A 53,844-nucleotide genomic window follows, 5' to 3' on the forward strand; every position below is an offset into this window, starting at 1 on the left:
ACGCGGGCGAGGACGAACAGCACGAGCGCGAGGAGCAGGCTGTCGAACGTCAGGTCGATCCCACCGCCCGGCTCGCCGATCCGGTCTGCGATCATGGCGACGAGCGGGGCGAAGACGAGCATGCAGAGCTGCAACGCGACGGTGAGCCAGCCCATCTTGGTCAGACGGTCGGCGTTTTCAGGCTGGAACGGATCGCCCGTGCCGACGGTGGCGACGATCCGGCTGAGGTTCAGCACGAAGAAGAAATAGAGGACCATCATGACCGCGCAAAGTGCGGCGCCGGCGATGACGAGGCCCAGCGTGCCGTCGGCGGAGAGCCGTGGCAGCAGCTGCTGGCCGGGAACGAAGAACAGCGCGATGATCGCGCCGGCGGCCAATACGATCCCAAGGGCGAGCACGGCCATGCCGATCCGCAGGAGCAACTGAGTAATCGTGAGCAGCGGATCGCTGCGTGAGACACCATTCATTATCGACCTCCGATATAGTCAATATCGAATATCGATATATCGCGGTCGGCTGTCAGTCAAACGAATTTATCGAAAAACGATATATACCGCCTAGACGCTTCGCTTGACGGGCGGGCGGCGGGTGCCAAGCGCGGCGAACACGCCCGACCCGGCGATCACCGCCATGCCGGTCAGACCCCATTGATCGGGGATATGACCGAACACCAGCCAGCCGAGCAGCGCGGCCCAGAGCAGCTGGGCGTAGTTGGCCGGCGCAAGCAGCGAGGCAGGCGCGTGGCGATAGGCGGCGGTGAACAGGAAATGGCCGAGCCCGCCATAGACGCCGGTGCTGATCAGCAGCAGGATCTCGAACAGTCCCGGCTGCGGGCCGCCGATGAACCAGGGCGCGGCGATGCCATAGGCGATCGTCCCCACCAGCGCGGAGTAGAAGAGCAGGGCGATCGTGCTCTCGCTCGCGGTCAGCACGCGCGAGAGCAATTGATAGACGGTGGTGGTGGTCATCGCCAGCAGGGCCCAGAACACCCCCGCCGGGTCGAGCCCGCTGCCCGGCCGGGCGATGAGCAGGATCCCGATGAAACCCGTCGCGGCGGCGAGATAGCCGCTGCGGCTCACCCGCTCGCCAAGCAGCGGGCCCGAGGCGAGGATCACCATGATCGGCGCGACGAAGATGATCGACATCGTCTCCGCGACCGGCATCCGCTGGAGCGCGAAGCCCGCGGCGAGCGTGCCGAGCGCAAGGGTGCAGGCTCGGACGACGACAAGGCCGGTCCGCCGCGTCCGGGCGATCTCGCGGCCGTGAAAGGGCGCGAGCAAGGCCGTCATCAACACGAGGTTCACGGCGTAACGCACCGCCGCGATCAGCGGTACGGGATAGGAGGCGGCGAGATATTTGATCGTCGTGTCCATGCACGCGAACAGCACCAGTCCGGCCATGAACAGCGTGAAGCCGCGGACCGTGTGATTGGTGTGCATGGCGGCAGGATCGGGCATCAAGCGGCGCGTAGCCTAAATCTGGGGTTCGACAAGTCACATCCCGGCGGTAAGAGCGGGATCGGGCAAAGGAACTGGACGTCGTTGAGCATGGGACTGACCGCGATCGATATCATCGTGCTGATCTCCGTCGGGGGGGCAGCGGTGCTGGGCGTAATGCGCGGCTTCGTCACCGAAGTGCTGTCGCTGATGGCCTGGCTGCTGGTGGTGGTCGCGCTCAAGTTCCTCCACACGCCGCTCGCCGCGATCCTTGCCGATGCGGTCGGGACGGTTCAGGGCGCGGCGGTGCTGGCCTTTGCGCTGATCGCCGGCATCACCTTCTTTGGCGGGCGGCTGGTGGCGAACGCGATCGGGTCGCGCACCCGCAGCGGGCTGCTCGGACCGGTCGATCGCGCGCTCGGCTTCGGCTTCGGCGCGGTCAAGGGACTGATCCTGGTGAGCCTCGGCTTCCTGCTCGTCACGCTCGCGGTGGACACGGTCGGCGGCGGACCGTCGGAGCGGCCCGACTGGATGACGCAATCGCGTACCTATCCGCTGCTCAACGCGACCAGCGCGAGCATCGCCGAATTCGTCGACAAGCGCCGCCGCGGCGAGCCGGTGTTCGGTGAGGAAGAGGGCAATCAGAGCCTTGCGAACCGGGCCGGGCGCGATACATCGGGCGAATGAACGCGCCGCTCTACAACACACAGATTCTGCGGCTCGCGGCGTCGATCCCCTTTCATGAGCGGCTGGCCGATCCGATGGCCAGCGTCGAGAAGCGCTCGCCTGTCTGCGGGAGCCGGGTCGCGGTCGATGTCGATCTGGACGGCGAGGGCAGGGTGGCGGCGATCGGAATGACCGTCCGCGCCTGCGCGCTGGGGCAGGCTTCGGCGTCGCTGATGGGCGCGCATGCGGTGGGGCGGACGCTGGACGAGCTCGAGGCGGCGCGCGACGACCTCACCGCCTGGCTGGCGGGCGAACGCGATGCGCCGCCGGAATGGCCAGGCCTCGACATCTTCGCCCCCGCGCTGCCGCACAGCGCCCGGCATCCCTCGATCCGCCTGGGGTTTGAAGCCGTGGCTGAGGCTGCACGCAATGCTGCCAAGGTGCGCGCCTGATGGAACACGAGGCCGCCGCCGCGCACACTTACATCGCCGAATATGCGCCGCTGTTCGGCTTTGCGCTGGTGTTTGTGCTGATCTTCCGCCGCATGGGACTGGGCGCGACGCTGGGTTATCTCGTCGCCGGCGCGCTGGTCGGCCCGCAACTGCTCAACCTGGTCGGCGAGGCCGAGACCAAGATGGGTATCGCCGAATTCGGCATCGCCCTGCTGCTGTTCCTCGTCGGTCTCGAGCTGAGCCCGGCGCGGCTGTGGCGGATGAAGCAGGATATTTTCGGCTTCGGTCTGCTTCAGGTCGTGCTGTGCGGCCTCGTCATCAGCGCGGTGGTGGCGATCGGCGCGGGCTTCTCACCCGAGGCTGCGCTGGCGCTGGGCCTGCCGCTGGCGCTGTCATCGACCGCTCAGGTGCTGCCGATGCTGCAATCGGCGGGGCGGATGCGTACCCCGTTCGGCGAGCGCGCCTTCTCGATCCTGCTGTTCCAGGACCTGTCGATCGTCCCGCTGATCACGATCATCGCGGTGATGAGCCGCAATCCCGCCGATGCGGGCGGGCCGCCGGGATGGCTGCTGGGGCTCTACACCGTGCTCGCGATCGCGGGCCTCGTGCTGGCGGGCCGCTATGTGCTGCGGCCGCTGTTCCGGCTGATCGGCAATTGGGGCGAGCGCGAGCTGTTCGTGTTCGCAGGGCTGTTCACCGTGGTGGCGAGCGCAGCGCTGATGCAGTCGCTCGGCCTTTCCACCGCGCTCGGCGCCTTTGTCGCGGGCGTGATGCTCGCCGACAGCCCGTACCGGCACGAGCTCGAGGCGGATATCGAGCCGTTCCGCTCGATCCTGCTCGGGCTGTTCTTCCTCTCGGTCGGGATGCTGCTCGACCTCAGCGCGATCGCCGAGCGGCCGCTCTTCGTGATCGCGATGGCGGTGGCGCTGATCGCAACCAAGGCGGTGGTCATCACCGGCCTGGGCCTCGCTTTCCGCATGGGCTGGCGGCAGGCGCTGGCGCTGGGTCTGCTGCTCAGCCAGGGCGGCGAATTCGCCTTCGTGCTGTTCGCGCAGGCGCAGGACGCGCAGCTGATCGCCCCGGAGGCGGTCAGCGTGTTCAGCGCGGTCGTCACCCTGTCGATGGCGACCACGCCGTTCCTGATGATGTTCACCCGCCGCTTCCGCGCCGAGGAAACCGGTCCGGAGGGCGAGCGCGAAGGCCCGGTGGCGGACGGATCGAACGCGCTGATCATCGGCTATGGCCGCTTCGGCCAAACGGTGGGCCAGATGCTCAACGCACAGGGCATCGCGGTGACGCTGATCGACACCGATATCGAGATGATCGACATCGCCGGCCAGTTCGGCGCCAAGGTCTATTATGGCGACGGCACAAGGCTCGATCTGCTGCGTCAGGCGGGGGCGGGCGATGCCGAGCTGATCCTGTTCTGCCTCGATGGTGATCAGGTCAGCGCCGAGCTGGTCGAGGCGGTGCATGAGGCATTCCCGGACGCGTCGATCTTTGTCCGCGCCTATGACCGGCGCGCGTTGCTCAAGCTCAAGGGAAGCGCAGCCACGGGCGTCGTGCGCGAAGTCCTTGAATCCGCGATCGTCATGGCGCGGCGGGCGATGGATGCGGTGGGCGTCGATGCGCAGGAGATCGACCGCACCGAAGACCTCTACCGCCGCCGCGACCGCGAACGGCTGCGCATCCAGCACGAGGCGGGCGATATCCGCGCGGCACGCGAATCGATCATCGGCAACCCCGAACTCGACTGGCGCGCCGGGCGCGAGAAGCCGGCACCGCTCGAACCCAAATCGGAGAGTGACTGCGGATGAACTGGCTGGTGATCCTCGCCGCGCTGTCGGGCGCCATTGCGGTCGGTGCGGGCGCGTTCGGCGCGCATGGCGCGTCGGGCGAGGCGCAGGAATGGCTCAAGACCGGCGGGCAATATCAGCTGATCCATGCTGTCGCGGCGCTGGTCGCGGCACAGATGGGGGCGAAGGGTCCGGGCTGGCTGTTCGTCGCGGGCGGCGCGCTCTTCGCGGTGACTCTCTATGCGATGGCGCTGGGCGGGCCGCGCTGGCTGGGCGCGATCACCCCGATCGGCGGAACCGCGCTGATTGTGGGATGGTTATGGCTCGCATGGAGCGCGACGCGCTGACAATTTAGGGGGCAGGATGCAGCGGGGGCTGACCGGGATTGCCATCGTTTTGCTCGCGCCGCTGGCCCTGACGTCACTGGCGGCGTGCACCGATCAGGCCTCCAACCCCGCGCCGCCGCGCCTCACCGAGCCTTTGGTCCTCAAGGAACAGGCATCGACCATCCGTATCCCGGTTTCGATCCCGCTCAAGGAGCTTGAGGCGACGATCAATGCCGAGGTGCCACAGGTGCTGGAGCGGATCGACGAGCCGCAACAGGCGTGCATCAAGACCAGGAGCAAGCTGTTGCCCGATATCAGCTGCCGGCTGGTCGGCACCGTCCGCCGCGGGCACATCCGCCTCACCGGATCGGGCAATGTCCTGCGGCTGTCGATGCCGGTCAGCGCCGTGGTGCGCGCCGAGAATATCGGCAAGATCATCAAGCGTGAGACTGCGACCGGCGCGATGAACGTGACGGCGCGGGTGACCTTGAGCCTCAGCCGCGACTGGCGTCCGCATGCCAAGGTCGCGGCGGACTATAACTGGACCAACAAGATCGGGATCGATTTCCTTGGCCGGCGGATCACCTTTGCGTCGAAGGTCGATCCCAAGCTGCGGCAGATCCTGTCGGGCCTTGAGCGCACCCTGCCGCGCCATCTCGACAAGGTGCAGGCGCGGTCGCAGGTCCAGCGCATCTGGGCCAAGGGCTTCACCTCGGTGCGGGTCAAGACCAATCCGCAGATCTGGGCGCGCTTCACGCCCGAGCGGGTCGGCTTCTCGGGCTATTCGGTGCAGGGCGGCAACCTGGTCGTCGGTTTTGCCGGGCAGGCCAAGACCGAGACGGTGCTGGGCGAGCGTCCCGCCGATCCGCCGGTGACGCCGCTGCCCAATCTGATGGGCAATTTGCCGGGGCGCGGGATCAACGTCCATGTTCCGGTGCTGGTGCTCTACCCGTTGCTCGAGCGCGCGGCGCTGAGGGAATTGCAGGTGCCCGAATTCCGCGCAGTGGAGCTGAAGGGCGGGCTCAAGGCGAGCGCCGACTATCATCGCGTCACCATCTACGGCACGCCGCAGGGGCAGGTGGCGGTGGGCGTGGACATGACGCTCAGAACCGGGACGGTGACGACCAAGGGGAGTGTCTGGTTCGTCGCCAAGCCCGTGGTCGATATCGACAAGCGTATCGTCGGTATCCGCGATCTGGCGGTGGCCGGGGATACCGACAGCAAGGCGTTCAATACGCTGCTTCAGGTGGTCAACCAGACCAAGCTGCGTGACCGGATGATGGCCACGATCCGCTACGACTTCACCAAGGATTATGACGACGGACTCGCCAAGGCCGATGCCTGGCTGGCGGAACAGCCGTTCGAGGGCTTTGTGTTCAAGGGCGATATGGGGCAGGCGCATATCCGCGACGTCCGCCTTGCCCCTGAAGGCTTCCTGGTCGAGGCGGACGCTACGGCAACCGCGGCGATGACGCATAACCCTCGCCGGGCGGCGGTGCTGGTTGCCGAGCGGAGAGCCAAGAAGGCGGCGAAGGAGAAGGCAAAGGCGCTGGAGGCGACGAAAGCGGCGCGATAGGCTGACCACTTCCGGAGGAACCACGCCATGTCCAGCATCCGCCCGATCGTCCAGTTCGACACGCATGAGGTGCTGAACCAGCCGCCGCCGTTCGAGGAGGTTAACCTGTTCACCGGCGATCGCGCGCTGGCCGATGCGGTCACGCGGGCAGGTGGAGCACAGCATGCCGGGCGGCTGTCGGCCCTGGGCGCGCGTTGCGGGTCGGCCGAGGTGATCGACTGGGGCGTCGAGGCCAATCGCAACATTCCAGTGCTCGACAGCTTCGACCGCTATGGCCAGCGGATCGACGAGGTGCGTTTCCATCCGGCCTATCACCAGCTGATGCGGCTGGGGCTGGAGAGCGGGCTGGCCTCGATCGCGTGGGACGGGACGCCGGCGGGGCATGTCGCACATGCCGCGATCCTGTTCCTCACCGGCCAGGCGGATTCGGGGACGAGCTGCCCGATGACGATGACCTATGCTTCGGTTCCGGCGTTGCGCGCGACGGCGGAGGTCGCGGACGATTGGGTGCCGCGCATCACTGCGGGCCGCTACGACCCTGCTTCACGTCCGGCACCCGAAAAGGCCGGGGTGACGATCGGCATGGCGATGACCGAGAAACAGGGCGGTTCGGACGTCCGCGCCAACACAACGCGGGCCGAACCCGCCGGAGAGGACGGCTGGTACAGCCTGACCGGCCATAAATGGTTCTGCTCGGCGCCGATGTGCGACGCCTTCCTGACGCTCGCTTATGCCGAGGGAGGCCTCACCTGTTTCCTCGTCCCGCGCTGGCTGCCCGACGGCACGCGCAACGCGGGCTTCCGGGTGATGCGGCTCAAGGACAAGCTCGGCGACCGCTCCAACGCGTCGTCCGAGATCGAATATCATGGCGCGCTCGCGCAACGTCTGGGCGAGGAGGGGCGCGGGGTCGCGACGATCATCCAGATGGTCCAGCACACGCGGCTCGATTGCGTGATCGGATCCGCACAGCAGATGCGCGGCGCGCTGGCGCAGGCGCTGTGGCACACCGCGCACCGCTCGGCCTTCCAGCGCCGCCTGATCGACCAGCCGGCGATGGCGGCGGTGCTCGCCGATCTTGCGGTGGAGAGCGAGGCCGCCACTGCGCTCGGCCTGCGGCTGGCCCAGGCGTTCGACGAAAGCGATCCGGTCGCGCGGCTGCTGACCCCGATCGCCAAATACTGGGTGTGCAAGCGCGCGCCCGGCCATGTCTATGAGGCGATGGAATGCCATGGCGGCGCCGGCTATATCGAGGCGGGGCCGATGCCGCGGCTGTTCCGCCAGTCGCCGCTCAACGCGATCTGGGAAGGGTCGGGCAACGTCATTGCGCTCGACCTGCTCCGCGCGATCGGCCGCGAGCCTGAGGGCGTCGAGGCGCTGCAAGGCTTCTTGGCGGCGCAGCGCGGGCGCGATGCCGCCTATGACGCGTGGATCCGCGCGATCGACCTCAAATCGGCGAATGAGGGCAATGCCCGGCTGCTGGTCGAGCGGCTCGCGCTCGCGGCGCAGGCGGCGGTGCTGCTCGGCTGGGACAGTCCGGCGGCGGAGGCGTTCTGCCGGTTGCGGCTGACTCCGCGCGGGACTGCCTATGGCGCCTTCGATACGGTCATCGACACGCGCGCCCTGATCGAGCGCGCGATGCCGTGATCAGCTTCCGCCCAGAATCCGCGTCACTGCGCCGACGGTGACCGGGTGATATCCGGGCTTTGCCTTGTCGAAGATGCGCTGGGCGATCGGCATGCCCCAATCGCCCTGTGCCTTGAGCCCGCGATAGAGCGGGGTCACCAGCAGGTTGCGGCCGACACGGGTCAGATATTCCTCGAGCGCCAGGACGATCGGGTCATAGCGGTTGGCGATGGCGAGATCGAACCAGGCCGACTGGATGTACGCGTTGGTCGATTTGGTGAGGCCAAGCGCGTCGTCCAGCTCCTGCAGCCGCGCTGCGCTCTGCTGGCGCGGCAGCCCGCCGATCAGCCGCTGCCATTGCTGCGTCTGCCAGCCATCGGTCTTGATCGCGCTGGCGGGGCCGCCCGCATTGAACGCGGCGAGCATCGCGTCGACCTGCGCCAGCGTCTCCGACTTCACATGCACGGCGTTCGACGGGATGCCCGGCTCGAACACCCAGCGATCGAGCTGGAGCTTGGCTTCGAGGGCCTTGTCGCCCTTGATCAGATGCTTGCGGATATCCGCAAGGAAGCCGGCGCTGGTCTGCGGCTGGAAGGCGTGACGGTCGAAATAGCCCTTGAGATACACGTCCCATTTGGCGCGGCCGACCGTGGTTTCGATCGTGCGCAGGAAGGTGCTGCCCTTGAGATAATCAAGCTGCCCCGCGCCGTCGCCGGGGTCGCCGTGCAGGCGGGTGCTCTTGGCCGCATCGCCGCCCGCATTCTTCACGTCGCGGACCATCCCCGCATAGTCGAGGTCGGAATAGATCGCAGCGCGCTCCTTGCCGTAGAGCGATTCCATGATGCGGTTCTCGAAATAGGTCGTGAACCCTTCGTTGAGCCAGCCGTCCGCCCAGGTGGCGTTGGTGACGAGGTTGCCCGACCAGCTATGCGCCAGCTCGTGCGCGACGACATCGGTGTTCGAGCGGTCGCCGGTGAGCAAAGTCGGGGTCAGGAAGGTGAGGTTGGGGTTCTCCATGCCTCCGTACGGGAAGGAGGGCGGCAGGACGAGCATGTCGTAGCGGCCCCAGCGATAGGGGCCGTAGAGCGCCTGCGCCGCGTCGATCATCTTCTCGACATCGCCGAATTCGGCGACGGCTGCGTCGAGCATCCCGGGCTCCGACCAAACCCCCGAACGCGGGCCGATCGCCTTGAATTTGAGGTCGCCGACCGCGATCGCGATCAGATAGGGCGGAACCGGATTGGTCATGGTGAAGCGGAAGGCGCGCTTGCCGCCCGCCACCGGGGTTCCCGCCGGCGTATCGGCACGCGCGCTCATCGCCGCGACCAGCCCGTCGGGCACGCGCACCGTCGCCGACCAGGTCTGGCGGATGCCGGGGCTGTCCTGAGTCGGGATCCAGCTGCGGTTGTTGATCGACTGCCCCTGGCTGAACAGGAACGGCTTGGCCTTGCCCAGCGTCTGTTCGGGGGTGAGCCATTGCAGGGCCTGCGCGCCGGGTTTGGAGCGATAGGCGATGCGGATCTTCTTCGCCGTGCCGAGCTGGATGGTCAGCGCGCTGCCCAGCTCCTTGTCCCTGGCGCCGACGGTGTAGGCGAGCTTGCCGCCCCTGGCGTCGGTGATCGACTGGATATCGAGGTCCAGGACATCGAGCACGATCTCCTTCGCGCCCTTCGCTGCCAGTATGTCGAGCGTTGCAGTGCCGCCGATCGTCTTGCTGTCGAAATCGACATCGAGGTCGAGGTCGACATGCGTCACCCGTGCCTCGGCGGGGCGGGCATGGGTCCATGCATCCTTCGCCTCGGGCGTGGTCAGAATCGGCGCGACCTTCTGCGCAAGAGCGGGGGAGGCGGCGGTGGCGAGCAGCAGGGCTGCGAGGGCAAGGTTACGCATGGACGGTGTTGCTAGGCCGGGTTGGTATCCGCCGCAACTGCCCAAGCGAATGGTTTTCTATTCGCGGAAGGCGGCTTAGGCTCGCGCCATGCAGCACGTCATCCAGCACGCCACCCAGCAGTCCATCCAGCCGGTGGGTGAACAGCTCCGCCACTGGCGTTCCCGGCGACGCCTCAGCCAGCTCGATCTTGCGATGGAAGCGGGAATTTCTCAGCGGCATCTGAGCTTTGTCGAGAGCGGGCGTTCGCGGCCGGGCCGCGACATGGTGCTGCTGCTGGCCGAGAGCCTCGAACTGCCGCTGCGCGAGCGCAACCGGCTGCTGCTGGGTGCGGGCCATGCCCCGCATTTCGCCGAGCATGTGCTGGAGGACGACGCGATGGCCGATGTCCGCGAGGCGATGATGCTGATCCTCAAGGGGCATGAGCCGTTTCCCGCACTGGTGGTCGACCGCGCCTGGAACCTGGTCGCGCACAATGACGCGCTGGCGCCGCTGCTGGAGGGGGTGGCGCCGTGGCTGCTGGCGCGGCCGTGCAATGTTCTCAAGCTCAGCCTGCATCGCGAGGGGCTGGGGCCGCGCATCGTCAACTATGGCGAGTGGCGCGCGCATATCCTCTCGCGCCTGCGGCACGAGGCGAGGGCCACGGGGGACGCGACGATCGAAGCGGTGCTGGCCGAACTGGAGGCGATGCCTTCGCTTGAGCAGCGCCGCCAGCCGCCGGTGATCGCCGCCAGCCCGGTGGTGCCGCTCAAGCTGCGCACCGATCAGGGCGAACTCTCCTTCATCTCGACCACCACCGTGTTCGGCACGCCGCAGAATGTGACGCTGTCCGAACTGGCGATCGAAGCCTTCTATCCTGCCGACGCCGCGACCCGGGCAGCGCTGGGACGCTGAGACTTCCACGCCGCTCATGCGTTCTTCTCCGGTGAGGAGAAGTCTGATGAACGAGATGAGCGAGACCGCACATCCGATGATCGCGTCGGACCGCGTGGAAGGAACGCTGGTGTTCAACCGTGACGGTGAGCGGCTCGGCCGGGTCGAGCGCTTCATGGTCGACAAGGTTTCGGGCCATGCCCAATATGCGGTGATGTCGTTCGGCGGCCTGTTCGGGGTCGGCAGCCGCCACTATCCGCTGCCCTGGAAGGCACTCGATTTTGATCTTGGGAAAGGCGGTTATGTCGTCGATCTGACCAAGGAGCAGATCGAGGGCGCACCCGGCTATGACGCGCAGGGCGAAGAACCGAAATACGACCGCGCCTATCAGGAGCAGGTCTATACCTATTACGGCTTCCCCTACATCTGATCGAATCTGGGCGGAGGCACGCGTTAAGAACGCCCAGATCATCGGCCCGCGTACGGCTTGCCCCGGTAGATGAGGTGCCGGGTTTTCAGGAGGCGGACATGCTGCATCTGGCCTGCGCGGATCTTCTCGCGGGCACAGATGTAGAAGCTTCCGAACAGGCCGTCCGCCTTGCCGCTATGCTCCGTCGCGTCGCGCTGGTAGCGTTCGATCTCAGATGGGATCTGCTCATCGTCATCCTTCAGGGCGACGACGCGCGTGCTTCCGACAAGCCAGATACGGCGCAGGCTCGACCCATTGTATATCGAGAACCGACCTTGCACCCATTTGCACTGGCCCGCCAGCGCAGGCGCCGGGTTGGGTGGATTCAGGCCGGTAGCAGCGACAAGGGCCAGAACAGCGAGCATAATGGGGTCGCCATGTCAGTCAAACTGGCGGCATCGATACCAAGCGCCCTGATAACGGTCTATCAGTTTGGCTAGTCCGCCTTGGGCAGCCGCCAGCGCCCGGTCTCCATCCAACGGAGCATTGGCTTCAACGGCAGAATCCAGACGATCCCCGCGAAGACGTAGAAGACGAGCTGGACCAATGCCGGCCATTGGCCGACGGTGGCGGAGAAGCTGGCGACAGCGATGCACCACACCAGGATCAGTGCAATGATCGCGAACGCGCCGACGGGTTGGCGCCAGGAAGGGCCGGGGCTCATGCCGCAGCCTCGCCGAAATTCGCCGTTTCGGTGACGACACCGTGAAGCGGCACGTCCCATGGATCGGTGGCGAGCGCTTCGACCTGCTGGATCGACCAGGCGATCCCGATCCGCCATGCATCGGGAAGCCGCTCGAACACACGGTCATAATGACCCGCGCCTTGCCCCAGCCGGTTGAGCGCGGCGTCGAAGGCGAGCAGTGGGGTCAGCACGATATCGGGATCGGCCTCGGGCGCATCGGTCGAGGGTTGGCGCAGGCCGAGCGGGCCATCGATCAGCGGCTGGTCCGGATGCCATTCGAAGAAGCGTACCGGCGATTCGCGGCTGGTGACGTGGGGCAGCACGATCGCGCAGCCGCGTTCGCGCGCAGCGAAGGCGATTGCAGTCGGATCGGCCTCGCTGCCGATGGGAACGTAGCTGGAAATGGTGACGCCCGGCGCAAAGCGGGCAAGCAGCGCCGGCGGTGGTGCGATCACCCCGCCGATCGTCATCGCGAACTCGTCGCGCAACGCGCGCATCCGGGCGCGAAGGGTGCGTTTATCATCCATCGCGGAAGTCCGAATGCGTCAAAAACTCGTGTGGCGGGACCACCATGGGCCGTTGGCTGTGATATCCACTGACGCCCAAAACGTCAGGTGGGGACCATATGCTTCAGGCCTGGACCTGGGCAGGGACAGCCCCCGTGGATGATGAATAGCCTCAGGGATGATCGTAAGCTCGTACCGGGCAGAACCCGCCACGCGCAGATGTAGGGAATCTAGCCGCGATCCTCAAGTGCTGCCGCAACCGATTCGAGTCGGGCGGCGAGCGTGTCGAGCAGCACCGGGGATACGCCGCCCGGCGGGTTGCGCTCGGCCTCGTCGAGCAGATCGGCCAGGATCAGCGCGATGAACAGCATCGTGCGCTCTCCCGACATGCCGCCGGACGCGGCGAGCGCGGTCTCGGCATGTTTGTTGAGCATCCGCTCCAGCCGCTCGAGATGCACCTCTTCGCCATCGCGGCAGGAAATGGTGTGGCTGCGGCCGGCAACGGTGAGGGTGATCTGGCCCATTACTCAGCGGCCTCTGTGGTCTGCTTTTCGATCAGCGCATCGAGCGCCTCGATCGCGTCCTCGACCTTTTCGCGCAGAATCGTGTGACGCCGCTGGAGCGCGTCTGCGTCGAACGCGCGCTTTGCCGCCGCTGCCTCGATCCGCGCGAGTGCGCGCTCGATCCTCCCGAGCGCCGGGGATACCGCCTCCACCATAATGGGTGGATAGGCACGCTTTACCCGCCTCGCAAGCCCCCGGTGTTGACCTCCGCGCCTGCTCGCCCCATTGGCACGCCACATTCGATTCGCCGGGTCAGGCGGGATGCGGGCCCGGCATCAGGGGACTCGCCGTGACCGTTTCGTTCAGTGATCGCGCCAACGCCATCCGCGCGCTCGCGATGGATGCCATCGAGGCAGCAAATTCCGGCCATCCGGGCATGCCGATGGGCATGGCCGATGTCGCGACCGTCTTGTTCAGTGACTATCTGAAGTACGATCCCACCGACCCGAAATGGGCCGATCGCGACCGGTTCGTGCTGTCGGCGGGCCATGGTTCGATGCTGATCTATGCGCTGCTCAACCTGACCGGCTATGCGCGCCCGACGATCGAGGACATCGCCTCCTTCCGTCAGGTCGGCTCGCCCTGCGCCGGTCACCCCGAGAATTTCGAGCTTCCGGGCGTCGAATGCACCACCGGGCCGCTGGGCCAGGGCCTGGCGATGGCGGTGGGCATGGCGATCGCCGAGCGCCACCTCAATGCCGGTTTCGGCGACGATCTGGTCGATCACCGCACCTGGGTGGTTGCGGGCGACGGCTGCCTGATGGAAGGCATCAACCATGAGGCGATCGGCCTTGCCGGGCATCTGAAGCTCGGCCGCCTGATCGTGCTGTGGGACGACAACAAGATCACGATCGACGGCGCCGTGGAGCTGTCGTCGAACGAGGACATTCCCGCACGCTACGCCGCGACCGGCTGGCACGTCGTCGAGTGCGACGGGCATGACCCGGCGAGCATCAAGGCGGCGTTCGATGCCGCGTTGGCGGACGAGCGTCCGACGCTGGTCCGCTGCCGGACGATCATCGGCAAGGGCGCGCCCAACAAGCAGGGCACCTCGGCCACGCACGGCGCCGCGCTCGGCGCCGATGAAGTCGCCGCCGCGCGCGTCGAACTGAACTGGAACTACCCGCCCTTCGTCGTGCCCGACGATATCCGTGCCGCCTGGCTCGATGCCGGCAAGCGCGGCGCGCAGCCCCACGCCGCGTGGAGTGATCGCCTTGCAAATCACTCGGATCGTACCGAATTCGAGCGCCGCATGGCCGGTGACCTTCCCAATGGTTTCGCGCTCGACGCCTATATCGAAGGCCTTCTTGCCGATCCCAAGAAGGTCGCGACGCGCACCGCCAGCCAGATGGCGCTCGACGTCATCAATGCCGCGCTGCCCGAAACGATCGGCGGGTCAGCCGACCTCACCCCGTCGAACAACACGCTGACCAAGGGGCTGCAGGACTTCACCGCGGCGAACCGCGCGGGCCGCTATGTCCGCTACGGTATCCGCGAATTCGGCATGGCCGCGGCGATGAACGGCATGGCGCTCCACGGCGGCGTGCTGCCCTATGGCGGCACCTTCCTGGTCTTCTCCGACTATGCCCGCCCGGCGATCCGCCTCTCGGCGCTGCAGAATGCGCGCGTCGTCTATGTGATGACGCACGATTCGATCGGCCTTGGCGAGGACGGTCCGACCCACCAGCCGGTCGAGCATGTCATGTCGCTGCGCCTGATCCCGAACCTTGAGGTGTGGCGCCCGTGCGACGTGGTCGAGACCGCCGAGGCGTGGGGCGCATCGGTTGCGCGCAAGGACGGACCGTCGCTGCTCGCCCTCTCGCGCCAGAATCTGCCGCAGCTCAGCTCGGGCGGCGCTGCGAAGGGCGGCTACCGCCTCCAGGCCGCGCAGGCCGAGCGCAAGGTCGTGCTGATCGCCACCGGATCGGAAGTCGAGATCGCGGTCGCGGTCCGTGCCGAGCTGGAAGCGCAGGGGATCGGCGCCGACGTCGTCTCGCTGCCCTGCTGGTCGCGCTTCGACGCGCAGGACGCGGCCTATCATGCCGACCTGCTGCCCGAAGGCGTGCTGCGCGTCTCGATCGAGGCGGGCACGACGATCGGCTGGGAACGCTACACCGGCATCCACGGGCTGCGCTTCGGCATCGACCGCTTCGGCGCGTCGGGCCCCGGCCCCAAGCTCTACGAACATTTCGGGCTGACCGCCGCAGCGATCACGCCCCAGATTCTTGCAAGACTCTAAGGCTTTAGGAGGACATTGATGACGAGAGTTGCGATCAACGGGTTCGGACGTATCGGCCGGCTGGTGGCGCGCGCCATCCTCGAGCGCCCCGACAGCGGCCTTGAACTGGTGACGATCAACGACCTGGCGGACGCGAAGTCGAACGCCTGGCTGTTCAGCCGCGACAGCGTCCACGGCAAGTATCCGGGCACGGTCGAGGCGGACGGCGACGACATCGTCGTCGACGGCAAGCGCATTCGCGTGACCAAGGAGCGCGATCCCGCCAACCTCCCGCATGGCGAGCAGAACATCGATCTGGTGCTGGAGTGCACCGGCTTCTTCACCGACCGTGAGAGCTGCCAGAAGCACATCGATGCCGGCGCCAAGAAGGTGCTGATCTCGGCCCCGGGCAAGAATGTCGACCTGACCGTCGTCTATGGCGTCAACCACGACAAGCTGACCGCCGACATGACGATCGTCTCGAACGCGTCGTGCACCACCAACTGCCTCGCGCCGGTGGCCAAGGTGCTCAACGACACGGTCGGCATCGAGCGTGGCCTGATGACCACTATCCATGCCTACACCAACGACCAGAAGATCCTCGACCAGATCCATCCGGACATGCGCCGCGCGCGCGCTGCGGCGATGAGCATGATCCCGACCACCACCGGCGCCGCGCGTGCCGTTGGCGAGGTTCTGCCCGAGCTCAAGGGCAAGCTCGACGGTTCGTCGGTGCGCGTGCCGGTTCCCGATGGCTCGCTGATCGACCTGACCTTCACCCCGAAGCGCGACACCAGCGTCGAGGAAGTGAACTCGATCCTGAAGGCGGCGTCGGAAGCAGGCCCGCTCAAGGGCGTGCTCTATTATTCGGACGAGCCGCTGGTCTCGATCGATATCGTCCACACCCCGGCCTCGTCGACCATCGACAGCCTCGAGACCGCGGTGATCGACGGCAAGCTCGTTCGCGTCGTCAGCTGGTACGACAATGAATGGGGCTTCTCGAACCGCATGGTCGACACCGCTTCGACGATGGCGAAGCTGGGATAATGGGCCGTATCGCCGGCATCGCCCGCCACGCGTTCGCCAAGGCGCCGATCGAGACGATCGATCGCGCCGCGGTGACGCTGGAGGGCGGCATTGCCGGCGATTTCCGCGGCGCGATGAAGGGCAAGCCCTACAAGCGCCAGGTCTCGTTGATCGAGGCCGGAGATTGGGCCGCGGCGATGGCGCAGGTGGGGGGAAACCTCCCCTGGGAACAGCGCCGCGCCAATTTGCTGGTCGAGGGGCTCGACCTGCCGCAGGTCGCGGGCACAAGGCTGCGTATCGGCGCCGATGTGGTGCTCGAGATGACGGTCGAGACCGATCCGTGCGAGCGGATGAACGCGCTGGCCGACGGGTTGCGCGACGCGCTGACGCCCGACTGGCGCGGCGGCATATGTACGATGGTGATCGCCCCCGGCGAGATCGCGGTGGGCGACGAGATCAGGATCGAAGAATGAGCGAGCGAGCTTTCAAGACGCTGGACGATATGGGCGACGTCACCGGCAAACGCGTGCTGGTCCGTGAGGATCTGAACGTGCCGATGGCCGACGGCCATGTCACCGACGACACCCGCCTGCGCGCCGCGGTGCCGACGGTCAGCGAGCTCGCCGACAAGGGCGCGATCGTCCTGGTCCTCGCGCATTTCGGCCGTCCCAAGGCGCCGACGCCGGAGCTTTCGACCGCACAGCTCGTCCGCCCGTTCAGCCAGGTGCTCGGCCGTCCGGTCCGCTATATCGACTGGGAAGGCGACATCGAGTCGACCGCGACGCTTCAGCCCGGCGACATCGCGGTGCTCGAGAATACCCGCTTCTTCGGCGGCGAAGAGAAGAACGATCCCAAGGTGATCGACCGCTTCGCCGCGCTGGGCGACTTCTACGTCAACGATGCCTTTTCCGCTGCGCACCGTGCGCACGCGTCGACCGAGGGGCTGGCGCACCGGCTCCCGGCGTTCGCAGGCCGTCAGATGGAGGCCGAACTCGACGCGCTCGACAAGGCGCTGGGCAAGCCCGAGCATCCGGTCGCCGCGGTCGTCGGCGGCGCCAAGGTCTCGACCAAGCTCGACGTGCTCAAGCATCTGGTCGGCCAGGTCGATCACCTGATCATCGGCGGCGGCATGGCCAACACCTTCCTCGCCGCGCGCGGCGTCAATGTCGGCAAGTCGCTGTGCGAGCATGACCTGACCGGTACCGCCGAGGAGATCTTCGACGCGGCCGAGAAGGCGAACTGCACGATCCATCTGCCCTATGACGTGGTGGTGTCGAAGGAATTCGCCGCCAACCCGCCGAGCCTGCGCACCGTCAACGTGCACGAGGTCGCCGAGGACGAGATGATCCTCGACGTCGGCCCGGCGGCGAGCGAGGCGCTGGCGGACGTGCTCAAGAACTGCCGCACGCTCGTCTGGAACGGCCCGCTCGGCGCGTTCGAAACCAAGCCATTCGACACCGCGACCATGGCGCTCGCCCACACCGTCGCGGCGCTGACCAAGGAAGGGTCGCTGGTTTCGGTCGCGGGCGGCGGCGACACCGTTGCGGCGCTCAATCAGGCCGGCGTGGCGGACGACATGACCTTCGTCTCGACCGCGGGCGGCGCGTTCCTCGAATGGATGGAAGGCAAGGAGCTGCCGGGAGTCGCCGCGCTCGCGCGGTGATCTTCAGACCCGCTGCCTCAGACCCGTTGGTTGAGCAGCGGGGGCAACAGCTGGTTGAGATCGTCAAGGTCGAACGCGGCGGCCTTCGCATAGCGAAGCACCCCGTCGCGGCCGATCACGAAATTGGTCGGAACCGCGCCGTCGATCGGTCCGTAGGGCCCCTTCATCGACCGCGCCGACGGCATGTCGAGCTTCTCGAGAAACTTCTTGAGGCGGAAGAGCGGGATCGACCCCTCGGTGGTGATTGCGTAGATGCTGAGGCCCACGTCCTTGCGCAGGGCGTGATAGGTGTTGAGCAGCGGCAATTCCTTGCGGCACGGCACGCACCAGGTTGCCCAGAAGTTGAGCATGACGACGCGGCCGCGCAGCTCGGACAGCGTGACGACGCTGTCGTCGAGCAGCTTCAGCGAGAAATCGGGCGCCATTTCACCCACCGCAGGACGCTTGGGCGCGGCCATGCCCGTCGTCAGCAGTCCCGCCACAGGCAGAGCGGCCAGTTGCGTGACCATATTGCGTCGGTCGATCATGTTGCTTTCCCCCTTTGGAGAGGGTGGCGGCGGTCCATCCGTGCGTCAAGCGCGGCATTTGCCGCCCGCTGGCTACCGTTGTCAGGCTTTTCACCTGCGTGCCGCACTGCAATAGGCGCGGTTGCTACAAACGACTCAACATGAAGTCGCGGCATCCAAAAGCCGAAAGCTGGAGACTAGCCACAATGAATTTCACCGGGATGACCGCGAAGATTGCGGAAGGAAACGGTTTTATCGCCGCGCTCGACCAGAGCGGCGGTTCGACGCCCAAGGCGCTCAAGGGCTATGGCGTCGAGGAGGACGCCTATTCGGGCGACGAGGCGATGTTCGGCCTGATCCACGCGATGCGCAGCCGCATCATCACCGCGCCCAGCTTCACCGGCGACAAGGTGATCGGCGCGATCCTGTTCGAGCGCACGATGGACGGCCAGGTCGACGGCAAGCCGACCCCGCAGGCGCTGATCGAGCGCGGCGTCGTTCCCTTCATCAAGATCGACAAAGGGCTTGAGGCCGAGGAAAACGGCGTTCAGCTGATGAAGCCGATGCCCGAGCTCGATACGCTGCTCGCCCGCGCCAAGGGGCTGGGCGTGTTCGGCACCAAGGAGCGTTCGGTCGTCAACCTCGCCAACCGCGAGGGCATCGCCGCGATCGTCGCGCAGCAGTTCGAGGTGGGCCGCCAGGTGCTCGCCGCCGGCCTGATGCCGATCCTCGAGCCCGAGGTGAACATCAAGTCGCCCGAGCGTGCCCAGGCCGACGCGATCCTGCGCGACGAGATCCTCAAGCACCTCGACGCCATGACCGGCGACGACAAGGTGATGCTCAAGCTGTCGATCCCGGCGCAGCCCGGCTTGTTCGACGCGCTGGTCGATCATCCGCGCGTGCTGCGCGTCGTCGCGCTGTCGGGCGGGTTCAAGCGCCCCGAGGCGTGCGCCGAACTGGCGAAGAACCGCGGCATGATCGCAAGCTTCAGCCGCGCGCTGCTCGAGGATCTGCGCCACGGCATGACCGATGCCGAGTTCGACGCATCGCTCGGTGCTGCGATCGACGAGATCCACGCCGCGTCGACCGCCAAGACGGCGGTGGCGGCCTGACGCTCTCGCCCCGGCTGCGCGCCGCGGTCGCGGCACTGCCGCTCGCGCCGGGGATCCGCGTGCTCGAAATCGGCTGCGGCCCGGGCGCCGCGGCGCGCGCGGTCGCGGAACGGATCGGCGACGGTCCGGTGCTGGGCATCGACCGGTCCGCCCGTGCGATCGCGCAGGCGCGCGCCGGGACGGACGACCCCCGCGTGACTTTTCGCGAGGCTGCGGTCGAGGATTTCGAACTGGAGCCGGGGGAGGCGCCGTTCGATCTCGCCTTCGCGTTCCGGGTCGGCGCGCTCGACGGGCGCCATCCCGAGCTGGAGGCGCGCGCCAAAGCGCGGATCGCCGCGGCGTTACGGCCCGGCGGGCGCTTGTGGATCGACGGTGGCGACCCGCTCCGCGAGATCGGTTTGCGCTAGTAGCCGCCCTGAAAGGTGAAGGCGAAGCGATAGTCGCGCGGCTTGATCGCCACGTCGGTGCGCTTGTCGGGCGTCACTGAAACCAGCGTCAAGCCGCCGTCCGCCACCTGCACCGGCTCGCCCATCGTCAGGTCGAGCGTGCGCTGCCACGCGCCGCCCGTCACCTTGACGCGCAGCACCACCCGGCCCGCCCAGACGCAGCGTGCGTTCATCGGGCAGCGGCTGTCCTCGATCACCTTGATCGGCGTGACGCGCGGGCCGTCGACATAGACGGTCTGGCCGAGCCGCGCCGGGCCTGCCGGGGGCTGGCTGGGGGAATTGGCGGCGGTTGCGGCGCAGCCGGCCAATGCCATGGATGCGATCGCTGCTGGAATCAGAGCCTTTGTCATGGGGCAGGGCTAGCCAGTCCCGGCTGACGCGCGCATGAATGCGGTGCCCGGAACCAACGGGCGGGGGACGGGGAGGCATATGGCAGGCATCGCACTGGCGGACCGGCGGCTCTGGGCGTTCGCGATCGGCGTGATTGCGGTGACCATCGGTGTCGTCCTGCATCTGCCGATGTTCTGGATGGGCCGCGACATGGGCTTCCAGATGGCCGGGATGCCGATGGACGACGGCATGATCGCGGGGATGTGGATCATCATCGCCGGGATCGGCGTCGCTGCCTATGGCCTGCTCCCCCGCAACCTCGCCGCCCAGCGCGCCGCATCGGAGGGGCTGGTGGTCGCCGCGCCGGAGGATGCGCCGCTGTCGCGCGCGCATTGGCGGTTGATGCTGGTGCTGGTGATCGCGCTGGTCATCGACATCATGAAGCCGGCCAGCCTCGGCTTCACCATTCCCGGCATGATCCGCGAATATGGCGTGCCGCGCCAGACCGTGTCGCTGGTGCCCTTTTTCGCATTGTGCGGCACGGTGGTCGGATCCTTCCTCTGGGGCTGGGTCGCCGATCTCTACGGCCGCAAGGCGTCGATCCTGTTGTCCGCGGTGATGTTCGTCGGCACGTCGATCTGCGGGGCGATGCCCTCGCTCGCCTGGAATATCGGCATGTGTTTCATGATGGGTGCGGCGGCGGGAGGGATGCTCCCGGTCACCTATGCCCTGCTCGCCGAGATGATGCCGAGCCGTCATCGCGGCTGGAGCCTCGTTCTCGTTGGCGGGCTCGGCGCCGTCGGCGGCTATGCCGCGGCCAGCCTGATCGCGACCTGGCTGGAGCCGATCTTCAGCTGGCGCATCCTCTGGCTCGCCAATCTGCCGAGCGGGCTGCTGCTCGTGCTGCTCGGCGGCCTGATCCCCGAATCGGCCAAGTTCCTGATGGCGCGCGGCCGCACGGCGGAGGCGCAGCGGGTGATGGCGGCATTCGGGTCGGCGGTGCAGAAGGTCGCGCCCGCGCAGGTGGCGGCAACCGCGCGCGGCACCGCCACGCCGCTCACCGGCCGCGCCTTTGCCGGCAAGCTTGCGGCGCTGAGCCTGCTCGCCATCTGCTGGGGGCTGGTCAATTTCGGCCTGCTGCTGTGGCTGCCGGTCGAGCTGGTCGCGCGCGGTTACAGCATGAAGGTGTCGAGCGGGCTGCTCGCCGCATCCTCGCTGATCGCGCTGCCGACCGTGTTCCTCGTCGCCTGGATCTACCACGCGTGGAGTACCAAATATTCGCTGATGGTCGCGATCGGCGTGACGCTGGCGGGCCTCGCCGGGGTCTTGTGGCTCGACCGGTCGGGCGGGGGCAGTCCGGTGCTGCCGGTCGCACTGCTGATCGTCGGGAGCAACGGCATCATCGCGATGCTGCTGCCCTATGCCGCGGAAAGCTTCCCGCTGCGCATCCGGGGCCGCGCGACCGGCTGGATTGCCGCGTGCAGCAAGCTGGGCGGGGTGCTGGCGCAGATCCTCAGCATCGCCGCGATGATCCCGGCGCTCGGCACCTCGGCCTGGGTGATCGCGCTCCCCACTGCGCTCGCGCTGCTGCTGGTCTGGCGCTACGGCAAGGAGACGCGCGGCCGCGACCTGCGCGACCTCGATCCCGGCGGTCACACTTTCGATAAATCAGGTTATTAGCGGGATTTCTTTGCTTCCAGTTTCAGCATCGGCAGCACCTTGTCGAGCGGCATCGCTTCGGCGGTGCCACGATGCCCGACGACTGTTTGCGCCTTGAACAGCGAATTGAGCACGGCTTCCTCGGTCGCCTCGATCGTCGCCTGGAAGAGCGGCGACATGCGGTCGTTGGGCAGGTCCGCAACGCTGGCGGTCGCGCCGCGCCGCGCCGGGGTGCGCCGCACCGCCTCATGCGTCGAGAAGGCGATGGCATAGTCGCCCGATCCGTTGGAGAAGCTCGACCCGGTTCGGGCGATGCCGGCAAAGGCGCGTTCGGCGACGCGGCGCAAATTGCGGTCGGACAGCGGCGCGTCGGTCGCGATCACGATCACCACCGACCCGTCGGCCTTCTTCGCCTCGACCTGCTGGCGATAGTCATAGTGGCCCAGCGCGGTACCGACCGGCGTGCCGGCGATCGTCAGCACCCCGCCATAATTGGCCTGGACCAGCACGCCCACGGTCCACCCGCCCAGCGATGCCGGCAGCTTGCGCGACGAGGTGCCGATCCCGGCCTTGTATGCGAAGGCGGTCGTTCCGGTCCCGGCGCCGACATTGCCTTCTTCGACCGGACCGCCCTTTGCGGTCTCGATCGCGCGGCGGGCGTCCGCGATCGTCACGCGGCGCGCGCGGATATCGTTGAGCTCGCCGTCATTGGTCTCGCCCACCACGGCGTTGACCGACCGGACATTCTCGTTCCCCGGCTGCGCCAGCGTCCATTCGACCGCCCCGGCCGCGGCCTCGGCGACATTGAGCGTGTTGGTCAGCAGGATCGGCGTCTCGACCTCGCCCAGCTCGGCCACCTGGGTCGATCCCATGAACTTGCCGAAGGCGTTATAGGCGACGAAGCCCGCGGGCACCTTGTCCTGGAACAGGTTGCCGCCATGCGCCAGCACCGCGGTGACGCCGGTATTGACCTCCCGGCTGCGCGGCAGCGTCACCTGACCTACCTTGACGCCAGCGACATCGGTGATCGCGTTGAGCGGCCCCGGCTGGAGGATGCCGACGCTCACCCCAGCCTCGCGCGCCCGCGGCCGTGCATTCTCCTGCGCCATCGCCGAGGTTTCGGACAGCAGCAACAGGATGGCAAGGGCAGCGCGCATGGGTCGGGTCTCCGGGGAAGATTCGCGCCGCATCCTGCCGTTCCGCGCCTATCGCGCAAGTGCCCTCGCGTCCTGCGCGCGAGTGGGTATAAGGCGCGGATGACCGATTTCACCGATGACGAACTGGCGCTCGACCCCCAATTTGCGGAACGCTTTCAGCGCGACGGCAATCGCCCGCCCTGTCAGCTCTATCTGATCTCCCCGCTCGACGTATCGGGCGGGTTCGCGGATCGCCTTGCCCGCGCGCTCGATGCCGGGCCGGTCGCGGCGTTCCAGTTCCGCGTGAAGGGCGTCGATCAGCACGAAGCGGCACGCCTCGCCGAGCCGCTGCTGCGCGTCTGCGCGGGCCGCGAGGTCGCGTTCATCGTCAACGACAGCGTCAGCCTCGCCAAGCGCCTGGGCGCCGACGGCGTGCATCTGGGGCAGGGGGATGGCGACCCGCGCGAGGCGCGCGCGATCCTTGGCCCGTCTGCGCAGATCGGCGTCACCTGTCACGACAGCCGCCACCTTGCGATGGAAGCGGGCGAGGCGGGGGCCGACTATGTCGCGTTCGGCGCCTTCCACCCGACCACGACCAAGGAAACCGCGCACCGTCCGGATCCGTCGATCCTGTCCTGGTGGACGACGGTGTTCGAGATTCCTTGTGTTGCGATCGGCGGGATCACCCCGGACAACGCCGCCCCGCTGGTGGCCGCCGGTGCCGATTTCCTCGCGGTGTCGGGCGCGGTTTGGAATGGCGACGAAGCCGAAGCCGTCCGGCGCTTCGCTGGGGTTCTTGCGGCGGGGAACTAGTCAGGAGGTCCGATGCTCGACCGTATCTTCACCGTCGCCGCCGGCCGCATTGCGGCGGTTGCGGGCCAGCCCATCGCCTTCATTGTCGCGGTCGCGCTGATCATCCTGTGGGGCGCGACAGGGCCGTTGTTCGATTATTCGGACACCTGGCAGCTGATCGTGAACACATCGACCACGATCGTCACCTTCCTGATGGTGTTCCTGATCCAGAATTCGCAGAACCGCGATGCGGCCGCGCTGCAGGCCAAGCTCGACGAGCTGATTCGTGCGGTCGAAGGTGCGCGCACCCAGTTCATCGGGATCGAGCATCGCAGCGATACCGAGATCGAACTGATCCGCGCCGAGATCGAGGCCGAGTGCCGAGAAGGCGAGGACGGCCACCCCATCGCAGTGATCGAACGGCTGCAAGGCCGCTATTGACGGGAAACCCGGCGCGCGCTTCGTCGTTATCCCATTGAAAACCATGTGGAGAGCGAGCGTGAGTCGGGTGTTTGCAGGCGTAATCGGGTTGGCGGTTCTTGGGGGCGGTATCGCGCTCGCGCAGAACCAGGTTCAGCCTGCTGCCCCCGCAAAGGCCCCGGCACGGACCGAAGCGGCGGGGCTCAGCCGCGATATCCTGCATGTCCAGGTGATCCTCGATCAGCTCGGTTTCTCGCCCGGCATCCTCGACGGGCGGGAAGGTCAGTCGCTCACCGCCGCGCTCACCGGTTTCCAGATCTCGCGCCAGCTTCCCGTCACCGGCAAGATGGACCCGCGCACGCTTCAGGCGCTGCACCCGCACCGCGCGATCCGCCCGACCCGCACGCTCCGCCTCACCGCTGATGCGCTCGCAGGCCCCTATGTCCGCCCTTGGCCGAAGGACCCGCAGGCACAGGCGAAGCTCCAGGCGATGGGCTATCGCTCGGCGATCGAGAAGCTGGCGGAGATGTTCCACACCACGCCCCAGGTGCTGATCGAACTCAACAGCCCCGACACCCAGCTGGCGCCCGGCGTTCCGGTTCAGGTCCCCAATGCGGTTCCCGCCTCACGGGATTACCCCGCGGATCTGAAACCCGAATGGCGAAAGACGCTGAACGACCTCAACGTCAGCGCGGTCCAGCCCCGGGCGGGACGGATCGTGGTCGACAAGTCGGACAAGGTCCTGCGTGTGTTCGACAAGGGGGGTAAGCTCGCCGCGCAGTTCAGCGTCAGTACGGGGAGCACCCGCGACCCGCTGCCGATCGGCAGCTGGAAGATTGTCGGAATCGCGACCAATCCGGAATTTCACTATAATCCCAAATTGTTCTGGGACGTTTCCGACAAGAAACCTCAAGTCCTGCTGCCGCCTGGCCCCAACAGTCCGGTCGGCGTGGTGTGGATCGACCTGTCCAAACCGCATTATGGCATCCATGGTACGCCCGAGCCGCATCTGATCGGCCGGACCCAGAGCCATGGCTGTGTCCGCCTGACCAACTGGGATGCCGCCCGGCTCGCGCTGATGGTCGAGCCGGGGACGGTGGTGATCTTCCAGGAATGAATATCCCGCGGATCATCGGCTGGAGCCTGTTCGCCTGTCTTGCCGGCGCCCTTGCCTTCCTTGCCGCCACGATCCGCGTGATCGAACCGCAGCCTGAGCGATCGCCTCCGCCCGTCGCGGACGAGGATGTCCCGGAGCTGATCGTCCCGGTCGAGGGCGTGGATCCGGCCCGGCTCCGCAGCAGCTGGGGCGACACGCGCGGCGGCGGCAGGCGCGGGCATCAGGGGCTCGACATCATGGCGCCATCCGGCACGCCGGTGATCGCCGCGGCCGACGGCGTGGTCGAGAAGCGCTATTTCTCGAAGGGCGGGGGCGGGGTCACCCTCTATCAGCGCACCGCGGACGGCCACTGGATGCTCTACTATGCCCATCTGCGCGGCTATGCGCCCGGCATCACGGAGGGGCAGGCGGTGCGCGCGGGCGAAACGCTTGCCTATGTCGGCGATACCGGCAACGCCGGGACGGGCAATCATCACCTCCATTTCGCGGTCGCGCGGATGGCACCGGGGGAGGGGTGGTGGCAGGGCGTTCCGGTGGATCCCTATCCGCTGCTTGCGGGCGGGGCCCGGGACCGCTAAGGCGCGCGCCTGTTCTTTCTCAGCACTGTAGGTTCGATCCCATGAAGATCAGCGGCGTGGACATCCGTCCCGGCAACATCATCGAATATGAAGGCGGCATCTGGCGCGCGGTCAAGATCCAGCACACCCAGCCCGGCAAGGGCGGGGCGTATATGCAGGTCGAGATGAAGAACCTGCGTGACGGCCGCAAGAACAATGTCCGCTTCCGTTCGGCCGAGACGGTCGAGCGTATCCGGCTCGACACCAAGGACTTCCAGTTCCTGTTCGCCGAGGGCGATGGCCTGGTCTTCATGGACAAGCTCACCTACGACCAGACCACGCTCCCGCGCGACCTGCTGGGCGACGCCGCGGCGTTCCTTCAGGACGGCATGGACGTCGTCATGGAACTCTATGACGACGAAGCGATCAGCGTTCAGCTGCCCGACACGATCGAGGCACTGATCGTCGAGGCCGACGCCGTGGTGAAGGGCCAGACCGCCTCGTCGAGCTACAAGCCCGCGATCCTCGAGAATGGCGTGCGCGTCATGGTCCCGCCGCACATCGGCGCGGGTACCCGCATCGTCGTCGACGTGTACGAACAGACCTACGTCCGCCGGGCGGACTGACGATGCTCGCGCGCCTGCTCCTTGTGCCGGCGTTGCTCGCCGCCGCACCGGCGGGCGCGCAGACGGCTCCGGCTGATCCGCTGGCCGCAGTCGGCAGCTGGGTCGGCGAGTTTGCAGCGATCTCCGCCGAGCCGACGATGGTGGCCGCCGCCTGCGGACCTCAGCTGGGCAACGGTGTCGGTGCGGCACGCGATGCGGCGACCGCTCGTGCGGCGGCGGCGCAGATCCGGCCCTGTCTCGATCGGATTCGCGGGGCCTATCGCCGTTCCGCGGAATCGCTTGCCCGGTTCGGCCCCGCTCCGGCGGAGGTGCAGGCGGTCGCATCGTTCGATATGAACGGGCTGGTCGAGCAGCAGCGCAAGCAGTTCGTCGCCGCGCTGGCCTATATGGACCATGTCGAGGCATTCCTCGGCACGATGGCAGCGAACGATCGTGCAGGTGCGGCGCGACTGCTCCCCAAGGTGCGATCGGGTGGTGCCGCGCTCGTTGACGGCACCATTTTGCAGCTCCGTGCCTATCAGGGTGTCGCGCACTTCGGCTTCACGCGTAGCGCGATCGAGCTGCGGATCGTCGTGGCCGAAGCGACGAAGCTGCCGATGACCGGCGCGGCGAGCCAGGCCGGTTTCGCGATCGGCGGCGGGCTGAACGCGCTGGCTCCCCGGGCCCGGACCGCGGCCGCGGCGGTGCGGACGGGCTGGGAGCAGGACAGGGCGTCGCTTCGCACGCTGGTCGGCGACGATGCGGCGTTGGCAAGGCTGGTCGGCGCGGTGACGCCGATGGTCGAGAGCATCGCCGGTTCGGGGGATCAGATCGGCGAGGTGTTGCAGCGCGGCGGCGCGAAGCCGATCGTACCCGTTGCGGACATGATCGCGCTGATGAACGAGCTAAACCGACACGAAATCACTGTTGCGAAATCAATCCAGAGTTTCGCTCAAACCCTTCAGACGATTGGCAAGTAATGGTTTCTCACTCCGGCCTCATCACCGTCATGGAACGCGCAGCGCGCAAGGCGGGGCCGCGGCTGCGGCGCGACTTCAACGAGGTTCAGCACCTCCAGGTCAGCCGCAAGGGCCCGGCCGACTTCGTGTCGATCGCCGACAAGCGCGCCGAGGACACGCTGATCGAGGAGCTGCAGAAGGCGCGGCCCGACTGGGGTTTCCTGGTCGAGGAACGCGGCGTGATCGAGGGCGATCCGAACAAGCCGCGCTGGATCATCGATCCGCTCGACGGCACCAGCAACTTCCTGCACGGCATCCCGCATTTCTGCATGTCGATCGCGGTCGAGGACCCGTTCGGCGCGCAGGGCAAGCCGGAGATCACGCACGGCTATATCTACCAGCCGATCACCGATGAGAGCTTCTGGGCCGAGAAGGGGCGCGGCGCCTGGCTTCAGGACCAGCGGCTGCGCGTCTCGTCACGCAAGGATCTGGCGGATTCGCTGATCGGCACCGGCATTCCGTTCATGGGCCATGGCAATTTCGCCGAATGGAGCCGCATCTTCGGTGCGATCGCACCCGAAGTCGCCGGCATCCGCCGCTTCGGCTCGGCCGCGCTCGACCTCGCCTGGGTTGCTGCGGGGCGCTTCGACGGCTTCTGGGAAAGCGAGCTCAAGCCGTGGGACATCGCGGCGGGCCTGCTGATCGTCAAGGAAGCGGGCGGCTTCGTCACCGACTATCGCGGCCAGGATAACGCCTTCGCCAAGGGGCAGGTGCTCGCCGCCAACGACGGACTCCATTCCAAGCTGCACAAGCTGCTGGCGAGCTCGCTGCGGTGATCCGCGCGGGCGCGGCGCTGCTGCTGGCTCTGGCCGGCGCTGCGGATGCGCCCTCGACCGTCATCTCGGTTCCCGCGCAGCATCGGCTGGTCGAGGGAATCGCCACTGACGGCAGGACGATCTGGCTGTCGAGCGTCCTCGATCGGATCATTCTCGTCAGGACCGGTGACAAGACCGTGAGCCTCGCCATGCCGTCCGGCACGCTCCATCCCATGGGGCTTGCCTGGGACGCCAAGCGGAACTGGCTATGGGTCGCCACCGATTGCCCCGATCTTCCCGGTGTCACGGGATGCGAGTCCGGCGCGCTGGTCGCGCTCGACCGCAAGGGACGGTTGAAGGCGAAGCTCTCGCCCGGAACCGGCTTCCATCCCGGCGACGTCTCCGCGGCGAATGGCGAGGTGTTCGCTTCGGACAGCCTCAACGGCATGGTCTACCGGCTGTCGGGCAAGGCGCTCGATCCGCTGATCGCACCCGGCGTCGGCCGTTCGGCGCAGGGTACGGCGCTGATGTCGAACGGCAAATATCTTGTGGTCGCCGACTATGGCCGTGGCATCGCGGCGATCGATCTTGCGAGCAAGGCGCGGTTGCCGCTGCCGATGGCCGACGGCAAGCCGCTGCGCGGGGTCGACGGCCTCGTTCGGGTGGGTGAGGATTATTACACCGTCCACAACGGCAGCAGCCCCGGTTCGCTGATCCGATTCCGCATTGACGGTATCAAGATCGGCGTCACGGTCGTCCATCGCGGCGCGCCGCTCGCCGATCCGACTCAGCTCGCGGTCGACGGCAAGCGCCTGCTGGTCGTTGCCGATGCCGGCTGGCCCGCCGCGAGCAAGCCTGACGCTCCCGCTCGCGGTGCCGGTACGGTGGTCGCCTTCGATCTGCCCTGACGCCCGTCAGGGCTTGAGCGCATCCTGCAGGAACGCCATCGCCCTGGGCCAGGCATCGGCGCGCGCCGCGGCATTGGCCTCGGGCGTGCCGCCGCCGCGCGGGTCCACGCGCGGCGTGGCGGAGCCGCCGCCCAGATCGTGCCCGGCTTCGGGGTAGAGCAGGGCTTCGGTCTTGAGGCCCGCCTTGCTCCGCGATGCGGCGATGTTGCGCGCCATGCGGCCTGAATTCCAGAGCTTGTCCTGATCGCCGGCGACCAGCATCAGCCTGCCGCGATAGCGCTCGACCGGGATTCGCGCGGCGGCCTCGCGTTCGGGATGATCGGCGCGGCCATTTTCGTGGATCGCGCGCAGATCCGCCTTCGCAGGGTTAAGCAGTCCTTCGGTGAACCCCCGATAGGGCATGAAGGGCAGGGCCTTGCCGTCCGCGGCGAATGAGGAACGGGTGCCCTCAGCCTTGATCGTCTCCAGTCCCCAGCCTTCCCACACCAGATCCGACGGTGCATAGGCCACCACCGCGTCGATCCACGGGTAGCGGCTCGCAGCGATCAGCGCGAACTCCGCCCCCTTCGATCCCGCGAACAGTCCGAACCGCTCGACATCGACGCCCGGCATCTTCGCCAGCGCGGTTCGAAGCGTCGCGAGCTGATCGACGCGAATATCGACGAAGCTCCCGGGCAGGTCGGGAAATTCCGGCGGCGGCATCGTCGGGCCCCAGGCGGGCGAGTAATAGGGCAGGCTGACCGCGGCATAGCCGTGCCGCGCGAGGACCGGTCCGAACCGTTTGCCCGCGCCGTCGCCGCCCTCCGCGCCGGGCAGGATGACGACCACAGGGCGCGCCGTCGCGCCGGGCAGGCTGTAGAGCCGCGCTCGGGGGAAGCCTGCAATTGCGGTCTCGGTGACGGTTGCCGGGGCGGCGGTTTGTGCGGCGGAAGGCGGCGCGTCCTGCGCAGAAGCCGGTACGGATAGCGCAGCCGCAGCCGCGATCATCACGAACATCGATTTCTCCCCCGTCAACGGTTCGCTGCGAACTGTCATATCGGACTAATACACGCCTGCTCGGCGTGCGTCCAGTTGCGAATGATTCTCAAGGGTTTCCGCCCTTGAAGCCCCCAGACCATCGGCCTAAAGCGGCCCGAAGATTCCGCAACCGCGAGAGCCGTCTTGGTCGATCTGACGCAATATCTGCCGATCCTCCTGTTTCTGGGGGTCGCCCTGGTGCTTTCGAGCGCCTTCGTGTTCCTGCCGATGATCGCGGCGCGCTTCACGGGGGCGCACCAGCCGACCCCTGAGAAGCTCACCGAATATGAATGCGGCTTCCCCGCGTTCGAGGATTCGCGCAGCCAGTTCGACGTGCGCTTCTATCTGGTCGCGATCCTCTTCATCATCTTCGATCTCGAAGCGGCGTTCCTCTACCCCTGGGCGGTCAGCGTGTTCGACCTCGGCTGGGCGGCGTGGATCTCCATGATGATCTTCATCGGCGAACTGGCACTCGGCCTCGCTTATGCGTGGAAGGTCGGGGCGCTGGATTGGGAATGACGCAAGTGAACCAGCCTTCTTCGATTCTGATGCCCCCTGCGGGCGGTTCCGTGGTCCAGCCGGATCAGGGCTTCTTCAACGACCTCAATGGCGAGCTCAACGACAAGGGCTTCCTCGTCACCTCGACCGAGGAGCTGTTCCAGTGGGCGCGCACCGGCTCGCTGTGGTGGATGACCTTCGGCCTTGCCTGCTGCGCGGTCGAGATGATCCATGTGAACATGCCGCGCTACGACATGGAGCGCTTCGGCGCTGCGCCGCGCGCCTCGCCGCGCCAGTCGGACGTGATGATCGTCGCGGGCACGCTCTGCAACAAGATGGCCCCGGCGCTCCGCCGCGTCTACGACCAGATGTCGGAGCCGAAATACGTCATCTCGATGGGCAGCTGCGCCAATGGCGGCGGCTATTACCACTATAGCTACAGCGTCGTGCGCGGGTGCGACCGCATCGTGCCGGTCGACATCTACGTCCCGGGCTGCCCGCCGACCGCCGAGGCGTTGCTCTATGGCGTCATGCAGCTCCAGCGGAAGATCCGCCGTTCGGGTACGGTGACGCGGTGAGGGCCCCGGCACCGAAATACGCCGCCAATGACGGCGTGATCGCGGCTGCGCAGGCCGCGCTCGGCGGCAAGCTGATCGAGGCGACCGATCTGGTCGGCGAGATCAACCTGACCGTGAAGCGCGACTCGCTGGTCGATGCGATGATCGCGCTGCGTGACACCGCTGGCCTTGAGTATCAGGCGCTGATGGAGATCGCGGGCGTGGACTATCCCGCCCGGCCCGAGCGTTTCGACGTCTGCTACATGCTGCTCAGCTACACGCGGAACCACCGCGTCCGCGTCCGCGTGACGACGGACGAGGTTCAGGCGGTGCCGTCGGTGACCTCGATCTGGCCGGTCGCCGGCTGGCTCGAGCGCGAAGTCTACGACATGTACGGCGTGCTGTTCGAGGGGAATGAGGACCTGCGCCGCATCCTCACCGACTATGGTTTCCGCGGCCATCCGCAGCGCAAGGACTTCCCGCTCTCGGGCTTTGTCGAGCTGCGCTACTCGGAAGAGGCCAAGCGCGTCGTGTACGAGCCGGTCCAGCTCGCCCAGGACTTCCGCAATTTCGACTTCATGAGCCCATGGGAAGGCGCGCAATACGTGCTTCCGGGCGACGAGAAGGCGCCGCCTGCGCCGCCCGCCGCTCCGCCGCCGCCGCCTGCGCCCGCCAAGGCGCCCGAGGCCAAGCCCGCTGCTGCGGTGCCCGAGGCAAAGGGTGCGCCAACGCCGCTCACCGCCGACCAGATCGTCAAGGCCGACGACGCCGCCAAGCCGGTCAAGGCACGCGTGCGCAAGCCCAAGACCAGCGACGGTCCCAAGGATACCGGCATCGGCAAGGCGTCGCCCAAGGCCGGCCCCAAGCCCGCCGATCCGGATGTTGTGAAAAAGCCCCGCAAGGCACCGGCCAAGCCGCGTGCGAAGAAGGGGGAGGGTGAAGCGTAATGGCCCAGTATCTCGACGAAATCGCAGGGATCACCGACGACGCCGACCCCAGTGTCGGCGACACCCAGATCGCCAACTACACGATCAACTTCGGCCCGCAGCACCCCGCGGCGCACGGCGTGCTCCGTCTCGTCACCGAGCTGGACGGCGAGATCATCGAGCGGATCGATCCGCATGTCGGCCTGCTCCACCGCGGCACCGAGAAGCTGATCGAGTACAAGACCTATACCCAGGCGCTCCCGTACATGGACCGCCTCGATTATTGCTCGCCGCTGGCGATGGAGCACAGCTTCGTCCTCGCGGTCGAGAAGCTGCTCGACCTCGAAGTGCCGGTCCGCGCCCAGTATCTGCGCGTGTTCTTCGCCGAGCTGACCCGCATCTGCAATCACATGCTGAACTTGGGTTCGCACGTGATGGACGTCGGCGCGATGACGCCGAACCTGTGGATGTTCGAGATCCGCGAGGACTGCCTCAACTTCTTCGAGCGCATGTCCGGCGCGCGCATGCACCATAATTACCTGCGCCCGGGCGGCGTCCATCAGGACGTTCCGCTCAAGCTGCTCACCGACATCGCCGACTGGCTCGACAACCGCCTGCCGCGGCTGTTCGGCGACGCGATCTCGCTGGTGGCCGAGAACCGCATCTTCAAGCAGCGCAATGTCGATATCGCCATCGTCAGCCGCGAAGACGCGATCAAATGGGGCTTTTCCGGCCCGATGATCCGCGGCGCCGGCCTGCCCTGGGATCTGCGCAAGTCGCAGCCCTATGACGTGTACGACCGCATGGAGTTCGACATCCCCGTCGGCACGCGCGGCGACTGCTACGACCGCTTCATGGTCCGCGTCGAGGAAGTCTATCAGTCCGCGCGCATCATGCGTCAGTGCCTGAACGAGATGCCGTCCGGCCCGATCGCGTCGCTCGACCGCAAGGTCGTGCCGCCCAAGCGCGCCGAGATGAAGCAGTCGATGGAAGCGCTGATCCATCACTTCAAACTCTATACCGAGGGCTTCCACGTCCCCGCCGGCGAAGTCTATGTCGCGACCGAAAGCCCCAAGGGCGAGTTCGGCATCTACATGGTCTCGGACGGCAGCAACAAGCCGTACCGCTGCAAGATCCGCCCGACCGCGTTCAGCCATCTCCAGGCGATGGACTTCATGTCGCGCGGCCACATGCTGGCGGACATTACGGCTATTCTGGGCGCGATGGATATCGTGTTCGGGGAGTGCGACCGGTGAGCACCCGCATCGCCACCGCGCACGAGATGATCGCGCGCTACAATGCGCAGGATGCCGACGCCTATGTGGAGCTGATGACCGACGATGCCTGCGAGGCGGGCTATCGCGGCGCCGTGCTGCGTGAAGGCAAGGAAGGCGTCCGCTCGGGGCTCAAGGCGATGTTCGCCCAGTTCCCGCAGAACCGCGCCGACATTCTCGCCAGCTATGAGCTGGGCGAGACGGTGCTGCTCCACGAAACGGTCTCGCGCGCGCCCGATGGCGAGCAGTTCGAGGTCATGTCCATCTACACCTTCAGCGGCGACAGAGTGAGCCGCGTGGAGTTCATCCGCTAATGGCCGACGCAAACGCAATCGAAGACACGCCGGAAATCCGCGCACGCTGGGGTAATTTCGCGTGGACCGCGGAAAACGCCGCCAAGGCCGCGACCATCCGCGCGCGCTATCCCGAAGGACGGCAGCAGAGCTGCACCATCCCCTATCTCGACCTCGCCCAGCGTCAGGTCGGTGCGGACACCGATACCCAGGGCTGGCTCCCGATCCCGGTGATCGAGTTCGTCGCGAAGGAACTCGACCTCGCGGTCATCCGCGTGCTCGAGGTCGCGACCTTCTACACCATGTTCAACCTGCACCCGGTGGGTAAGTACCATGTCCAGGTGTGCGGGACGACGCCGTGCTGGCTGCGCGGGTCGGACGATGTCTTCGCCGCGTGCAAGAACCGCGGCATGGCCAAGGGCAAGACCACGCCTGACGGCCTGTTCACGCTGACCGAGGTCGAGTGCATGGGCAATTGCTCGTCCGCGCCGATGGTCCAGATCAACGACGACAATTACGAGGATCTGGATTACGACCGCACCGTCGCGATCCTCGACGCGCTGGCCAGCGGACAGCGGCCCAAGACGGGCACGCAGGAGCCGGGCCGCCACACCGTCGAGCCCGTCGGCGGGCCGACCACGCTCAAGGAAATGGTCAAGGTCAACCATGACTATCGGGGGGAATGGTGATGCCTGAACCCGTCAAGAAGAGCCTGCCCATCATCGGCCTCATCTTCATGATGCTGGCCGTCCTCAAGTTCCTGCAAGGCGGCAATTGGGTCGTCTGGCTGATCCTCGCTATTCTGTTTGGCGCCCTTCGCTTCCTTCCGTCGAGCGAACGCGGCGCGTCTGGTCCGGAGCACAAGGCATGAACCAGAAGACGCTCATCACGATCCTCGCCGTCATCGGCGGCATCGTCGTTCTCGGCTGGGTGCTTAAGCTCGCCGTCAAGCTGTTCGTGCCGCTGCTGCTGATCGGCGTCGGCGTGGCCGTGTATCTCGCGGTCCAGGACAACAAGCGTATCGGGGGCCCGAAGTAAGTGCTCGCTGACAAGGATCGCATCTTCACCAATCTCTACGGCTATCAGCCGTGGAACCTCGACGCCGCCATCAAGCGCGGCGCGTGGGACAATACGAAGAAGCTGCTCGAACTCGGTCCCGATACGATCATCGAGAAGATCAAGGCGTCGGGCCTGCGCGGCCGTGGCGGCGCGGGCTTCCCGACCGGCATGAAGTGGTCCTTCATGCCCAAGAACCCGACGCCTGAGCGTCCCAGCTTCCTCGTCATCAACGCCGACGAGTCCGAGCCGGGTTCGTGCAAGGATCGCGAGATCATCCGCCACGATCCGCACCTTCTGCTCGAAGGCGCGCTGGTCGCGGGTTTCGCGATGCGCGCGCGTGCGGCGTATATCTACATTCGCGGCGAATATATCCGCGAGGCCGAAACGCTGTTCGCAGCGATCGAGGAGGCCTATGCCGCCGGCCTGCTGGGCAAGAATGCCTGCGGCTCGGGCTATGACTTCGACGTCTTCTGCCATCGCGGCGCCGGCGCCTACATCTGCGGCGAAGAGACCGCGATGATCGAAAGCCTGGAGGGCAAGAAGGGCCAGCCGCGCCTCAAGCCCCCGTTCCCGGCGGGCGCAGGCCTCTATGGCTGCCCGACCACGGTCAACAACGTCGAGAGCATCGCGGTCGCCCCGACGATCCTGCGCCGTTCGCCCGAGTGGTTCGCCAGCTTCGGCAACGAGAACAACCGTGGGACGAAGCTGTTCCAGATCAGCGGCCATGTCGAAAAGCCGTGCGTGGTCGAGGAAGCGATGAGCATTCCGTTCCGCGAGCTGATCGAGAAGCATTGCGGCGGCATCCGCGGCGGCTGGGACAATCTCCTCGCGGTGATCCCCGGCGGCTCGTCGGTCCCGCTGGTTCCGGCGGCGCAGATCATGGACGCGCCGATGGATTTCGACGGCCTCAAGGCGGTCGGTTCGGGCCTCGGCACCGCGGCGGTGATCGTTATGGACAAGTCCACCGACATCGTGAAGGCGATCAGCCGGATCAGCTATTTCTACAAGCATGAGAGCTGCGGCCAGTGCACCCCGTGCCGTGAGGGCACCGGCTGGATGTGGCGCGTGATGGAGCGGCTGCGCACCGGCGACGCCGACATCAGCGAGATCGACACGCTGTTCAACGTCACCAAGCAGGTCGAAGGCCACACCATCTGCGCGCTCGGCGACGCCGCGGCGTGGCCGATCCAGGGCCTGATCAAGCACTTCCGTCCGGAAATGGAGCGGCGGATTTTGGAGAAGCAGGGCGGCGGTATCGCCCCAATGCAGGAGGCAGCAGAATGATTGGCATCGCGCTTTCGCTTATGCTCGCATTTCAGCAGACCCAGGCGCAGCCGCCCTTGTCCGACCCGCCCGGCACCGTGCCGCAGCGGTCGGATCGCCCGGACGATCTCAAGCCGCGCGAATCCAGGCAGGCGCCTTCGACGCCCGAAGGCCTGCGTGCGATCCAGCAGTTCGGCGGTTGTGTTGCCGACACCAGCACGGCGAAGGCACGTACGACGCTGGCGAGCGACTTTCGTTCGCCCGGTTATCGCCGCGCGATCGACCAGCTGGTCGAGGCGAACCGCACTTGCCCCAGCTTCCGCGGCTATAACCGCCTGCGCTTCAGCCGCCTGCTGTTCGCGGGCGCGATCGCCGAGCGGCTTGTCGAGCGCGATGGCCTGGCCGTGAACCGTGAGTTGGCCAAGGCTGCTGCAAAGCCCGCGGCGTCGACCTATTCGCCCACCGATGTCGGCGCGATGTGCGTCGTGCGCTCGGTGCCCGACGATGTCGCCAGGCTGTTCGAGACCGATGTCGCGACCGATGCCGAAAAGGCGGCGGCGGACGCGCTTCAGCCGACCTTCGCCGCGTGCCTGAAGACCCAGCGCGTCGAAGTCACCACCGATGGCCTTCGCGCCATGCTCGCCACTGCGGCTTTCCGCAGCATCCATGCCGCAACCGCGGTGGCCACGAGAAGCTGATAGCCGATATGCTTAAGGTAATCGCAGACGGGATCGGGCGCCGCATCCTCGAACAGCAGGGCAGCGGGCTGAGCAGCATGCAAGAGGCAGCGGCATGAAGGCGCTCCCGATCGCCTTGACTGGTCTTGCGGTATTTGCCGCCAGCCCGGCCTTGGCCGCGTCTGGTGAGGAAGCGCTTGCCCAGTGCGCATGGTCGAACGCGTCCGTGACGTCGGCAAACCTCGTCAAACTCGTGAAGTTCGACAAACAATATGAATATGACGCGGATGGCAGTCCGACCGTCGGCTTGCTGATGCGCCTCTGGGCCGCGTGCAACGACGAGAAGGCCGCGCTCGAGAAGTCGTTCGGGCGTCCGGTCGACCAGCGCAAGTTTCTCAAGGCGCTCCGTGCGGTCAAGCCAGTTGCGAGCTCGGGCGATGCGTTCTCGGCGAAGGTTTTCCGCTGCGAAACCCGTTTTGCGGATGAACCCGCGGCGGACGAGCCGGCGGCCGTTGGCTGGGGCTTTGGCGATGACCTCAAGCTGCACCAGTTACGTTACACCTCCCGTTTGTTCGGCGTGACGGCGACCGCCGCTGAAGTGAATGGAGCGGTTGGCGACAATGTCGATGTGATTCGAGCGTTTCTTCTGAGGGCCCAGGCCGAAGGCGAAAAGGCCGCCTCTGTTGATACGCGTGCCGAGGGCGTCGCCTTGAAGGCTGCCTATGCTGTTAAGGACGGGGGCGGCAAGCGGAGCTGCCAGCTCGTCAATCCTGATGGAAGCTATTCCGATGCCTAAAGTAACCGTAGACGGGATCGAAGTCGAAGTCCCCGCAGGCGCCACCGTGCTGCAGGCGTGTGAGGCTGCCGGCAAGGAAATCCCGCGTTTCTGCTATCATGAGCGGCTGAGCATCGCGGGCAATTGCCGCATGTGCCTGGTCGAGGTGAAGCCGGGGCCGCCCAAGCCCCAGGCGTCGTGCGCGCTGCCCGCCGCCGACAATCAGGAAATCCGCACCGACAGCGCGATGGTCAAGGCCGCGCGCGAGGGCGTGATGGAGTTCCTGCTGATCAACCACCCGCTCGATTGCCCGATCTGCGATCAGGGCGGCGAATGCGACCTGCAGGACCAGTCGATCGCCTACGGGCGTGGCCATAGCCGCTACACCGAGAACAAGCGCGCGGTGACCGAGAAGTATATGGGTCCCATCGTCAAGACGGTGATGACCCGCTGCATCCAGTGCACCCGCTGCGTGCGCTTCGCCGAGGAAGTCGCCGGGGTCGAGGAAATCGGCGCGATCTATCGCGGCGAGAACATGCAGATCACCTCCTATCTGGAGAAGGCGGTCACGTCGGAGCTGTCGGGCAATGTCGTCGACCTCTGCCCGGTGGGTGCGCTGACCTCGAAGCCTTATGCCTTCGAAGCCCGCCCGTGGGAGCTCAAGAAGACCCTCGCGATCGACGTGATGGATGCCGTCGGCACCAACATCCGCATCGACAGCCGCGGCCGCGGCGTGCTCCGCGCGCTGCCGCGGATCAACGAGGACGTGAACGAGGAATGGGCGCACGACAAGACGCGCCACCATGTCGACGGCCTCGGCTTCCGCCGCCTCGACAAGCCCTATGTCCGCCGCGACGGCAAGCTCGTCGAAGCGACCTGGGACGAAGCCTTTTCGGCGATCGCGGTTGCCGCAGCCGGGGCAGGGGACAAGGTCGCCGCGATCCATGGCGACCTGCTCGATTGCGAGACGATCTTCGCCGCCAAGGCGCTGGTCAAGTCGTTCGGCTCGGACCTGCTCGAAGGCCGCCAGACCGGCATGGCCTATGACGCCAGCAATATGGCCGCGGTCAACTTCAACACCAGTATCGCGGGTGTCGAAGAGGCCGATGTCGTCCTGCTCGTCGGCACCAATCTGCGCTGGGAAGCGCCGCTGGTGAACACCCGCGTGCGCAAGGCGATCAAGAAGGGCGCCAAGGTTTTCGCGATCGGCCCCGAGGTGGACCTGACCTACAAGGTCGAATGGCTCGGCAACGATCTCGGCCTGCTCGGCAAGCTGCCCAAGGCTGCGGCTGACGCGTTCAAGGACGCGCAGCGCCCGATGGTCATCGTCGGCGGCGCGGCGCTCAAGAACGGCCATGGCGCCAGCCTTGCGCTTGCCAAGAAGCTCAACCTCGTCCGTGAGGGCTGGAACGGCTTCAACGTCCTCCACATGGCGGCGAGCCGCATGGGCGGGCTGATGCTCGGCTTTGCGATGAAGGGCGGCATTGCCGACATCGTCGCGGCGGAGCCCAAGCTGACCTTCTTCCTCGGCGCCGACGAGGTGGACTTCTCGAAGTTCGCCAACAGCTTCAACGTCTATATCGGCCATCACGGCGACAAGGGCGCGCACGCGGCGGACGTGATCCTGCCCGGCGCCACCTATGCCGAAAAGGCCGGGACCTATGTGAACATCGAAGGGCGCGTGCAGCGCGGCGACAAGGCCGTGTTCGCGCCGGGCGATGCGCGTGAGGACTGGACGATCCTGCGCGCGCTGTCGGAGAAGCTCGGCAAGACGCTGCCGTTCGACAGTTTCGAGCAGCTCCGCGCCGCCATGGCCGCCGATACCCCGGCGCTTGGCGCGGAAGGCCTTGCCAGCTTCGACTGGAACCCGCCGGCGCTCGACGCCAAGGGCGAAGGCGAGGTGGCTTACCCGATCGCCGACTTCTACCTCACCAACGCCATCTGCCGCGCCTCGCCGACGATGCAGCGTTGCTCGGCCGAACTGATCCACGGCCAGGATTTTGCGGAGGCCGCGGAATGAAGTTCTTCTCGTCTCCCACCGCCGCAATGGTCGATTGGGGCCTGTCATATGAGTGGGCGTGGTTCCTCTCGACCATCATCGGCATCCTGATCATCGCGCTGCCGCTGATGCTGGCAGTCGCCATGATCATCTATGCCGATCGCAAGATCTGGGCGGCGATGGCGCTGCGCCGCGGCCCCAACGTCGTCGGCCCGCTCGGCCTGCTCCAGTCCTTCGCCGACGGCCTCAAGGTCTTCCTTCAGGAAACCATCATCCCGTCGAGCGCGAACAAGGGCCTGTTCCTGCTCGGGCCGATCATCACCTTCACCGTCGCGCTGATCGTGTGGGCGGTGATCCCGTTCCAGGCGGGCGTGGTGCTGTCGAACATCAACCTCGGGCTGCTCTACATCCTCGCGGCCTCGTCGCTCGGCGTGTACGGCATCATCCTCGCGGGCTGGTCGTCCAACTCGAAATACCCGTTCTACTCGGCGATCCGCGCCGCGGCGCAGATGGTCAGCTACGAAGTCGCGATCGGCTTCGTGCTGGTCTCGGTCGTGCTGTGGGCCGGCACCTTCAACCTCTCCGGCATCGTCGAGGGGCAGAAGGGCCATGTCCTCGGCCTCCTCAACGGCTACGGCTTCAACCCGCTGCTGTTCCCGATGGCGGTGGTGTTCCTGATCTCGGCGCTGGCCGAGACCGCGCGCGCGCCGTTCGACCTGACCGAAGCGGAATCGGAGCTCGTCGCGGGCTATCAGACCGAATATTCGTCGATGGCCTTCGCGCTGTTCTGGCTGGGCGAATACGCCAACGTCATCCTGATGTGCACGCTCAACGCGCTGCTGTTCTGGGGCGGCTATCTGCCCCCGCTGGACATCCCGATCCTCTACGCGGTGCCGGGCATCATCTGGCTGTTCATCAAGATCGGCTTCTTCTTCTTCGTCTTCAGCTGGGTGAAGGCCACCGTCCCGCGCTACCGCTATGACCAGCTGATGCGGCTGGGCTGGAAGGTCTTCCTGCCGATGTCGCTGATCTTCGTGTTCCTCGTCTCGGGATACCTGATGATCGATCGGGTGGGGCTATGACCGTATTCCTTCTCGCCGCTGCCGCACCGGGATTGATACTGTCCTGCGGATTGACCGCTACGCCGGACGGGGAGCCGGCGCCCAAAGGGCAGGTCGCCATGTTGAAGGCGCCGATTCCGGACGATCTCGCCCAGAGCCTGCGCACCGGATCGCCGCCCCCGCCGCGCATGACGTTTGACGGCGACCGTGCCGTCGAGCCGGAATGGATCGTCGGGATAAGGTCGGATCCGGCAAAGGGAACGCTTTTGTCGCGACTGTCGCGGGATGTCCTGGGCGGCTACAAAATCCGGATCGGATGGGCATCGCCCAAGCCGGACAGCGCATATACGTTCACATCGACCTCGAACGGCACATGCCAGATCAAAGATGGAGCGAATGCTCCGGCAGGAAATTCACCATGAGCGTCGCCCAACTCGTCCGTTCGTTCACCCTGTGGGAGTTCGTGAAGGCGCATGCCCTCACCTTGAAGTATTTCTTCAAGCCCAAGGCGACGATCAACTACCCCTACGAGAAGAATCCGATCTCGCCCCGCTTCCGCGGCGAGCATGCGCTGCGTCGCTATCCCAATGGCGAAGAGCGCTGCATCGCGTGCAAGCTGTGCGAGGCGATCTGCCCCGCGCTCGCCATCACGATCGAGGCCGAGCCGCGTGAGGACGGCAGCCGCCGCACCACGCGCTACGACATCGACATGACCAAGTGCATCTATTGCGGCCTGTGCCAGGAAGCCTGCCCGGTCGATGCCATTGTCGAGGGACCGAATTTCGAGTTCGCGACCGAAACGCGTGAGGAGCTGATCTACCACAAGGACAAGCTGCTCGCGAACGGCGACCGCTGGGAGCGCGCGATCGCCGCGAACCTTGCCGCCGATGCACCGTACCGGTAAGCGCGCGGCACCAAAGGGGAACTTGATTCCGTGATCCAGGCAATCGCCTTCTACATGTTCGCCGCGGTGGTGATTATCGCCGCCGGGATGACCATTTCCGCGCGCAACCCGGTCCATTCGGTGCTGTGGCTGATCCTCGCCTTCTTCAACGCCGCGGGCCTCATGGTCATCGCCGGCGCCGAGTTCATCGCGATGCTGCTCGTCATCGTCTATGTCGGCGCGGTCGCGGTGCTGTTCTTGTTCGTCGTGATGATGCTCGACATCGACTTCGCCGAGCTGCGTGCGGGCTTCGTCCGCTACGCGATGTTCGGCCTCGCGCTCGCGGTCGTGCTGCTGACTGAGGTCATCATCGGCGTCGGCGCATGGAGCGCGGGCGGCGTCGATCTCGCCAACCGCGTCGCCCCGGTCGATGCGGGCACCGCGCTGAGCCAGGTGCCGAACATCAAGGCGATGGGGATGGTCCTCTACACCCGCTATCTCTACATTTTCGAGGCCGCCGGCTTCGTCCTGCTCGTCGCGATGATCGGTGCGATCGTCCTGACCCACCGCCAGCGCGGCGGGGTGATGAAGCAGAACGTCTGGAAGCAGGTCAGCCGCCGTTCGGAGGATGCCATCCGCAAGGTCAATCAGCCCGTCGGGCAGGGGGTGGAGCTGTGATCGGCCTTACCCACTATCTGGTCGTCAGCGCGATCCTGTTCACCATGGGGGTGCTCGGCATCTTCATGAACCGCAAGAACCTCATCGTCATCCTGATGGCGATCGAGCTGATCCTGCTGTCGGTGAACCTCAACCTGGTGGCCTTCTCGTCCTATCTCGGCGACCTGGTCGGCCAGATCTTCGCGATGTTCGTGCTGACCGTCGCTGCGGGTGAGGCCGCGATCGGCCTCGCCATCCTCGTCATCTACTTCCGCGGCCGCGGCACGATCTCGGTCGACGACGTCAATCGGATGAAGGGCTGATGTCTTCGATCCATTTCATCGTTTTCCTGCCGCTGCTGGCAGCGATCGTCGCGGGCTTCAGCAACCGCGCGTTCGGCACGCTCTTCCCTAAGGTCGTGACCACCGGCGCGCTGTTCATCGCCTGCGCGCTGAGCTGGCCGATCTTCATCAGCTACATGTCCGGCACCGCCGAGCCCCATGTCGCTCAGGTTCTCACCTGGATGCGCTCGGGCAATCTCGACGTCAGCTGGGGCCTGCGCGTCGACAGCCTGACGGCGGTGATGCTGGTGGTGGTGACGAGCGTCTCGGCGCTGGTCCACCTCTACTCGTGGTCGTACATGGAAGAGGACCCGGATCAGCCGCGCTTCTTCGCCTACCTCTCGCTCTTCACCTTCGCGATGCTGATGCTCGTGACCGCGGACAATCTGCTCCAGATGTTCTTCGGCTGGGAAGGCGTCGGTCTGGCGAGCTATCTGCTGATCGGCTTCTGGTTCAAGAAGCCGTCGGCCAATGCCGCCGCGATCAAGGCGTTCGTGGTCAACCGCGTCGGTGACCTCGGTTTCATGCTCGGCATCTTCGGCGTGTTCCTGGTGTTCGGCACCATCTCGATCCCCGAGATCCTGGCCGCCGCACCGAACCATGCCGGCAGCACCATCGGTTTCCTCGGCTATCGCTTCGACACGCTGACACTGCTCTGCCTGCTGCTGTTCGTCGGCGCGATGGGCAAGTCTGCGCAGCTCGGCCTGCACACCTGGTTGCCCGACGCGATGGAAGGCCCGACCCCGGTGTCGGCGCTGATCCACGCGGCGACGATGGTCACCGCGGGCGTGTTCATGGTCTGCCGCCTGTCGCCTTTGTTCGAACAGTCGCCGGTGGCTTTGGGCTTCATCACCTTCATCGGTGCAGCGACCTGTCTGTTCGCCGCGACGGTGGGCACGACCCAGACCGACATCAAGCGCGTCATCGCCTATTCGACCTGTTCGCAGCTCGGCTACATGTTCTTCGCTGCAGGCGTCGGCATGTACGGCGCGGCGATGTTCCACCTGTTCACCCACGCCTTCTTCAAGGCGCTGCTGTTCCTCGGTGCTGGCTCGGTGATCCATGCGATGCACCATGAGCAGGACATGCGCTATTATGGCGGCCTGCGTAAGCATATCCCGGTCACCTTCTGGACGATGATGGCGGGCACGCTCGCGATCACCGGCGTCGGCATCTACTGGCTCCATGCGGGCTTTGCCGGCTTCCACTCGAAGGACGCGATCCTCGAGGCGGCCTATGCCGCCGGCGGGGGCGGGCAGGGTGCCTTCTGGGTCGGCGTGTTCGCGGCTTTGCTCACCAGCTTCTACAGCTGGCGCCTGATGTTCCTGACCTTCTGGGGCAAGCCGCGCTGGACTCAGTCGGAGCATATTCAGCACGCGATCCACGATGCGCACGGCCATGACGACCATGCGCACGCCGACCATGCACATGGTCACGACGATCATCACGCGCACGATGCCCATGGCGACGGCACCGGCGGCTACAAGCCGCACGAAAGCCCGCTGCCGATGCTGGTCCCGCTGCTGGTCCTGTCGGTCGGTGCGGTGTTCGCAGGCTTCGTCTTCAACAAGTTCTTCATCCAGCCCGAGGCTGGCGAGATCTTCTGGAAGGGCGCCGTCGCGTTCGACGAGCATCTTGCGCATGCGATGCACGAAGTGCCGCTGTGGGTGAAATTGTCGGCGACGATCGTGATGCTGCTCGGTCTGTTCGGCGCGTTCGTCGCGTACATCTGGAAGCCGAGCATCCCGGCCCGCTTCACCGCGACCTTCGGGCTGCTCTACAAGTTCCTGCTCAACAAATGGTATTTCGACGAGCTCTACAACGTGCTCTTCGTGAAGCCCGCTTTCTGGTTCGGCCGCATCTTCTGGAAGAAGGGCGACGAGGGGACGATCGACCGCTTCGGGCCGAACGGCTCGGCGGCTGTCGTGAAGTTCGGCAGCATCCTCACCGGCAAGCTCCAGTCGGGCTACGTCTATAGCTATGCGTTCGTCATGCTGATCGGCCTGACGCTCGCCGTTTCCTGGGTGTTCACGCGATGAGCGGCATTCTCTCCCTCATGCTCATCGTGCCGCTCGCCGCGGCGCTGATCTGCCTGTTCGTCAATGCGAACCAGGCGCGCTGGATCGCGCTCGGCGCGACGCTGGTCGATCTTGCGCTGGGCGGCGTGCTCTGGGCCAATTTCGAGATTGGCGGGCCGCAGTGGCAGTTCGTCGAATACACGCCAGTCTTCGGGCGCTTCGCCTGGGCGCTGGGCATCGACGGCTTCGCGCTGCTGCTGATCCTGCTCTCGGTGTTCCTGATGCCGATCTGCATCGGCGCCAGCTGGGAAGCGATCACCGATCGTGTCCAGGAATATATGGCGGCGTTCCTGATCACCGAAGTGCTGATGATCGGCACCTTCGCGGCACAGGACATCTTCCTGTTCTACGTGTTCTTCGAAGCCGGCCTGATCCCGATGTTCCTGATCATCGGCATCTGGGGCGGGGCGAACCGCATCTACGCGTCGTATAAATTCTTCCTCTACACGCTGCTCGGCTCGGTGCTGATGCTGATCGCGATGATGTACATGACCATCACCGCGGGCACGACCTACATCCCCGATCTGATGGCGTATGACTTCCCGGCGCACGTCCAGACATGGCTGTGGCTCGCCTTCTTCGCCTCGTTCGCGGTCAAGATGCCGATGTGGCCGGTCCACACCTGGCTTCCCGACGCGCACGTTCAGGCGCCGACGGCGGGTTCGGTGATCCTGGCGGGCGTGCTGTTGAAGCTCGGCGGCTATGGCTTCCTGCGCTTCAGCCTGCCGATGTTCCCGGAAGCGTCGGCGCAGCTGATCTGGCTGGTCTTCGGCCTGTCGTGCGTCGCGGTCGTGGTCACCTCGCTGATCGCGCTCGTCCAGAACGACATGAAGAAGCTGATCGCCTATTCGTCGGTGGCGCACATGGCGATCGTCACGATCGGCCTGTTCACCTTCAACCGTCAGGGCATCGAGGGCGCGATGATGGTGATGCTGGGCCACGGCCTGGTGTCGGGCGCGCTCTTCCTGTGCGTCGGCATCATCTATGACCGCCTGCATACGCGTGAGATCGACCGTTACGGCGGCCTCGCGATCAACATGCCGAAATACGCCGTGCTGTTCATGCTGTTCACCATGGCCTCGGTCGGCCTGCCGGGCACCAGCAACTTCGTCGGCGAACTGCTGGCGCTGATGGGTGCCTATCAGGTCTCGACCCTCGTCACGCTGATCGCCACCACCGGCATCATCCTCGGCGCCGCGTACATGCTCTACCTCTACCGGCGCGTCGTGTTCGGCGATCTGGTCAAGGACGACGTCAAGGCGATGCCCGACCTCAACAAGCGTGAGATGGCATTGCTCGCCCCGCTCGCCGCGGTGGTGCTGTGGATGGGCGTCTATCCCGAAAGCTTCCTGGCACCGATGCGCAACGACGTCGCGACGTTGCTCGCGCGTATCGACCGCGCCAAGCCGGCGGGCGACAGCCTGCCGACGCCGGGCAATCCGGCCGCTGCGCACGCCGCTGAACACAAATCCGCCGGACACGGCGAAGCTGCCAAGGGGGCGGCCCACTGATGGATTACGCCGCACAACTCTCGATGGTCCTGCCCGAGATCGTTCTCTCGGTCGGAGGCCTCGCGCTGCTGATGATCGCCGCATGGGGCGGTCAGGCGGTGTCGCGCCTGGTCAGCTGGGTCGCGGTCCTGGTGCTGATCGGTGCCGGCATCGCGCTTTGCGGTCCGGCTTCGTCGGGCGGCCTCGCCTTCGACAAGCTCTACAGTGCCGACCTGTTCGGCGCCTATGCCAAGGTGCTGATCTTCTTCGCCGCGGCGATCTCGATCATCATCGCCCCGCGCTTCTTCGCGCGCACCTCGGGTGAGGATCTGCGTCCCGAATATCCCATCCTGATCCTGTTCGCGACCGCGGGCATGGGCATGATGGTCTCGGCCAACGATCTGCTGACGCTCTATGTCGGCCTCGAGCTCAACAGCCTCGCCTCCTACGTCCTCGCCAGCTTCGTGCGCCGCGACGTGCGTTCGGCCGAAGCGGGCCTGAAATACTTCATCCTCGGCTCGCTCGCCTCGGGCATCCTGCTCTACGGCATCAGCCTGGTGTATGGCTTCAGCGGCACCACGATCTTCGGTGACATCGCGACGGCCTATGCGGGCGCAGAGGGCACCGCCAAGCTCGGCCTGTTGTTCGGCCTCGTCTTCATGTTCGCGGGCTTCGCGTTCAAGATGTCGGCGGTCCCGTTCCACATGTGGACCCCCGACGTGTACGAAGGCGCGCCGACCCCGGTGACGACCTTCTTCGCCTCGGCGCCCAAGGTTGCCGCCGTCGCGCTCGCCGTCCGCGTCGCGATCGAGGCGATGGGCCCGGTGACCAGCGACTGGCGCCAGATCGTCGTCGTCGCCGCGCTCGCCTCGATCGTGCTCGGCGCAGTCGCCGCGATCGGCCAGACCAACATCAAGCGCCTGCTCGCTTACTCGTCGATCAACAATATCGGCTTTGCGCTGGTCGGCCTCGCCGCCGGCACGGTCGAGGGCGTGGCGGGCGTGCTGACCTATCTCAGCATCTACGTCGTGATGACGCTGGGCAGCTTCCTCGTCGTGCTCCAGATGCGTGACGCGAATGGCCAGCCGGTCGAGACCATCGCCAGCCTGTCGGGCCTGTCGCGTACGCGTCCGGCGCTGGCGGCCGCACTCGCGATCTTCATGTTCAGCCTCGCGGGCATCCCGCCGCTGTTCGGCTTCTGGGCCAAGTTCGCGGTGTTCGAAGCCGCGACGCGCGCCGGCATGTTCCCGCTCGCGGTATTCGGTATCGCGGCCTCGGTGATCGGTGCCTATTACTATCTCAAGATCGTCAAGACGATGTACTTCGACGTGCCCGGACCGGAGTTCGGCCGTGAGACCAACCCGGTCGAGGGCGGTCTGATCGCCGCCGCGGCGCTGTTCGTCTCGCCGCTCGGCTATCTGCTGATCCCGGTGCTGGGCGCCTGGTCGCTCGCTGCGGCACGGACGCTGTTCTGACGGGCTTGATCCGCACGGTCGCGCAGACCGGTTCGACCAATGCCGACATGCTCGCGCTCGCCTCGGCGGGCGCGGGTGAGGGCAGCTGGCTCCGGGCCGAGCGTCAGACCGGCGGCAAGGGGCGTCAGGGCCGGCCGTGGGACTCGCCCGCCGGCAATCTCTACGCCAGCACGCTCATCCGCCTGCGCCCCGCCGACCCGCCTGCGGCCACACTGGCGCTGGTCGCCGCGGTCGCGCTGGAAGAGGCCGTCCGCGTCTTTCTGCCCGCCGGGGCGACGATCAAATGGCCCAACGACCTGCTGATCGCCGGCGCCAAGCTCTCCGGCATCCTGCTCGAACGCACCGGTGACGCGATCGTCATCGGCATCGGCGTCAACCTCGCCCACCATCCCGACCTGCCCGATCGCCCGACCACCAACCTGGCCGCGCAGGGCGCCCCGGCCGATCCCGCCATTTTCCTCGACGTCCTCGCCGAGAGTTTCGGCCGCTGGCTGTCCCGTTGGCGACAGGAAGGTCTCGATCCCGTCCGCCTGCGCTGGCTCGACCGCGCCCATGCTCCCGGCACCGCGCTCACCGCGCGTTTACCCGATGGCGAGGCGATTGACGGCCTGTTCGACGGTCTCACCGGCGACGGTGCGCTCATCCTGCGCTTGGCTGCGGGCGAACGGCGTGTCATTCACGCCGGCGACGTGTTCCTGATTTAGAGGGGGTTCCCGGATGCTGCTCGCCATCGACGCCGGCAACACCAATGTCGTCTTCGCGCTGCTTGAAGGCCGCGAGATCAAGGCGCGGTGGCGTATCGCCACCGATCCGCGCCGCACCGCCGACGAATATGCCGTATGGCTTAGCCAGCTGCTGGCGCTCGAGGGGTTCGAACGCAGCGACGTCACCGGGGTGATCCTCGGCACGGTCGTCCCGCGCGCGCTCCACAACCTCCAGGTGCTGGCGAGCAAATATTTCAAGACCGATGCGGTGATCGCGGGCAAGGATGGCTGGCCGATCCGCCTCGATGTCGAGGAGCCGCAGAGCATGGGCGCCGACCGCGCGCTCAACATCATCGCCGCGCACGACAAGCATCCCGGCGACTTGATCGTCATCGATTTCGGCACCGCGACGACGTTCGAGGTCGCGGACTATGAGGGCGCGTACAAGGGCGGGATCATCGCCCCGGGCATCAACCTCTCGCTCGACGCGCTGGTCAGCGCCGCGGCGAAGCTCCCCCGCGTCGCGATCGAGGCGCCCAAGACCACCAGCGTCATCGGCCTCAACACTGCGGACCAGATGCATATCGGCATCTACTGGGGCTATATCGCGATGATCGAGGGGCTGCTGGCCCGCGTGAAGGCGCAGATCGGCCGCCCGGTAAAGGTCATCGCCACCGGCGGCCTCGCGGTGCTGTTCGAGAAGCACACCGACGCGTTCGACGTGATCGAGCCCGATCTGACCATTCAGGGGCTCGCGATCCTGTGGGAACGCCAGCGCGCCTAGTCCCTATACATCCCCCACAATCGTCACCCCGGCCTTGTGCCGGGGTCCACTTGTCCTTACGCGCTGACCTATAGCCTCTCGCGCATCGCTGGCCTCCCGGTGGACCCCGGCTCAAGGCCGGGGTGACGGACAAGGAACGGATGGCGGTGCCCATGCGGCATGCGCCGGCAGTTTGAGATAACGAAAGACCAGATGACCCCCGGCAACGAACTTCTCTTCCTCGCGCTCGGCGGCTCCGGCGAGATCGGCATGAACGTCAATCTCTATGGCTGCCGCGGCAAGTGGATCATGGTCGATTGCGGGGTGATCTTCGGCAATCCCGACTATCCGGGCATCGACCTGATCCTGCCCGACCTCCAGTTCATCGAGGAACGGCTCGACGACCTGCTCGGCATTGTGCTGACCCACGGGCATGAAGATCATATCGGCGCCTTGCCCTATCTCGCCGGGGATCTCGGCGTGCCGCTCTATGCGACGCCGTTCACCGCGGGCCTGATCCACGGCAAGCTCGACGAGGAGGGCATCGCCGACCGCGTCGAGCTCAACGTCGTCCGCGAAGACGAGAATTTCGAGCTCGGCCCGTTCGGCATCCGCTACGTCCCGCTGGCGCACTCGATCCCTGAGGGCAATGCGGTCCTGATCGACACGCCCTATGGCCGCGTCTTCCACACCGGCGACTGGAAGATCGACGACACGCCCGTGATGGGCTCGCCCTCGACCGCCGAGGAACTCACCCAGATCGGCGACGACGGCATCCTCGCGCTCGTCTGCGATTCGACCAATGTCTTCAATCCCGAAGCCTCGGGTTCTGAGCAGGAGGTTCGCGAGGGCCTCGACAAGGTCATCGCGGGCGCCAAGGGCCGCGTCCTCGTCACCACCTTTGCCTCCAACGCCGCGCGCCTCCAGACGCTGGGCGAGGCCGCGCGCGACACCGGTCGTGCGATGTGTGTCGCCGGCCGCTCGCTCGACCGCATCCTGCGCGTGGCAAAGGCTACCGGCTATCTGCGTGATTTCCCCGAGACGGTCGATTTCGACACCGCGATGACGCTGCCGCGCGACAAGGTGATGATCGTCGCGACCGGCGGGCAGGGCGAACCGCGCGCTGCGCTCGCCCGCATCGCCGAGGATACGCACGCGCTCAAGCTCGACCGGGGCGATCGCGTCATCTTCTCGTCCAAGCAGATCCCGGGCAACGAGCTTGCGATCGGCCGGATCATGAACGCGCTGGCGGACAAGGGCGTGGAGATGGTCACTGACCGTCAGGCCTTCGTCCATGTCTCGGGCCATCCCGGCCGGCCCGAGCTCGCCGAGATGTACCGCTGGATCCGCCCCGAAATCCTCGTCCCCGTCCATGGCGAGATGCGCCACATGGCCGAACAGGCGCGGTTCGGGCTGGGGCAGGGTGTTCCGCGCGCCGTGGTCCAGCGCAATGGCGAGATCGTTCGTCTGGCCCCGGACGGTCCGGAGAAGCTCGGGCATGTCCCGGCGGGCCGCCTCGTCCTCGACGGCGACGTGATCCTGCCTGCGGACGGCGGAACGATCAACGAGCGCCGCAAGCTCGGCCTCTATGGCCAGATGTCGGTCGCGGTCGCGATCAAGACGAGCGGAAAGCTCGCCGCCACCCCTGAGGTGCGGATCCAGGGCGTCCCGGTCGAGGAGGATCGCGAACCCTTCCTCGAGGAAGCCGCGGACGCGGCCGCGAAGGCGGTGTCTGGCTTCAAGGGCGGCGACCGCGACAGGCTGCGCGAGGCGGTCCGCCTCGCCACCCGCCGCGTGGCGGTCAAATGGACCGGCAAGAAGCCGGTCGTCGATGTCCTGCTGATCGAGGTCTAAGGCAATGAGTTGGCCCAGCGCGCTGGCGATCTATTTCCTGTTCTGGTTCCTGGCGCTGTTCCTGGTGCTGCCCTTCCATACGCGCACCAGCGTGGAGGCGGGGGAACCGCTGGTGAGGGGCCAGGCCGAAAGCGCGCCGCAGCATTTCCCGGGCGTGAAGATCGCCTTGCGCACCACCGCGGTTGCGACGGTGCTCTTCGTGCTCTTCTACCTCAACTATGTCAGCGGCTGGATCACCGCCGACATGCTCGATTACTGGAATTGAGGCGCCAGCCCTCCGCCAGCCTGTTCCCGATCCGTCATCCCGGCCTTGTGCCGGGATCCACCGCGCGGCAGGCGGTGCGGCATGGGGCTCTAGGCCATTGCGCGCGGACAAGTGGACCCCGGCACAAGGCCGGGGTGACGGGCTGCGGTGAAAGGGGGCTCACCCCTCAGCGCGTCATCGGTTCGCCCGGTGTGTATTTGCGGTTCTCGGCCTGCGCGCGCTGATAGTCCCGCTGGGCGTCCATCTTCTTGAAGTTCTCGGCCGCCTCATCCATCGATTTCAGCGCCTCGCCCTGGATCTTGCCCATGTTGGTGAGGACATAGGCGGACATCGCCTCCGACACCTTCGAATAGTCGAACGGACGCTTGTCGAGGCGCGAGTCGATCTGTTCGTTCATCGATACACGGCCGATCACCTTGTACTGATCAGCGCCCGAGATCGCGACGCCCTTGCCCAGCGCCGCTTCGGCGTCGGGGCTCATCTCGAAACTGGTGAGCACGCGTGACTTGCTCTCGCCCGCCGGGGAGATGTTGACCGTGTATTTCGCGACCTGCTTTCCGTTGGCGTGGAAATACCAGATCATCGACTTTTCGGGTTCGCCGCCGCGGGTCACGGTGCCGCCGCGCTGGTTGTACACCATCTTGCTGAACAGCGAGGGGAGTGGGCTCGATTCGACCGCGCGATACACCTCGAACGGCGTCTTGTCGTAGGTTTCGCCCGACTTCAGCGGGCCATGGAAATAGGCGCCCGTCGCCAGCGCGATCGCGGCCCCGCCGAACATGATTTCCTTCATCGCTACCCCCGATGGTTCACCGGGCAGATAGCGCGCGGGCGTCAATCGCCCCCCAACATCTATCCCTAATGCGCGATTAGGAGGCGGTTCAGTGCTTGGTCTGGGTCATCCGGTCGACCCAGGCGATGCCGATCGCGGATGCAATGAAGGCCATGTGGATGATCGTCTGCCACATCACACCGGTCTCGGTGACGCGGCCGGTCGGGGTGCCGATCGCGCCCGCCTCGATAAAGGTGCGCAGCAGGTGGATCGACGAGATGCCGATGATCGCCATCGCCAGCTTGACCTTCAGGACGCCCGCGTTGACGTGGCTCAGCCATTCGGGCTGGTCGGGATGATTGTGCAGACCCAGCCGCGACACGAAGGTCTCGTACCCGCCGACGATCACCATGACGAGCAGGTTGGAGATCATCACCACGTCGATCAGGCCCAGCACCACGAGCATGATCTGCTGCTCGGTGAACTCCCAGGCGTGCATCACCAGATGCACCAGTTCCTTGAGGAACAGGAACACGTACACACACTGCGCGACGATCAGGCCGACATAGAGCGGCAGCTGAAGCCAGCGCGAACTGAAGATCAGCATCGGCAGGGGTTTCAGGCGGGCAGGGGTATCGCCCGAGGGCGGAATCAGCGGATTGGCCATGGTGCGGTGCAATAGGGGAAGCCGCCCGCTGCGATCAAGCCGGTTGCAGGTCCAGCGCGAAGAAGCGGTTGAAGTCGGTCGCTTCGTAGTCGGCGAAGGGCGGGCAGGGGATGAAGCCGTGCCGCGCATAGAGCGCATGCGCCGCATCGAACGCTTCCCCGGTACCGGTCTCGAGCTTGAGCGCTGTGTAGTTCCGCTGCCCGGCCAGCCCGATGATGTGCCGCAGGATCGCCGTTCCCACGCCGCGTCCCAGCGCCATCTCCGCGGTCCGCATCGACTTGATCTCGCCGCTCTCGCCGTCGAGCTGCTTGACCGCGCCGATCCCCAGCAATGTCTCGCCCTCCCAGGCCGACAGGAAGGTGATGTCGGGCGTCTTCAGCTTCGACAGGTCGAGGAAGTGCGTCGTCCCCGGCGGCGAGTTGGCGAGCATCCCACCGGCATGAACCTCCAACAGCGCGATCACCTGCGGATCGTCGAGGCGGCCTTCGTGGATGATCATGGGCGCTCCACGCTGAATTGATACTCTCCGACGATCGGGTTGCGCCGGTGATCCTTCGCAGGTGCGAACTGCCAGGCGCTCAGCCGTTCGCAAACCGCCACGTCGAACCGGTCGTCCTGTGTCGGGTTGGTGAGTGTGCAGGCGCTCACCGATCCGTCTGGTTGTACGAGCAGCTTTCCGCCCACGCCGCCCACATAACGCGGCAGAGCGTCACTGCGCGAAAAGCCGACCGCTGCCGCGTCGATCGGCTTGAGCGGCGTTGCGATGGGCAATCCACGCTCGGGTATGACCGCGATGGGCGCGGCGCTGCCGATCCGGCCGGCCGTATATTTGACCCAGACTCTGACCGTGCCTCCCACATGGCTGCCGGCGCGGGTCAATGCCGGATGGAATCGCAGATACTTCAGCAGAAACGGGCAGCTATGGTCGCGATAGGCGGTTTCTCTGATTGCCGGATCGATCCGGCAATCACGCGGCACGCCGACATCATCGATGTCGAGTATGGCAGGGATGTCCCAGCGTGCATCGGCCTCGCCGAGCGGGACGGGAAAGGGGCCCTTCTGATAGGGGAAGGCGCGCCAGTCGATCTCCAGCCTGCGGATCAGTTCGGGTTCGGCCGCGTCCTTCCGGTCGATCCAGACCCCGGCCGACGCGATCCGCCGGTTGCCGTCCGCGCCGACCCATTCCTCGCCCAGCATCCGCGTGCGCGCGTCCTGCGCCGATGTCGTAGCAGGCAGAATGGCCGCCATGGCGAACAAGATTGTTCCCCCTCGCATTGTCATATCCTCGCCTCCGAGTTGGACTTTCAAGGCGCTTGTGTTGGGATCGGTACCGTGATCGTCACTTCGCGCTGGCGCCCGAAAACATCG

The 53,844-nt window shown here is 66.3% G+C and carries 64 protein-coding genes (2 of these 64 running past the window's edge); 47 read left to right on the forward strand and 17 right to left on the reverse strand.

All coding sequences use genetic code 11. From position 1 onward, the window contains the following. Positions 1–467: the 5' portion of a DUF2975 domain-containing protein gene (locus AC07TU_RS15880; protein ID WP_495188884.1), read on the reverse strand. 49 nt of this gene lie to the left of the window's left edge; 467 of the gene's 516 nt are visible here — the first part of the coding sequence; its start codon is at positions 465–467; the stop codon falls past the left edge of the window. A gap of 90 nt (positions 468–557) precedes the next feature. Next, the gene (locus tag AC07TU_RS15885; protein WP_495188885.1) at positions 558–1,439 is read right to left on the reverse strand and encodes a DMT family transporter; all 882 of its coding nucleotides are present in this window, start codon (positions 1,437–1,439) and stop codon (positions 558–560) included. 108 nt (positions 1,440–1,547) lie between these two features. Here AC07TU_RS15885 and AC07TU_RS15890 point away from each other — a divergent pair, with 108 nt between their 5' ends. The 6 genes from AC07TU_RS15890 to AC07TU_RS15915 are packed head-to-tail and all read left to right on the forward strand — an operon-like array spanning position 1,548 to position 7,896. After that, entirely contained in the window at positions 1,548–2,123 is a 576-nt protein-coding gene (locus AC07TU_RS15890) for a CvpA family protein (RefSeq protein WP_495189027.1), read from the forward strand. After that, positions 2,120–2,554, forward strand: coding sequence for an iron-sulfur cluster assembly scaffold protein (locus tag AC07TU_RS15895; protein WP_495188886.1), 435 nt, complete (start codon positions 2,120–2,122; stop codon positions 2,552–2,554). The genes AC07TU_RS15890 and AC07TU_RS15895 overlap by 4 nt, the downstream gene beginning before the upstream one ends. Beyond that, a complete protein-coding gene (locus AC07TU_RS15900) occupies positions 2,554–4,371 on the forward strand; it encodes a cation:proton antiporter domain-containing protein (RefSeq protein ID WP_495188887.1) in 1,818 nt (605 codons plus the stop codon). Before AC07TU_RS15895 ends, AC07TU_RS15900 begins: the two co-directional genes overlap by 1 nt. Then, positions 4,368–4,697 carry a DUF423 domain-containing protein gene (locus AC07TU_RS15905; RefSeq protein WP_066576113.1) on the forward strand — a complete coding sequence of 110 codons (330 nt, stop codon included), beginning with the start codon at positions 4,368–4,370 and terminating at the stop codon, positions 4,695–4,697. Before AC07TU_RS15900 ends, AC07TU_RS15905 begins: the two co-directional genes overlap by 4 nt. Positions 4,698–4,713: 16 nt before the next feature. Continuing rightward, the gene (locus AC07TU_RS15910; RefSeq protein ID WP_495188888.1) at positions 4,714–6,252 is read left to right on the forward strand and encodes a DUF4403 family protein; all 1,539 of its coding nucleotides are present in this window, start codon (positions 4,714–4,716) and stop codon (positions 6,250–6,252) included. A gap of 27 nt (positions 6,253–6,279) precedes the next feature. Then, positions 6,280–7,896 (forward strand): acyl-CoA dehydrogenase family protein, encoded by a 1,617-nt coding sequence (locus AC07TU_RS15915; protein ID WP_495188889.1) that lies wholly within the window; start codon positions 6,280–6,282, stop codon positions 7,894–7,896. On the opposite strand, the gene AC07TU_RS15920 is transcribed toward AC07TU_RS15915, so the two are convergent. Then, positions 7,897–9,765 carry a M1 family metallopeptidase gene (locus tag AC07TU_RS15920; protein WP_495188890.1) on the reverse strand — a complete coding sequence of 623 codons (1,869 nt, stop codon included), beginning with the start codon at positions 9,763–9,765 and terminating at the stop codon, positions 7,897–7,899. It abuts the gene before it with no gap. 88 nt (positions 9,766–9,853) lie between these two features. On the opposite strand from AC07TU_RS15920, the gene AC07TU_RS15925 reads away from it, so the two are divergent. Together AC07TU_RS15925 and AC07TU_RS15930 are read left to right on the forward strand one after the other, a co-directional pair. After that, on the forward strand, positions 9,854–10,657 hold the full coding sequence (locus AC07TU_RS15925; protein WP_495188891.1) for a helix-turn-helix domain-containing protein: 804 nt from the start codon (positions 9,854–9,856) through the stop codon (positions 10,655–10,657). A gap of 46 nt (positions 10,658–10,703) precedes the next feature. Next, complete coding sequence (locus AC07TU_RS15930; RefSeq protein ID WP_495188892.1) at positions 10,704–11,066, forward strand: PRC-barrel domain-containing protein; 363 nt, start codon at positions 10,704–10,706, stop codon at positions 11,064–11,066. A gap of 38 nt (positions 11,067–11,104) precedes the next feature. Here the strand turns inward: AC07TU_RS15930 and AC07TU_RS15935 are convergent, their stop codons facing one another. From AC07TU_RS15935 to AC07TU_RS15955, 5 genes are all read right to left on the reverse strand, one after another. After that, entirely contained in the window at positions 11,105–11,470 is a 366-nt protein-coding gene (locus AC07TU_RS15935; RefSeq protein WP_495188893.1) for a hypothetical protein, read from the reverse strand. A gap of 71 nt (positions 11,471–11,541) precedes the next feature. Then, a complete protein-coding gene (locus tag AC07TU_RS15940; RefSeq protein WP_495188894.1) occupies positions 11,542–11,769 on the reverse strand; it encodes a DUF2842 domain-containing protein in 228 nt (75 codons plus the stop codon). Then, complete coding sequence (locus tag AC07TU_RS15945; protein WP_495188895.1) at positions 11,766–12,317, reverse strand: 5-formyltetrahydrofolate cyclo-ligase; 552 nt, start codon at positions 12,315–12,317, stop codon at positions 11,766–11,768. Before AC07TU_RS15945 ends, AC07TU_RS15940 begins: the two co-directional genes overlap by 4 nt. Positions 12,318–12,526: 209 nt before the next feature. Next, on the reverse strand, positions 12,527–12,820 hold the full coding sequence (locus AC07TU_RS15950; RefSeq protein WP_495188896.1) for a cell division protein ZapA: 294 nt from the start codon (positions 12,818–12,820) through the stop codon (positions 12,527–12,529). Continuing rightward, positions 12,820–13,014 carry a hypothetical protein gene (locus tag AC07TU_RS15955; RefSeq protein ID WP_495188897.1) on the reverse strand — a complete coding sequence of 65 codons (195 nt, stop codon included), beginning with the start codon at positions 13,012–13,014 and terminating at the stop codon, positions 12,820–12,822. The genes AC07TU_RS15950 and AC07TU_RS15955 overlap by 1 nt, the downstream gene beginning before the upstream one ends. Before the next feature lie 134 nt (positions 13,015–13,148). On the opposite strand from AC07TU_RS15955, the gene tkt reads away from it, so the two are divergent. From tkt to AC07TU_RS15975, 4 genes are read left to right on the forward strand one after another with little or no spacing between them, the layout of a single operon-like run. Then, positions 13,149–15,098: a transketolase gene (gene tkt / locus AC07TU_RS15960; protein WP_495188898.1), complete on the forward strand. Its 1,950-nt coding sequence runs from the start codon at positions 13,149–13,151 to the stop codon at positions 15,096–15,098. Positions 15,099–15,113: 15 nt separating this feature from the next. Then, complete coding sequence (gap, locus tag AC07TU_RS15965; RefSeq protein WP_495188899.1) at positions 15,114–16,124, forward strand: type I glyceraldehyde-3-phosphate dehydrogenase; 1,011 nt, start codon at positions 15,114–15,116, stop codon at positions 16,122–16,124. Then, complete coding sequence (locus AC07TU_RS15970; RefSeq protein ID WP_495188900.1) at positions 16,124–16,576, forward strand: MOSC domain-containing protein; 453 nt, start codon at positions 16,124–16,126, stop codon at positions 16,574–16,576. Before gap ends, AC07TU_RS15970 begins: the two co-directional genes overlap by 1 nt. Continuing rightward, entirely contained in the window at positions 16,573–17,766 is a 1,194-nt protein-coding gene (locus tag AC07TU_RS15975; protein ID WP_495188901.1) for a phosphoglycerate kinase, read from the forward strand. The genes AC07TU_RS15970 and AC07TU_RS15975 overlap by 4 nt, the downstream gene beginning before the upstream one ends. 17 nt (positions 17,767–17,783) lie before the next feature. Here AC07TU_RS15975 and AC07TU_RS15980 read toward each other — a convergent pair whose 3' ends face one another. Next, positions 17,784–18,293, reverse strand: coding sequence for a TlpA disulfide reductase family protein (locus AC07TU_RS15980; protein ID WP_495188902.1), 510 nt, complete (start codon positions 18,291–18,293; stop codon positions 17,784–17,786). A gap of 185 nt (positions 18,294–18,478) precedes the next feature. On the opposite strand from AC07TU_RS15980, the gene AC07TU_RS15985 reads away from it, so the two are divergent. Then, entirely contained in the window at positions 18,479–19,384 is a 906-nt protein-coding gene (locus AC07TU_RS15985; protein ID WP_495188903.1) for a fructose bisphosphate aldolase, read from the forward strand. 14 nt (positions 19,385–19,398) lie between these two features. Beyond that, positions 19,399–19,791: a class I SAM-dependent methyltransferase gene (locus AC07TU_RS15990; protein WP_495189028.1), complete on the forward strand. Its 393-nt coding sequence runs from the start codon at positions 19,399–19,401 to the stop codon at positions 19,789–19,791. Here AC07TU_RS15990 and AC07TU_RS15995 read toward each other — a convergent pair. After that, entirely contained in the window at positions 19,788–20,180 is a 393-nt protein-coding gene (locus AC07TU_RS15995) for a hypothetical protein (RefSeq protein ID WP_495188904.1), read from the reverse strand. The two genes, AC07TU_RS15990 and AC07TU_RS15995, sit on opposite strands and share 4 nt — an antisense overlap. Positions 20,181–20,259: 79 nt before the next feature. Between AC07TU_RS15995 and AC07TU_RS16000 the strand changes: the two genes are divergently transcribed. Beyond that, positions 20,260–21,840, forward strand: a complete 1,581-nt coding sequence (locus AC07TU_RS16000) for an MFS transporter (RefSeq protein WP_495188905.1) — start codon at positions 20,260–20,262, stop codon at positions 21,838–21,840. Here AC07TU_RS16000 and AC07TU_RS16005 read toward each other — a convergent pair. After that, positions 21,837–22,976 (reverse strand): DmpA family aminopeptidase, encoded by a 1,140-nt coding sequence (locus AC07TU_RS16005; protein ID WP_495188906.1) that lies wholly within the window; start codon positions 22,974–22,976, stop codon positions 21,837–21,839. The genes AC07TU_RS16000 and AC07TU_RS16005 overlap by 4 nt on opposite strands. A gap of 99 nt (positions 22,977–23,075) precedes the next feature. Between AC07TU_RS16005 and thiE the strand changes: the two genes are divergently transcribed. The 8 genes from thiE to AC07TU_RS16045 all read left to right on the forward strand — a co-directional run bounded on the left by thiE (position 23,076) and on the right by AC07TU_RS16045 (position 29,128). Further along, the gene (gene thiE / locus AC07TU_RS16010; protein ID WP_495188907.1) at positions 23,076–23,768 is read left to right on the forward strand and encodes a thiamine phosphate synthase; all 693 of its coding nucleotides are present in this window, start codon (positions 23,076–23,078) and stop codon (positions 23,766–23,768) included. A gap of 12 nt (positions 23,769–23,780) precedes the next feature. Further along, complete coding sequence (locus AC07TU_RS16015; protein ID WP_495188908.1) at positions 23,781–24,188, forward strand: low affinity iron permease family protein; 408 nt, start codon at positions 23,781–23,783, stop codon at positions 24,186–24,188. An 88-nt stretch (positions 24,189–24,276) separates the two neighbouring features. Beyond that, positions 24,277–25,284 carry a L,D-transpeptidase family protein gene (locus AC07TU_RS16020; protein ID WP_495188909.1) on the forward strand — a complete coding sequence of 336 codons (1,008 nt, stop codon included), beginning with the start codon at positions 24,277–24,279 and terminating at the stop codon, positions 25,282–25,284. Beyond that, on the forward strand, positions 25,281–25,862 hold the full coding sequence (locus AC07TU_RS16025) for a M23 family metallopeptidase (protein ID WP_495188910.1): 582 nt from the start codon (positions 25,281–25,283) through the stop codon (positions 25,860–25,862). Before AC07TU_RS16020 ends, AC07TU_RS16025 begins: the two co-directional genes overlap by 4 nt. 41 nt (positions 25,863–25,903) lie before the next feature. Continuing rightward, entirely contained in the window at positions 25,904–26,467 is a 564-nt protein-coding gene (gene efp / locus AC07TU_RS16030; protein WP_495188911.1) for an elongation factor P, read from the forward strand. A gap of 2 nt (positions 26,468–26,469) precedes the next feature. Then, positions 26,470–27,426 (forward strand): hypothetical protein, encoded by a 957-nt coding sequence (locus AC07TU_RS16035; RefSeq protein WP_495188912.1) that lies wholly within the window; start codon positions 26,470–26,472, stop codon positions 27,424–27,426. Further along, positions 27,426–28,241, forward strand: coding sequence for an inositol monophosphatase family protein (locus AC07TU_RS16040; RefSeq protein WP_495188913.1), 816 nt, complete (start codon positions 27,426–27,428; stop codon positions 28,239–28,241). Before AC07TU_RS16035 ends, AC07TU_RS16040 begins: the two co-directional genes overlap by 1 nt. After that, entirely contained in the window at positions 28,238–29,128 is an 891-nt protein-coding gene (locus AC07TU_RS16045) for a hypothetical protein (RefSeq protein WP_495188914.1), read from the forward strand. The genes AC07TU_RS16040 and AC07TU_RS16045 overlap by 4 nt, the downstream gene beginning before the upstream one ends. A gap of 6 nt (positions 29,129–29,134) precedes the next feature. On the opposite strand, the gene AC07TU_RS16050 is transcribed toward AC07TU_RS16045, so the two are convergent. After that, complete coding sequence (locus tag AC07TU_RS16050) at positions 29,135–30,124, reverse strand: acyl-CoA thioester hydrolase/BAAT C-terminal domain-containing protein (RefSeq protein WP_495188915.1); 990 nt, start codon at positions 30,122–30,124, stop codon at positions 29,135–29,137. Between the two features lie 165 nt (positions 30,125–30,289). Between AC07TU_RS16050 and ndhC the strand changes: the two genes are divergently transcribed. The 24 genes from ndhC (at position 30,290) to AC07TU_RS16170 (ending at position 51,037) form a co-directional block, all read left to right on the forward strand. Beyond that, entirely contained in the window at positions 30,290–30,664 is a 375-nt protein-coding gene (gene ndhC / locus AC07TU_RS16055; protein ID WP_066576035.1) for an NADH-quinone oxidoreductase subunit A, read from the forward strand. Then, on the forward strand, positions 30,661–31,221 hold the full coding sequence (locus tag AC07TU_RS16060) for a NuoB/complex I 20 kDa subunit family protein (protein WP_495188916.1): 561 nt from the start codon (positions 30,661–30,663) through the stop codon (positions 31,219–31,221). Before ndhC ends, AC07TU_RS16060 begins: the two co-directional genes overlap by 4 nt. After that, the gene (locus AC07TU_RS16065) at positions 31,218–32,147 is read left to right on the forward strand and encodes an NADH-quinone oxidoreductase subunit C (protein WP_495188917.1); all 930 of its coding nucleotides are present in this window, start codon (positions 31,218–31,220) and stop codon (positions 32,145–32,147) included. Before AC07TU_RS16060 ends, AC07TU_RS16065 begins: the two co-directional genes overlap by 4 nt. Beyond that, positions 32,147–33,382, forward strand: a complete 1,236-nt coding sequence (locus AC07TU_RS16070; protein ID WP_495188918.1) for an NADH-quinone oxidoreductase subunit D — start codon at positions 32,147–32,149, stop codon at positions 33,380–33,382. The genes AC07TU_RS16065 and AC07TU_RS16070 overlap by 1 nt, the downstream gene beginning before the upstream one ends. A gap of 26 nt (positions 33,383–33,408) precedes the next feature. Beyond that, complete coding sequence (locus tag AC07TU_RS16075) at positions 33,409–33,714, forward strand: nuclear transport factor 2 family protein (RefSeq protein WP_495189029.1); 306 nt, start codon at positions 33,409–33,411, stop codon at positions 33,712–33,714. Beyond that, a complete protein-coding gene (locus AC07TU_RS16080) occupies positions 33,714–34,382 on the forward strand; it encodes a complex I 24 kDa subunit family protein (RefSeq protein ID WP_495188919.1) in 669 nt (222 codons plus the stop codon). Before AC07TU_RS16075 ends, AC07TU_RS16080 begins: the two co-directional genes overlap by 1 nt. Beyond that, positions 34,382–34,564, forward strand: coding sequence for a hypothetical protein (locus tag AC07TU_RS16085; RefSeq protein WP_495188920.1), 183 nt, complete (start codon positions 34,382–34,384; stop codon positions 34,562–34,564). The genes AC07TU_RS16080 and AC07TU_RS16085 overlap by 1 nt, the downstream gene beginning before the upstream one ends. Next, positions 34,561–34,731 carry a hypothetical protein gene (locus AC07TU_RS16090; protein WP_495188921.1) on the forward strand — a complete coding sequence of 57 codons (171 nt, stop codon included), beginning with the start codon at positions 34,561–34,563 and terminating at the stop codon, positions 34,729–34,731. Before AC07TU_RS16085 ends, AC07TU_RS16090 begins: the two co-directional genes overlap by 4 nt. Then, complete coding sequence (gene nuoF, locus AC07TU_RS16095; RefSeq protein WP_495188922.1) at positions 34,732–36,036, forward strand: NADH-quinone oxidoreductase subunit NuoF; 1,305 nt, start codon at positions 34,732–34,734, stop codon at positions 36,034–36,036. After that, the gene (locus tag AC07TU_RS16100) at positions 36,033–36,713 is read left to right on the forward strand and encodes a hypothetical protein (RefSeq protein ID WP_495188923.1); all 681 of its coding nucleotides are present in this window, start codon (positions 36,033–36,035) and stop codon (positions 36,711–36,713) included. Before nuoF ends, AC07TU_RS16100 begins: the two co-directional genes overlap by 4 nt. 94 nt (positions 36,714–36,807) lie before the next feature. Further along, entirely contained in the window at positions 36,808–37,488 is a 681-nt protein-coding gene (locus AC07TU_RS16105) for a hypothetical protein (RefSeq protein WP_495188924.1), read from the forward strand. Beyond that, positions 37,481–39,487: an NADH-quinone oxidoreductase subunit NuoG gene (gene nuoG, locus AC07TU_RS16110; protein ID WP_495188925.1), complete on the forward strand. Its 2,007-nt coding sequence runs from the start codon at positions 37,481–37,483 to the stop codon at positions 39,485–39,487. The genes AC07TU_RS16105 and nuoG overlap by 8 nt, the downstream gene beginning before the upstream one ends. Further along, the gene (nuoH, locus tag AC07TU_RS16115; protein WP_495188926.1) at positions 39,484–40,548 is read left to right on the forward strand and encodes an NADH-quinone oxidoreductase subunit NuoH; all 1,065 of its coding nucleotides are present in this window, start codon (positions 39,484–39,486) and stop codon (positions 40,546–40,548) included. The genes nuoG and nuoH overlap by 4 nt, the downstream gene beginning before the upstream one ends. Then, positions 40,545–40,949 carry a hypothetical protein gene (locus AC07TU_RS16120; protein ID WP_495188927.1) on the forward strand — a complete coding sequence of 135 codons (405 nt, stop codon included), beginning with the start codon at positions 40,545–40,547 and terminating at the stop codon, positions 40,947–40,949. Before nuoH ends, AC07TU_RS16120 begins: the two co-directional genes overlap by 4 nt. After that, positions 40,946–41,431, forward strand: a complete 486-nt coding sequence (gene nuoI / locus AC07TU_RS16125; protein ID WP_331028473.1) for an NADH-quinone oxidoreductase subunit NuoI — start codon at positions 40,946–40,948, stop codon at positions 41,429–41,431. Before AC07TU_RS16120 ends, nuoI begins: the two co-directional genes overlap by 4 nt. 30 nt (positions 41,432–41,461) lie before the next feature. Further along, a complete protein-coding gene (locus AC07TU_RS16130; RefSeq protein WP_495188928.1) occupies positions 41,462–42,088 on the forward strand; it encodes an NADH-quinone oxidoreductase subunit J in 627 nt (208 codons plus the stop codon). Beyond that, positions 42,085–42,390, forward strand: a complete 306-nt coding sequence (gene nuoK / locus AC07TU_RS16135; RefSeq protein WP_495188929.1) for an NADH-quinone oxidoreductase subunit NuoK — start codon at positions 42,085–42,087, stop codon at positions 42,388–42,390. Before AC07TU_RS16130 ends, nuoK begins: the two co-directional genes overlap by 4 nt. Further along, positions 42,390–44,447 (forward strand): NADH-quinone oxidoreductase subunit L, encoded by a 2,058-nt coding sequence (nuoL, locus tag AC07TU_RS16140; RefSeq protein ID WP_495188930.1) that lies wholly within the window; start codon positions 42,390–42,392, stop codon positions 44,445–44,447. Before nuoK ends, nuoL begins: the two co-directional genes overlap by 1 nt. Further along, positions 44,444–45,997, forward strand: coding sequence for an NADH-quinone oxidoreductase subunit M (locus AC07TU_RS16145; protein ID WP_495188931.1), 1,554 nt, complete (start codon positions 44,444–44,446; stop codon positions 45,995–45,997). The genes nuoL and AC07TU_RS16145 overlap by 4 nt, the downstream gene beginning before the upstream one ends. Next, positions 45,997–47,451 carry an NADH-quinone oxidoreductase subunit NuoN gene (nuoN, locus tag AC07TU_RS16150; RefSeq protein ID WP_495188932.1) on the forward strand — a complete coding sequence of 485 codons (1,455 nt, stop codon included), beginning with the start codon at positions 45,997–45,999 and terminating at the stop codon, positions 47,449–47,451. Before AC07TU_RS16145 ends, nuoN begins: the two co-directional genes overlap by 1 nt. Positions 47,452–47,456: 5 nt before the next feature. After that, positions 47,457–48,155 carry a biotin--[acetyl-CoA-carboxylase] ligase gene (locus AC07TU_RS16155; RefSeq protein WP_495188933.1) on the forward strand — a complete coding sequence of 233 codons (699 nt, stop codon included), beginning with the start codon at positions 47,457–47,459 and terminating at the stop codon, positions 48,153–48,155. Positions 48,156–48,168: 13 nt separating this feature from the next. Then, positions 48,169–48,939: a type III pantothenate kinase gene (locus AC07TU_RS16160; RefSeq protein WP_495188934.1), complete on the forward strand. Its 771-nt coding sequence runs from the start codon at positions 48,169–48,171 to the stop codon at positions 48,937–48,939. 192 nt (positions 48,940–49,131) lie between these two features. Next, entirely contained in the window at positions 49,132–50,772 is a 1,641-nt protein-coding gene (locus AC07TU_RS16165) for a ribonuclease J (protein ID WP_495188935.1), read from the forward strand. Positions 50,773–50,776: 4 nt separating this feature from the next. Further along, positions 50,777–51,037: a DUF1467 family protein gene (locus tag AC07TU_RS16170; RefSeq protein WP_495188936.1), complete on the forward strand. Its 261-nt coding sequence runs from the start codon at positions 50,777–50,779 to the stop codon at positions 51,035–51,037. A 166-nt stretch (positions 51,038–51,203) separates the two neighbouring features. Here AC07TU_RS16170 and AC07TU_RS16175 read toward each other — a convergent pair whose 3' ends face one another. The 5 genes from AC07TU_RS16175 to AC07TU_RS16195 all read right to left on the reverse strand — a co-directional run. Next, entirely contained in the window at positions 51,204–51,830 is a 627-nt protein-coding gene (locus tag AC07TU_RS16175; RefSeq protein ID WP_495188937.1) for a hypothetical protein, read from the reverse strand. 88 nt (positions 51,831–51,918) lie between these two features. Further along, complete coding sequence (locus AC07TU_RS16180; protein ID WP_495188938.1) at positions 51,919–52,476, reverse strand: TIGR00645 family protein; 558 nt, start codon at positions 52,474–52,476, stop codon at positions 51,919–51,921. Between the two features lie 34 nt (positions 52,477–52,510). Beyond that, positions 52,511–52,975 (reverse strand): GNAT family N-acetyltransferase, encoded by a 465-nt coding sequence (locus AC07TU_RS16185; protein WP_495188939.1) that lies wholly within the window; start codon positions 52,973–52,975, stop codon positions 52,511–52,513. Beyond that, entirely contained in the window at positions 52,972–53,724 is a 753-nt protein-coding gene (locus AC07TU_RS16190; RefSeq protein WP_495188940.1) for an energy transducer TonB, read from the reverse strand. Before AC07TU_RS16190 ends, AC07TU_RS16185 begins: the two co-directional genes overlap by 4 nt. 56 nt (positions 53,725–53,780) lie before the next feature. Further along, positions 53,781–53,844: the end of a hypothetical protein gene (locus tag AC07TU_RS16195; RefSeq protein ID WP_495188941.1), read on the reverse strand. The gene runs 959 nt beyond the window's last position; the window shows 64 of its 1,023 coding nt (coding positions 960–1,023); its start codon lies off the right edge, out of view; its stop codon occupies positions 53,781–53,783.

It is taken from the genome of Sphingomonas sp. GW821-FHT03E12, assembly GCF_059420685.1.

Coding starts and splice junctions, on each gene's coding strand:
- AC07TU_RS16005 (WP_495188906.1), bottom strand. CDS start 22,976: ATGCGCGCTGCCCTTGCCATCCTGTTGCTGCTGTCCGAAACCTCGGCG.
- AC07TU_RS15955 (WP_495188897.1), bottom strand. CDS start 13,014: ATGGTGGAGGCGGTATCCCCGGCGCTCGGGAGGATCGAGCGCGCACTC.
- AC07TU_RS16015 (WP_495188908.1), top strand. CDS start 23,781: ATGCTCGACCGTATCTTCACCGTCGCCGCCGGCCGCATTGCGGCGGTT.
- AC07TU_RS16165 (WP_495188935.1), top strand. CDS start 49,132: ATGACCCCCGGCAACGAACTTCTCTTCCTCGCGCTCGGCGGCTCCGGC.
- AC07TU_RS16180 (WP_495188938.1), bottom strand. CDS start 52,476: ATGGCCAATCCGCTGATTCCGCCCTCGGGCGATACCCCTGCCCGCCTG.
- AC07TU_RS15900 (WP_495188887.1), top strand. CDS start 2,554: ATGGAACACGAGGCCGCCGCCGCGCACACTTACATCGCCGAATATGCG.
- AC07TU_RS15975 (WP_495188901.1), top strand. CDS start 16,573: ATGAGCGAGCGAGCTTTCAAGACGCTGGACGATATGGGCGACGTCACC.
- AC07TU_RS16025 (WP_495188910.1), top strand. CDS start 25,281: ATGAATATCCCGCGGATCATCGGCTGGAGCCTGTTCGCCTGTCTTGCC.
- nuoL (WP_495188930.1), top strand. CDS start 42,390: ATGTCTTCGATCCATTTCATCGTTTTCCTGCCGCTGCTGGCAGCGATC.
- AC07TU_RS16175 (WP_495188937.1), bottom strand. CDS start 51,830: ATGAAGGAAATCATGTTCGGCGGGGCCGCGATCGCGCTGGCGACGGGC.
- AC07TU_RS16000 (WP_495188905.1), top strand. CDS start 20,260: ATGGCAGGCATCGCACTGGCGGACCGGCGGCTCTGGGCGTTCGCGATC.
- AC07TU_RS15935 (WP_495188893.1), bottom strand. CDS start 11,470: ATGCTCGCTGTTCTGGCCCTTGTCGCTGCTACCGGCCTGAATCCACCC.
- AC07TU_RS15920 (WP_495188890.1), bottom strand. CDS start 9,765: ATGCGTAACCTTGCCCTCGCAGCCCTGCTGCTCGCCACCGCCGCCTCC.
- AC07TU_RS15890 (WP_495189027.1), top strand. CDS start 1,548: ATGGGACTGACCGCGATCGATATCATCGTGCTGATCTCCGTCGGGGGG.
- AC07TU_RS16170 (WP_495188936.1), top strand. CDS start 50,777: ATGAGTTGGCCCAGCGCGCTGGCGATCTATTTCCTGTTCTGGTTCCTG.
- AC07TU_RS15910 (WP_495188888.1), top strand. CDS start 4,714: ATGCAGCGGGGGCTGACCGGGATTGCCATCGTTTTGCTCGCGCCGCTG.
- AC07TU_RS15995 (WP_495188904.1), bottom strand. CDS start 20,180: ATGACAAAGGCTCTGATTCCAGCAGCGATCGCATCCATGGCATTGGCC.
- AC07TU_RS16090 (WP_495188921.1), top strand. CDS start 34,561: ATGAACCAGAAGACGCTCATCACGATCCTCGCCGTCATCGGCGGCATC.
- AC07TU_RS15915 (WP_495188889.1), top strand. CDS start 6,280: ATGTCCAGCATCCGCCCGATCGTCCAGTTCGACACGCATGAGGTGCTG.
- AC07TU_RS16160 (WP_495188934.1), top strand. CDS start 48,169: ATGCTGCTCGCCATCGACGCCGGCAACACCAATGTCGTCTTCGCGCTG.
- nuoN (WP_495188932.1), top strand. CDS start 45,997: ATGGATTACGCCGCACAACTCTCGATGGTCCTGCCCGAGATCGTTCTC.
- AC07TU_RS16145 (WP_495188931.1), top strand. CDS start 44,444: ATGAGCGGCATTCTCTCCCTCATGCTCATCGTGCCGCTCGCCGCGGCG.
- thiE (WP_495188907.1), top strand. CDS start 23,076: ATGACCGATTTCACCGATGACGAACTGGCGCTCGACCCCCAATTTGCG.
- AC07TU_RS15980 (WP_495188902.1), bottom strand. CDS start 18,293: ATGATCGACCGACGCAATATGGTCACGCAACTGGCCGCTCTGCCTGTG.
- AC07TU_RS15895 (WP_495188886.1), top strand. CDS start 2,120: ATGAACGCGCCGCTCTACAACACACAGATTCTGCGGCTCGCGGCGTCG.
- AC07TU_RS16060 (WP_495188916.1), top strand. CDS start 30,661: ATGACGCAAGTGAACCAGCCTTCTTCGATTCTGATGCCCCCTGCGGGC.
- nuoG (WP_495188925.1), top strand. CDS start 37,481: ATGCCTAAAGTAACCGTAGACGGGATCGAAGTCGAAGTCCCCGCAGGC.
- AC07TU_RS15885 (WP_495188885.1), bottom strand. CDS start 1,439: ATGCACACCAATCACACGGTCCGCGGCTTCACGCTGTTCATGGCCGGA.
- AC07TU_RS15940 (WP_495188894.1), bottom strand. CDS start 11,769: ATGAGCCCCGGCCCTTCCTGGCGCCAACCCGTCGGCGCGTTCGCGATC.
- AC07TU_RS16120 (WP_495188927.1), top strand. CDS start 40,545: ATGACCGTATTCCTTCTCGCCGCTGCCGCACCGGGATTGATACTGTCC.
- AC07TU_RS16100 (WP_495188923.1), top strand. CDS start 36,033: ATGATTGGCATCGCGCTTTCGCTTATGCTCGCATTTCAGCAGACCCAG.
- AC07TU_RS16185 (WP_495188939.1), bottom strand. CDS start 52,975: ATGATCATCCACGAAGGCCGCCTCGACGATCCGCAGGTGATCGCGCTG.
- AC07TU_RS16075 (WP_495189029.1), top strand. CDS start 33,409: ATGATCGCGCGCTACAATGCGCAGGATGCCGACGCCTATGTGGAGCTG.
- AC07TU_RS15905 (WP_066576113.1), top strand. CDS start 4,368: ATGAACTGGCTGGTGATCCTCGCCGCGCTGTCGGGCGCCATTGCGGTC.
- AC07TU_RS16080 (WP_495188919.1), top strand. CDS start 33,714: ATGGCCGACGCAAACGCAATCGAAGACACGCCGGAAATCCGCGCACGC.
- AC07TU_RS16040 (WP_495188913.1), top strand. CDS start 27,426: ATGGTTTCTCACTCCGGCCTCATCACCGTCATGGAACGCGCAGCGCGC.
- nuoI (WP_331028473.1), top strand. CDS start 40,946: ATGAGCGTCGCCCAACTCGTCCGTTCGTTCACCCTGTGGGAGTTCGTG.
- efp (WP_495188911.1), top strand. CDS start 25,904: ATGAAGATCAGCGGCGTGGACATCCGTCCCGGCAACATCATCGAATAT.
- AC07TU_RS16190 (WP_495188940.1), bottom strand. CDS start 53,724: ATGGCGGCCATTCTGCCTGCTACGACATCGGCGCAGGACGCGCGCACG.
- AC07TU_RS16050 (WP_495188915.1), bottom strand. CDS start 30,124: ATGTTCGTGATGATCGCGGCTGCGGCTGCGCTATCCGTACCGGCTTCT.
- AC07TU_RS15945 (WP_495188895.1), bottom strand. CDS start 12,317: ATGGATGATAAACGCACCCTTCGCGCCCGGATGCGCGCGTTGCGCGAC.
- AC07TU_RS15950 (WP_495188896.1), bottom strand. CDS start 12,820: ATGGGCCAGATCACCCTCACCGTTGCCGGCCGCAGCCACACCATTTCC.
- AC07TU_RS15930 (WP_495188892.1), top strand. CDS start 10,704: ATGAACGAGATGAGCGAGACCGCACATCCGATGATCGCGTCGGACCGC.
- AC07TU_RS15925 (WP_495188891.1), top strand. CDS start 9,854: ATGCAGCACGTCATCCAGCACGCCACCCAGCAGTCCATCCAGCCGGTG.
- AC07TU_RS15985 (WP_495188903.1), top strand. CDS start 18,479: ATGAATTTCACCGGGATGACCGCGAAGATTGCGGAAGGAAACGGTTTT.
- nuoH (WP_495188926.1), top strand. CDS start 39,484: ATGAAGTTCTTCTCGTCTCCCACCGCCGCAATGGTCGATTGGGGCCTG.
- AC07TU_RS16105 (WP_495188924.1), top strand. CDS start 36,808: ATGAAGGCGCTCCCGATCGCCTTGACTGGTCTTGCGGTATTTGCCGCC.
- AC07TU_RS16085 (WP_495188920.1), top strand. CDS start 34,382: ATGCCTGAACCCGTCAAGAAGAGCCTGCCCATCATCGGCCTCATCTTC.
- AC07TU_RS15970 (WP_495188900.1), top strand. CDS start 16,124: ATGGGCCGTATCGCCGGCATCGCCCGCCACGCGTTCGCCAAGGCGCCG.
- AC07TU_RS16070 (WP_495188918.1), top strand. CDS start 32,147: ATGGCCCAGTATCTCGACGAAATCGCAGGGATCACCGACGACGCCGAC.
- AC07TU_RS16035 (WP_495188912.1), top strand. CDS start 26,470: ATGCTCGCGCGCCTGCTCCTTGTGCCGGCGTTGCTCGCCGCCGCACCG.